The organism is Streptomyces sp. A3M-1-3 (assembly GCF_024213665.1).
GTDB lineage: Bacteria > Actinomycetota > Actinomycetes > Streptomycetales > Streptomycetaceae > Streptomyces.
On record NZ_JANAVP010000007.1, the window covers coordinates 228,727 to 285,925 of the forward strand.

Consider the following 57,199-nt stretch of genomic DNA (forward strand, 5'->3'; position numbering starts at 1 on the left):
CGGACGGACGCAAGCGCCGTCAAACCCGCCGGAGCAATCCAGGGGGGAATCTCCCGCCTTGCAGGCGGGAGAGAGCTTCAAACCACGATGAGCGACAAGTCTCGCCGACCGGTAAGGCCGGAGCCTGCCCGCAGCAAGACCGAAGGCCCGCCCCCTCGGGTGAGAGGGGGCGGGCCTTCGGTCTTGCTGTTCAGTTGTCCCGCGAGCCCGCGAGCGGTCAGTGCGCCGCCGGCACATACGGTGCCAGGTCCGCGGCCAGCTCCTCGTGCACCCGCGCCTTGAGCAGCGTGCCCTCCGGGGTGTGCTCCTCGGAGATCACTTCGCCGTCGGCGTGGGCCCGCGCGATCAGTCCGCCCGCCGTGTACGGCACGAGGGCCTCGATCTGGACCTGCGGGCGCGGCAGCTCGGAGTCGATCAGCGCGAGCAGCTCATCGATGCCCTGGCCGGTCCTGGCCGATACCGCGATCGCGTGCCGCTCGGTGCGCAGCAGCCGCTGCAGTACGAGCGGATCGGCGGCGTCCGCCTTGTTGATCACCACGACCTCGGGCACATCGGTCGCGCCCACGTCACGGATCACCTCGCGCACGGCGGCCAGCTGCTCCTCCGGAACCGGATGAGAGCCGTCCACCACGTGCAGGATCAGGTCGGACTCGCCGACCTCCTCCATCGTGGAGCGGAACGCCTCGACCAGGTGGTGCGGCAGATGCCGGACGAACCCGACCGTGTCGGCCAGGGTGTAGCCCCGGCCGCTTGGCGTCTCGGCCCGGCGCACGGTCGGGTCGAGGGTGGCGAACAGGACGTTGTCCACCAGCACGCCCGCGCCCGTGAGCCGGTTGAGCAGGGAGGACTTGCCGGCGTTGGTGTAACCGGCGATCGCGACCGAAGGCACCTTGTTGCGCTTGCGCTCCTGCCGCTTGACCTCGCGGCCGGTCTTCATCTCCGCGATCTCCCGGCGCATCTTCGCCATCTTCTCGCGGATCCGGCGCCGGTCCGTCTCGATCTTGGTCTCACCGGGACCACGGGTGGCCATACCGCCGCCCGAGGAACCGGAGCCACCGCCACCCATCTGACGGGAGAGCGACTGACCCCAGCCACGGAGCCTCGGCAGCATGTACTGCATCTGCGCGAGAGCGACCTGCGCCTTGCCCTCTCGGGACTTGGCGTGCTGGGCGAAGATGTCGAGGATCAGTGCGGTCCGGTCGACCACCTTGACCTTGACGACGTCTTCGAGATGAATCAGCTGGCCGGGGCTCAGCTCACCGTCACACACGACGGTGTCCGCCCCGGATTCGAGGACGATGTCACGCAGTTCCTGCGCCTTGCCGGATCCGATGTAGGTGGCCGGGTCGGGCTTGTCACGCCGCTGGATGACGCCGTCGAGCACCAGCGCGCCCGCCGTCTCCGCCAGCGCCGCCAGCTCCGCGAGGGAGTTCTCCGCGTCCTGCATGGTCCCCGAGGTCCAGACACCCACCAGCACGACGCGCTCGAGGCGCAGCTGCCGGTACTCGACTTCGGTGACGTCCTCGAGTTCGGTGGAGAGGCCGGCCACACGGCGCAGCGCCGCCCGCTCGGAGCGGTCGAACTGGTCGCCGTCCCGGTCTCCGTCGATCTCTTGGCTCCAGGCGACGTCCTCTTCCATCAGGGCATCGGCCCGAAGGCTCTCGGTGAAGCTCTGCGCATCCTGCGCGTCCTGGGAAGGGGAAGAAGAGGAGGTCATTGGTTCCTAACGTCGATGGAAATCTCGGTCGTCATCACAACGCGTGACGGATCCGGAAGATTCCCGCAGGTCCCCGCAGGTTCCCGCAGGTCCCCCGGGAATCATTCGCCTCGGCAGCGTCGCCGACCGCTTGATAGTGACACGGTGCAGCGAGGGGCGTCATACGGTTATTCCCGCCGTGGCTCCGCCGAACCCGCCGCCGAGCGCTGGGGCGGGGCCATCGGGCCGGGCGGGGTGCTCTTCCAGCCGGGGTGCCCGGGCATGGCCGGGGTCTTCTGCCCGTACAGCCAGCCCTGGAAGAACCCGGTCAGGTCCCGCCGCGCGACCTGGGACGCCAGCGTCACGAAGTCGGCGGTGCCGGCTGTCCTGTACCGGTGCTCACGCACCCAGCGCCGCTCCAGTGCCTCGAAGGCGGCCTTCCCGATCTCCTGGCGCAGCGCGTACAGGACCAGCGCGCTGCCGTCGTAGACGATCGGCCTGAAGAGGCTGATCTTCTGTCCCGGGGCGGGTGCCTTGGGGGCGGCGGGCGGGCCACCTCTCGCGCGCCACGCGTCCGAATGCTCGTAGGCCTTGCGCATCCGCGCCTGAAGCGTCCGGTCCGCGGCTCGCTCCTGCGTGAAGAGGGCCTCGTACCAGGTGGCGTGCCCCTCGCTCAGCCACAGGTCCGACCAGACGCGCGGGGTGACGCTGTTGCCGAACCAGTGGTGGGCCAGCTCATGGACCATGATCGACTCGACGTACCACTCCGGGTACTCGGGCCGGGTGAACAGCTGCCGCTCGAAGAGGGACAGCGTCTGGGTCTCCAGCGCGAAGCCGGTGTCCGCCTTGGCGATGAGCAGTCCGTACGTCTCGAAGGGGTAGCGGCCGACCCGCGCCTCCATCCACTTCAGATGGCCCGGTGTCTTCTTCAGCCAACGCTCCAGCACGTCCTTGTCCCCGGCCGGCACCACATCGCGGATCCGGAGACCGCCCGGTCCGGTCCGTCGCACGACGGCCGAGCGGCCGATGGACACCTGGGCCAGCTCGGTGGCCATGGGGAAGACGGTCCGGTACGTCCAGGTGGTGGTCGTATCGCGGCGGACCCGCGCCACCCGCAGACCGTTGGCCACGGCCGTCAGCCCCTCGGGCACGGTGATCCGGAAGGTGAAATACGCCTTGTCGGACGGGTGGTCGTTGGCCGGGAAGACCCGGTGCCCGGCGTCGGCCTGGTTCGCCATCGCCAGTCCGTCCCCGGTCCGCACCCAGCCGCCGTCCGCCGCCCCGGCCGGGTCGCTGGTGTGCCGGACGGTGATCGAGAACGGCACGCCGTCGGCCAGGGTGTGGGCGGGGGTGACGACCACGTCCTCGCCCGCGCCGGCGAACGTGGCGGCGAATCCGTTCACCGTGACGGCGCGGACGGTGCCGTGCGCGAAGTCGAGATTGATCCGCTCGAGCCGGTCGGTGGCCACGGCGTCGATCTTCGTGACGGCATCCAGCGGCTTGGTGTTGCTGCCGTGGTACGTGAAGGCGATGTCGTACGAGCGGACGTCGTAGCCGGGGTTGCCCAGGTGCGGGAAGAGCGGATCGCCGATACCGAGCGGCGCGGGTGGGGGAAGGGCCGCGCCGAGAAGAAGGGCGGCCGAGGCGGCGGCCAGCAGGGCGGCACGCACGCGGCGGGAGCGGGAGGTCAGCTGCATGCACCACCGCTACCAGCGCCCGCCCCGGACTCGGCGACGGCGCGCGTTCCGCACACCCGAACGAGGTGAGACACCCCCTCCGGACACCCCTCCCGATACCCCTAAGCGGTGGCCGGATGCTGGGCGCGGCTCACGTCGTACACGCCCGGCACGTCGCGCATCGCGCGCATCAGCGCGGGCAGCCCTGCGGCGTCCGGGAGTTGCAGGGTGTAGGTGTGCCGGACGCGCTGTTCGGTGGGCGGTTCGACGGTGGCGGAGACGATCGCCGCGCCCTCCCTGGCGATGGCCTCGGTCAGGTCGGCGAGCAGGTGCGCGCGGCCGAACGATTCGGCGACCAGGCTGACCCGGCAGTCCGCGGTCGCCCGCCAGCGGACCCCGACCGGGGCCCGTCCGGCGGCCTCCATCCGGGCCACGGCGGCGCATTCGGCGCGGTGCACGGTGACCACCCCGCCGCGTACCGCGAAGCCGGTGACCGCGTCGGGCGGCACCGGCGTACAGCAGCCGGCGAGCCGTACGGTCGCGTCCGGCAGGTCGGCGACGGCGTTGGCCTCGGTCCGCCGGACGGCACTCAGCGTGGCGGCGGCCGGGCGGGGCGCGGCGGTCGGGACTTTCACGGCCTCGGGATGGGCCGCGAGCCAGCCGGTGATGGCGATCCGGGCGGCGGGCGTACGGGCGTGATCGAGCCACTCCGGTGAGGGGCCGGAGGTCGCGTCCTGCGCGAGCAGCAGTTGTACGGTGTCGCCGTCGCTCAGGCCGGTGCCCAGGGTCGCCAGACGTCCGTTGACGCGCGCCCCGATGCATGCGTGGGCCGCCTCGCCGTGCTGGGCGTACGCCGCGTCCACGCAGCTCGCGCCGGCGGGAAGGCCGAGCCTGCCGCCGTCGGAGTGGAAGACGGTGATCTCCCGGTCCTCGGACAGGTCTTGGCGCAGCGAGCTCCAGAACGTGTCCGGGTCGGGGGCTGACTGCTGCCAGGCGAGGAGCCGGGAGAGCCAGCCGGGCCGGGTGGGGTCGGCGCGCTCTCCGTCGGCACGCTCCCCATCGGCACGCTCGCCGTCGGCGCGCTCCTCGTGCGCTTCGGGGCCGCCCCCGTCGGCCGGGTCGCCGCCGCCCTCGGCGGGTGCGTACGGATTGCCGAGCGCGATGACGCCCGCCTCGGCGACCTTGTGCATCTGGTGGGTGCGGATGAGGACTTCGGCCACAGCGCCGTCGGGGCCGGCGACCGCCGTGTGAAGCGACTGGTACAGGTTGAACTTGGGGACGGCGATGAAGTCCTTGAACTCCGAGATCACCGGGGTGAAGCAGGTGTGCAGTTCGCCGAGGACCCCGTAGCAGTCTGCGTCCTCACCGACCAGGACGAGCAGCCGCCCGAAATCGGAACCGCGCAGCTCGCCCCGCCGTAGCCGGATCCGGTGGAGGGAGACGAAGTGCCGGGGACGGATGAGCACTTCGGCCGGGAGACCGGCCTCTTTGAGCACCGACGTCACCTCCTCCGCGATGGCGGGGAGGGGGTCCTCGTGCCCGGCGTGGGCGGCGATGAGGGCGCGGGTGTGCTCGTACTCCTCGGGGTGCAGGATCGCGAAGACGAGATCCTCGAGCTCGGTCTTCAGGGCCTGTACGCCGAGCCGTTCGGCCAGCGGGATCAGGACGTCCCGGGTGACCTTGGCGATCCTCGCCTGTTTCTCGGGCCGCATCACCCCGAGCGTGCGCATGTTGTGCAGCCGGTCCGCGAGCTTGATCGACATGACCCGGACGTCGTTGCCGGTGGCGACGAGCATCTTGCGGAAGGTCTCCGGCTCGGCGGCGGCCCCGTAGTCGACCTTTTCCAGCTTCGTGACCCCGTCGACGAGGTAGCAGACCTCTTCACCGAACTCCGCCCGTACCTGATCGAGCGTCACCTCGGTGTCCTCGACCGTGTCGTGGAGGAGGGACGCGGTCAAGGTCGTGGTCTCCGCGCCGAGTTCGGCGAGGATCAGCGTGACGGCGAGCGGATGGGTGATGTACGGCTCGCCGCTCTTGCGCATCTGGCCGCGGTGCGACGACTCGGCCAGCACATAGGCCCGGTGCAGTACGGCGAGATCCGCGTCGGGGTGGTGGGCGCGGTGGGCGTCGGCGACATGGCCGATCGCGTCCGGAAGCCGGTCGCGGCCCGCCGGCCCGAGCAGAGCGGCGCGGCCCAGCCTGCGGAGGTCGATCCGGGGACGGGCGCGTCTGCGACTGTGCGCGTCGGGGTTCGTGGCCTCTGCACTCATGGGCACCTCCGGCAGCATCGACCGGCGGTGGGCGGGCGGCGATGTGCCCTCCGGACCGGTGCTTGATGCTACCGACCCCACCACGTGGCGCAGTCCGGCTCTCGCTCAGCGTGAACCGGATCACCCATTCGAGCGAAGCCCTAGCGGACAGCCGTTTCGGTTGACGCGAACCAGGCCGCGTCGATCGAGCCCTCGGCGACGATCACGGCGGGACCGGTCATCTCGACCGTGCCGTCCGGCAGCTCAGTGATCACCAGGGTGCCTCCGGGCACGTCCACCGTGTACGTGACGGGGGCGCCGGTCACCGCGGGGTCGGCGCCGTCCCGGCGGGCCGCGGCGACGGCGACGGCGCAGGCGCCCGTGCCGCAGGAGCGGGTTTCGCCGGATCCTCGCTCGTGGACACGCATGGCGACATGGTTCGGTCCCCGGTCGGCGACGAACTCGATGTTCACGCCGTCCGGGTAGACGGCGGCGGGGCTGAAGGGCGGCACGGAGAGCAGGTCGCCGGCGTGCTCCAGGTCGTCGACGAAGGCGACGGCGTGCGGGTTGCCCAGGTTGACGTTGAGGGCGGGCCAGCTGCGGCCGCCGACGGTCACGGTGACGCCGTCGCCGGGGAGCACGGCCTTGCCCATCGCGACGGTGACGTCACCTTCCTCGGCGATGTGCACCCGCTTGACCCCGGACCGGGTCGCGATGGGAACGTCTCCCGCGCTCACCAGGCCGGCGTGCTGGAGGTAGCGGGCGAATACCCGGGTTCCGTTGCCGCACATCTCGGCGATGGAGCCGTCGCCGTTGCGGTAGTCCATGAACCACTCGGCCTCGCCGGCCATCGCCCTCGCCTCCGGGTGCGCGGCGGATCGTACGACGTGCAGCACCCCGTCGCCGCCGATGCCGGCCCGGCGGTCACAGACCCGGGCGACGAGCGACTCGGGCAGGTCGACGGTGTTGTGCGGGTCGGGGACGATCACGAAGTCGTTCTCGGTGCCGTGGCCCTTGAGGAAGGCGATCTGCGAGGTGGTCACGCGCCCATCGTACAAAGCAGCGCCGACCGAAACGGCAGCGGCGGGGGGAGCGGCGGCGGTCAGCGGAGCCGGGCCACGCGCCAGACGGAGAGCACGGCCACGGCGAGGACGACGGTGGCGTACAGCGCGATCACCCGCCAGTCGCGGCGCTCGCCGGAACCTCTGGCGGGCAGTCCGGGCCAGGTGTGGCCGACCTTCCGGGCGGCCATCATGCCCCAGCCGGCCGCGCAGCAGCTGATCAGCAGTCCCAGCATGGCCACGACGGCTCCGCCGTCGCCGAACTCGAAGGCGAGGGGGAACGCGAACATCAGCGACCCCACCGCGGCGAGCATCACGATCGGGGCGAGTTGCCAGATCCGCAGGCGCCGCTGCGGGCGCAGCTCGACCTCGAACTCGGGCGCCGGCTCGTCGTGCTCCGGCCCGTCCGGGCTCAGTCGAGCCGCCTCTTCAGGCGGTCCCTGATCTGTGTCGCGAGGGCCGGCCTCCATCGCCACGCGCCCTCCCAACTCGGACTTCACTGGTCGATCGAAGCTCGATGATGGCACGCTCGCGGGCGCCTGATTGACGACCGGAGCGTCCCGATGCCATCACGTGATCAGGCTGTAACCGCTCGTTCGACCAACGTCTGCGCGAGCCCGGGGAGTTCCCTGCGGTCCGCGGCCGCTCCGCTGAGCCAGTGCACCCGCGGGTCGCGCCGGAACCAGGAGTCCTGGCGGCGCGCGAAGCGTTTGGTGGCGCGTACGGTCTCTGCGCGCGCCTCCTCCTGCGTGCACTCCCCCGCGAGCGCCGCGAGAACCTGCTGGTAGCCGAGCGCGCGCGCGGCCGTACGCCCCTCCCGGAGTCCGTGCGCCTCCAGCGTGCGCACCTCGTCCACCAGGCCCGCCTCCCACATGCGGTCGACCCGGAGGGTGATCCGCTCGTCGAGTTCGGGCCGGGCGACGTCGACGCCGATCTGGACGGTGTCGTACACGGAGTCGTGGCCCGGCAGGTTGGCGGTGAAAGGACGGCCGGTGATCTCGATCACCTCCAGGGCGCGGACAATGCGGCGGCCGTTGCTGGGCAGGATGACCTGCCCGGCCGCCGGGTCCGCGGCGGCCAGCCGGGCGTGCAGCGCACCGGGCCCGCGCAGCGTCAGCTCCTCCTCCAGCCGGGCGCGTACGGCCGGGTCGGTGCCGGGGAACTCGAGGGCGTCGATGGCCCCGCGTACGTACAGTCCGGAGCCGCCGACCAGGACGGGCGTACGGCCCGCCGCCAGCAGCCGGTCGATCTCGGCCCTGGCGAGCCGCTGGTACTCGGCGACGCTCGCCGCCTCGGTGACGTCCCAGATGTCCAGGAGGTGGTGCGGGATGCCGCCGCGTTCCTCGGGCGTCAGCTTGGCGGTGCCGATGTCCATCCCCCGGTAGAGCTGCATGGAGTCGGCATTGACGACCTCACCGCCGAAGTGCTGGGCCAGGGCGACACCCAGATCGGACTTTCCGGCCGCCGTCGGACCGACGACGGCGATGACCCGCGGTGCGGGAGCTGCGCTTTTCACCGACCCAGTCTCGCAAACCCCGTCGGCCGTCCCCGAACGAGTTACGTGACGGCACACGGCCGGGGTCGTTGCCTGTTGCGAGGTTCCGGCCGCCGGTTTACGGACCGGCTGCCTCCGGGCGACGCAATGAGGCGCTCCGGGCGGCGCGGGATTTCGCCCACACGAGTAAGGTATGGAGTAGATATGGGCGTTTTTGCACGGTTTCGTCGGAAATCTGAGGCGTCAACCGAGGAGGCAGTGACGGCCACTCCGACGGCGGACGGGGCTGAGGCCACGGGGGCCGGGACGGAGGCCGAGGACTCGGGGAAGGCCGAAGCCGCCGCTGAGGGAGTCGAGATCCCCAAGCAGCAGTCGGCAGACGAAGCGGCGGACAGCGAGACCGGCGAAGGCGCCCGCAAGTAGAAACGAAGAACCGTGTCAGGAGAAGGTGACCCATGGGCCTGCTGGACACACTGAAGGCCAAACTCGCCCCGGCGAAGGACAAGGTCGGTGACCTCGCGCAGCAGCACGGGGGAAAGATCGAGCACGGGCTGGACAAGGCCGCGAGGACGGTCGACTCCAAGACCAAGGGCAAGTACAGCAGCCAGATCGCGACCGGTACGGGCAAGGCGAAGCACGCGCTGGACCGGCTCGCGCACAAGGAGGGCGACGAGGGCGGCGGAACCACCCCTCCCGCCACGTTCTGAGTCCATTGGGTGGCCGACCGGGGACGGCCGTGGGGCATCGCGCCCGACGGCCGCCCCCGCCGTCGTTACGACCAGGCAGCCACAATGTACGCGACCCCGTAGGGCGCGTCCTCGTACAGCAGCTGTCCGGCCAGGGCGGCCCCCTCGGCGGCGCCCGCCAGGACCTGCCACGGGGCCCGCCCGGCCGCCTTCAGCTCGTACGCGAGATGCGCGTCGATCGCCGTCAGCGCGGCCACATCCGCCTCGCCCAGGGCCCGGGCCGCCTCCGCGTCGAAGCCTGCGGCCCGCTCGTCGAGATAGCCGGGCGCCTTCACGCTCCGGCAGGCGCTGCCGTCGCCCATGACGAGCAGGGCGACCCGTTCGGCCTGGGCGGCCAGGTCCCGCCCTACCTGCAGACAGCGCTCGGTGGTCAGCGGCTCGCCCACACCCAGGCCCTCGACGGGGGCAGCCGACCAGTGGGCGTGCTCCAGCAGCCAGGCAGCCACCGCGAGGGACTGCGGAAGCTGCCGCTCCGGCGTACCCGCCGCGGTACCGAGCCGTACCCGCACATCCACCCCGAAGCCCTGGAACGAACCGGTCGCCCCCTGCGGATGCGGGCCCCGGCCCTCCTGCTCGGCAGGTCCGACGACGATCAGCCGGTCGGGCCGCGAGGCGGCCAGCACCCCCAGGGCGTCCGAGCAGGCGGCCCGGGCGGCATCGAGTTCGGAAACGGCCCCGGCGGCGACCTCGGGAACGAGAAGCGGCGGGCAGGGACAGACAGCTGCGGCTACGAGCATGATCCGCAGCCTAGTGCCGACCTGCGGCGGACGGAGGAGCACCGCCAGGCGGGTGCGGGGCCGTCGCTGAGCCGGCCGGGACCGCGACAGGCGCGTGGTCCGGCTGCCGCCGGGCAGGGCGCTCGACCGGCGTCGACCAGGTGGACGGGCGCCCGAGGCCGACCCCGCCGTCAGGCAGGGGCGCTGCAGCCGCCGGTCGGGGCCGGCAGGGGCGCAGGGGCGCCGATGGTGGGCAGGCCCAGCATGACGCCCGCCGGCTGCGGCGGGGCCGCCGTCCGCTTCTCCCACGCGTCCCCGGCCCGGGTGCGCCGCACGGCCTTGGCGAGGCCTTCGGCGAGCAGGTGGTGCGGGGCCGCGTAGGTGACGTCCACCGTCACCACGTCGCCCGGGCGCACCGGCTCCTCGGGCTTGGCGAAGTGGACGAGGCGGTTGTCGGGAGAGCGGCCGGACAGGCGGTGCGTGGCACCGTCCTTGCGGCCCTCGCCCTCGGCGACCATGACGTCGAGGGTGCGGCCGACCTGCAGCTTGTTCTCCTCCCAGGAGATCTCCTCCTGGAGGGCGACCAGCCGCTCGTAGCGCGCCTGCACCACGGCCTTCGGAATCTGTCCGTCCATGTCCGCCGCCGGGGTGCCGGGGCGCTTGGAGTACTGGAAGGTGAAGGCCTGCGCGAAGCGCGCCTCGCGCACCACGTGCAGGGTCTCCTCGAAGTCCTCCTCGGTCTCGCCGGGGAAGCCCACGATGATGTCGGTGGAGATGGCGGCGTCCGGCATCGCGGCGCGCACCTTCTCGATGATCCCGAGGTAACGGTCCTGCCGGTACGAGCGGCGCATCGCCTTCAGGACCGTGTCCGAGCCCGACTGCAGCGGCATGTGCAGCTGCGGCATGACGTTCGGCGTCTCGGCCATCGCCGCGATCACGTCGTCCGTGAAGTCGCGCGGGTGCGGCGAGGTGAAGCGGACCCGCTCCAGGCCGTCGATCTTCCCGCAGGCCCGCAGCAGCTTCGAGAACGCCTCGCGGTCGCCGATGTCGGAGCCGTAGGCGTTGACGTTCTGACCGAGCAGGGTGATCTCGCTGACGCCCTCGCCGACCAGCGCCTCGATCTCGGCGAGGATGTCGCCGGTGCGGCGGTCCTTCTCCTTGCCGCGCAGCGCCGGGACGATGCAGAAGGTGCAGGTGTTGTTGCACCCGACGGAGATGGAGACCCAGGCGGCGTACGCGGACTCGCGGCGCGTGGGCAGCGTCGAGGGGAACGCCTCCAGCGACTCGGCGATCTCGACCTGCGCCTCCTCCTGGATGCGGGCGCGCTCCAGGAGCACCGGCAGCTTGCCGATGTTGTGCGTACCGAAGACGACGTCGACCCAGGGGGCCCGCCGCACGATCGTGTCGCGGTCCTTCTGCGCGAGGCAGCCGCCGACGGCGATCTGCATCCCGGGCCGCTTCGTCTTCATGGGGGCGAGCCGGCCTAGATTTCCGTACAGCTTGTTGTCGGCGTTCTCCCGCACCGCGCAGGTGTTGAAGACGACGACATCGGCGTCCCCATCGGCGCCTTCGGGCGCACGCACGTAGCCGGCGTCCTCCAGCAGGCCCGACAGCCGCTCGGAATCGTGGACGTTCATCTGGCACCCGTAGGTGCGCACCTCGTATGTCTTCGCGCTCATCTCGCCCCCCAGGGTACGGGGTCGAACCGCGCGCCCGCCCGGGGCTCGGGTCGGCCCTGCCCTGGCCATCACGGTGAGTGAATGGCAGGATCGCGCGCATGCCCCCCGCACACCTCCGGCTCCCCCGGCTCCACAAGCGACGCGCCCTCCAGGGCTCCGCCGCCGGGCTCGTCGTGCTCGGGCTGCTGCTGTGGTGGCTGCTGCCGCTGGGCACGCCCGCGCCGAGCGGGACGCTCACGTTCAGTACGGGCGTACGGACCGGGGTGTACCAGCGGTACGGCGAACTGCTGCAGCAGGCCCTGCGCCGGGACCTGCCCGACGTGACGGTGCGGCTGAGGACGAGTGAGGGCTCCCAGCAGAACCTTCAGCGGGTGGCCACCGGGGAGGCCGACTTCACCATCGCCACGGCGGACGCGGTAGCGAAGTACCAGCGGGACAGCAAGCCGGGCTCCGCACGGCTGCGCGGCTGCGCCCGGCTGTACGACGACTACGTGCAGCTGGTCGTGCCCAAGGCGTCGGACGTCCGGACAGCCGGCGATCTGCGGGGCAAGCGGGTCGCGGTGGGCCAGGAGGGGTCGGGTGTGCGGCTCGTCGCGGACCGGCTGCTGACGGCCGCGAAGCTCGATCCGGACAACGACATCACGCCGGTCTCGATCGGCATCGACTCGATGCCGGGCCAGCTCGAACGGGGCCAGATCGACGCGTTCTTCTGGTCCGGCGGGCTGCCGACGAACGCGGTGAGGGAGCTGTCCGAGCGGGCCGAGATCCGGTTGGTCCCGCTCGGCGACCTGCTGGAGGAGCTGCACCGGGGCGGCAGTCCCGCGCGCTACTACCGGGCCGCCGTGATGCCCGCCGACGCCTACGCCCGCGCGCAGGACGGGGCCACCGTGGCGACCGTGGCGGTGCCGAACCTGCTGGTCACCACCGACCGGATGGACCCGGCGCTGACCGAGGGCTTCACCCGCACGGTGATAGACCGGCGGGACCGCATCGGCCTCGAGGTACACGCCGCCCAGCTCGTCGATCTCCGTACAGCCATCTACACGGACCCGCTCCCGCTGCACGAGGGAGCGGCGCGCTACTACAGCTCGGTCAAGCCGTGAGCAGCTCGGCGGCCGCCGCGCCGAACAGGCCGGCGTCGGTGCCCAGTCGCCCCGGGACGACGTCGAGGTTCCGTACGAAGTTCAGCGCGGCGTAGCCGCCCAGGTGGCGGCGCAGCGGCGTGAAGAGTACGTCGCCGGCCGCCGCGACGCCGCCGCCGATCACCGCGATGTCGGTCTCCACGAGGGTCGCCGTGGCGGCGACGGCTGCGGCGAGGGCCTGGCCCGCGCGGTCGTACGCGGCCAGCGCGACCGGGTCGCCGGCGCGGGCCGACGCCGCGACGGCGGCGGCGCCGTGGTCGCGGCCCGTGGGGACCCAGCCCCCGGCCTCGGCTCGGCGGGCGATCGCGGGGCCGGAGGCGAGGGCCTCGACACAGCCGCGCCTGCCGCAGGCGCACCGGGGCCCGTCGAGGACGACGCTGATGTGGCCGATATGGCCGGCATTGCCCGTGGGGCCGGGGTGGAGCCTGCCGCCGAGCACGAGCCCGCCGCCGACGCCGGTGGAGACGACCATGCAGAGGGCGTTCGCCCGGCCGCGGGCGGCACCGAGCCAGTGTTCGGCCGCGGCCATCGCCACGCCGTCGCCGACGAGGACGGTGGGGACGGCGGCGCCGTGGCGGGCCAGCGCGTCTTCGGTCCGGGCGTGGACGGCCACGGCGCACAGCCGGACCAACAGCTTCCGCCTGCGGGGGTGGGGAGCGCGCCGGCCTTCCGGCGCGCTGTCGAACGGTCACCGCGCCCGGCGGGTTGAGGTCACGGTCACCGCGCGGGACGGTGGGAGGGTCCTCGTACACCTGGTCACGTCGCCGGTCACCGGCAGTTGCGGAGCACCGCCCATGCATGACGACCGCGCACTGGTGGAGGCCCGCCTCGGGCGCGTACTCGACGAGCGGATCCGGCCGGCCGTGTATCCCGAGTCGGTCCTGCTGGAGATCGCGGCCTGGGTCGCCCCCGGCGAGCCGGTGCCCGTAGCCGAAGGGCTGACCGCCGAGCATGTGCCCGTACGGGTCGGCGACGCCTGGGGCGCGCCCTGGGCGACCACCTGGTTCCGGGTGCGCGGCACCGTGCCGCCGGAGTGGGCGGGCAAGACCGTCGAAGCCGTACTGGACCTCGGCTTCGACAAGCGGATGCCCGGCTTCCAGTGCGAGGCGCTGGTCTACACGCCGGACGGCAGCCCGGTGAAGGCAGTCAACCCGCGCAACCAGTGGGTACGGGTCGGGGCGCCGGTGACCGGGGGCGAGCGGGTGGAGTGGCATCTGGAGGCCGCGTCCAATCCGGTGGTCATGGGGGTGCGGCCGTTCCGGCCGACCGCCCTCGGCGACCGGGAGACGGCGGGGACCGAGCCGCAGTACCGGCTGGCCCGGATCGAACTGGCCGTCTTCGACTCCACCGTGTGGGAGCTGGTCCAGGACCTGGAGGTGGTCGGCGAGCTGATGCACGAGCTGCCGGCCGACGGGCCGCGCCGCTGGGAGCTGCTGCGCGCGGTGAACCGGGCGCTGGACGCGATCGACCTCCAGGACGTGACCGGCACCGCGGCCGCCGCCCGGTCGCAGCTCGCGGACGTACTGGCGGCGCCCGCCGACGCGTCCGCGCACCGCATCAGCGCGGTCGGCCACGCGCACATCGACTCGGCGTGGCTGTGGCCGCTGCGCGAGACCGTGCGCAAGGTGGCCCGTACGGCGGCCAACATGACGGCACTCCTCGCCGATGAGCCGGAGTTCGTCTTCGCGATGTCGCAGGCGCAGCAGTACGCCTGGCTCAAGGACCACCGCCCGGAGGTGTACGCCAGGGTGAAGCGGGCGGTGGCGGACGGGCGGTTCGTACCGGCGGGCGGCATGTGGGTGGAGTCGGACACGAACATGCCGGGGTCGGAGTCCATGGCCCGCCAGTTCGTGCACGGCAAGCGCTTCTTCCTGGACGAGTTCGGCATCGAGAACGAGGAGGCGTGGCTGCCGGACACCTTCGGCTTCGCCGCCGGACTTCCGCAGATCATCAAGGCGGCGGGCTCGAAGTGGCTGCTGACCCAGAAGATCTCCTGGAGCCGGACCAACGCGTTTCCGCACCACACGTTCCTGTGGGAGGGCATCGACGGGACGCGCATCTTTACGCACTTCCCGCCCGTCGACACCTACAACTGCTCGATGACGGGCCGCGAAATCGCCCATGCGGCACGGAACTTCAGGGACAAGGGCGCCGCCACGCGTTCGCTCGCGCCGACCGGCTGGGGCGACGGCGGCGGGGGCACGACGCGCGAAATGGTCGCGAAGGCGCGCCGGATGAGGAACCTGGAGGGCTCGGCGACGGTCGTGTGGGAAAGCCCGGCGGCGTTCTTCGCGAAAGCGGAGGCCGAGTACCCGGATCCGCCGGTGTGGGTGGGCGAGCTGTATCTCGAACTGCACCGCGCGACCCTCACCAGCCAGGCCAGGACCAAGCAGGGCAACCGGCGCAGCGAGCATCTGCTGCGCGAGGCCGAACTGTGGGCGGCGACGGCGGCCGTCCGCGCCGGATTCTCCTATCCGTACGCGCAGTTGGACCGGATCTGGAAGACGGTGCTGCTGCACCAGTTCCACGACATCCTGCCGGGCTCGTCGATCGCCTGGGTGCACCGCGAGGCCGAGAGGACGTACGCGGCGGTCGCCGAGGAGCTGACCGGCGTCGTCAACGCCGCCCAGCGGGCGCTGGCCGGTGATCCGGCCGCCGGGTCCGATGTCGTCTTCAACGCGGCCCCGCACGCGCGGGACGGGGTTCCCGCGGGCGGCGCGGTCCCCATGAGGAGCGCGGGGCAGCCCTCGCCCCGCACCGGGGGGCCGGTCGGCGTCACCCCGCGCGCCGACGGCGGGCACGTCCTCGACAACGGACTGCTGCGGATCGCGGTCGACGCGCGGGGCCTGGTCGTCTCGGCGTACGACATCGGGGCCGGCCGGGAGACGGTCGCCCCTGGCCAGGCCGCGAATCTGCTGCAGATCCACCCGGACTTCCCGAACATGTGGGACGCGTGGGACGTTGACGCGTTCTACCGCAATGTGGTCACCGACCTGACGGATGCCGACGAGATCACGCTCGCCGCGGTCCCGGAGGCCGCCTCCGTCCGCGTGGTCCGCTCCTTCGGGGACTCGCGGGCTGTCCAGGTGCTCACTCTCGCCGCCGGTCAGCGGCGCCTGGACATCGCCACCGAGGTCGACTGGCACGAGACGGAGAAGTTCCTCAAGGCCGCCTTCCCGCTCGACATCCACGCCGACCGGTACGCCGCCGAGACCCAGTTCGGCCACCTCTACCGGCCCACCCACACCAACACCAGTTGGGACGCGGCCAGGTTCGAGGCCTGCAACCACCGGTTCCTGCACGTCGCCGAGCCCGGCTGGGGTGTGGCGCTGGTCAACGACTCGACGTACGGCCATGACGTCACCCGTACCGTACGCAGGGAGGACTCCGGCACCACCTCCGGCACGACCACCACGGTCCGGCTCTCCCTGCTGCGCGCTCCGCGCTTCCCGGACCCGGAGACCGACCAGGGCGCCCACCGCTTCCGGTACGCGCTCGTCCCGGGCGCCTCGGTCCTCGACGCGGTTCGCGAGGGGTATTGGATCAATCTGCCGGAGCGGCGGGTGCCGGGTGAGACCGGGGCCGAGCCGCTGTTCACCGTCGACCACGACGCCGTGGTGGTCTCGGCGGTGAAGCTCGCCGACGACGGGTCCGGCGATGTGGTGGTACGGCTCTACGAGGCGGCGGGCGGCCGGGCCGCCGCCGCTCTCACCACCGGCTTCCCCGCCCGCTCGGCGGTCGCGACCGATCTGCTGGAGCGCCCGCTCGCCGACGCCCCGGCGTACCGGGTCGCGGACGGGCGGATCGAGATGTCCCTGCGCCCGTTCCAGCTGCTGACGCTGCGCGTGACCAGAAACGGCCGACGGGCGGGCCGACGGGCGGGCTGACGGGCGGCTGAGGGTCAGGCTGACGGTCCGCCGTGCGGGGCGGTGCGCGGGACCGACACCGTCACCCGCAGACCGTGCGGCGGGTTCGTCTCGTACGAGAGGGATCCGCCGCTCGCCAGGAGCAGGGCCCGCGAGATCGACAGGCCCAGTCCCGAGCCCTTGACGTTCTGGTGACGGTTGCTGCGCCAGAAGCGGTCGCCGATGCGAGCGAGCTCGTCCTCGGTGAGGCCGGGCCCCCGGTCGGCGACGGTGACCGTGGCGGAGCTGCCGCTCGACGCGGACGACACCTGGACCTCCTCCCCCTGCGGGGTGAACTTCACGGCGTTGTCGATGACGGCGTCGAGGGCACTGGAGAGCGCGATCGGGTCCGCCCAGCCGGTGACGGCCACGATGCCGTCCCCCGTCAGACGTACCCCCTTCTCCTCGGCGAGCGGGCGCCAGGCCGCGACACGCTCGGCCGCCAGCGCGCCGATGTCGATGAGCTGCACCTCCGCCGCGGTGTGTTCGGCCAGGGCCAGGTCGAGGAGGTCGTCGAGCACCTGGGCCAGCCGCTTGCCCTCGGTCCTGACCGAGGCGATCTCCTCGTTGCCCTCGGGCAGTTCGAAGGCGAGCAGCTCGATGCGCAGCAGGAGGGCGGCGAGCGGATTGCGCAGTTGGTGGGAGGCGTCGGCGACGAAGGCCCGCTGCTGCTCCAGCACGTCTTCGACGTTGTCGGCCATCTCGTTGAACGACCGGGCCAGCCGCCTGAGTTCCGGCGGGCCGCCGGAGGCCACCACGCGCGACTTCATCCGCCCGGTCGCGATGTCGTGCGTGGCCGCGTCCAGGATGCGTACGGGCCGCAGCACCCAGCCGGTGAGCCGGATGGCCGCGCCGACAGCGAGCAGCATGGCCGCCGCCTCGCCGGCCCCGATGACGAGCCAGCCCATCAGGATCCGCGACCGCACCTGGCCGGTGGGCGAGTCGGTGACCACGACGGCCACCACATCGCCGTCGAGGACGACCGGCGAGGCGACGACGATCCGGCCGTCGTCCTGCCACGGCCACACCTGGGGCGGGTCGTGGCTGCCGCGGCTCGCGAGCGCTTCCTGGAACGCCTCCCGTTCCACACCGGACGCGGCCACGGTCCAGTCCTCGGGAGCCTTGGCCATCGCGCTGTCGTCGCGGTAGAAGACCCCGGCCCTGATCCCGTACAGCTGGTGGTACCGGGTGAGGTCCTTCTGCAGGGTGTCCTGGCGCTGTCCGACGCCCGGCCCGCCGGAGTTCGCGGTGTCGCTGACGAACTGGGCCAGCGCCGCGAAGCGGGCGGTGTCGTCGATCCGGTCGATCACGACCCGCTGCTGCTGGGCCGCGGCCACGGACACGGCGAGTGGGAAGCCGAGCGCGAGCAGCACGCCCGCCATGAGGACGATGAGGAGCGGGAGGAGACGGGTGCGCACGAGGAGTTGACCCTACGGTGCGGGTACGACGAGCCGGTAGCCGACGCCGCGCACCGTTTCGATGAGGGCGGGCATCCGCAGCTTGGAGCGCAGCGAGGCGACATGCACCTCCAGGGTGCGGCCGGTGCCTTCCCAGCTGGTGCGCCACACCTCACTGATGATCTGCTCCCGGCGGAAGACCACGCCGGGCCGCTGGGCGAGCAGCGCGAGCAGGTCGAACTCCTTGCGGGTGAGCTGGACGGGCGTCCCTGCCACGCTCACGCGCCGGGTGGGCAGTTCGATGCTGACCTCGCCGAGCCGGACCGTACTGTCGCCCGCGCCGGCGGCTTCCTCGCCGGGGGCCGTGCGCCGGCTGACGGCGTGGATACGGGCGAGCAGCTCCCCCGTGTCGTACGGCTTGACCACGTAGTCGTCGGCGCCGAGGTTGAGCCCGTGGATACGGGAGCGGACGTCGGCCCGCGCCGTCACCATGATGACCGGGGTCGAGGTGCGCTTGCGGATCTTGCCGCACACCTCGTAGCCGTCCTGGTCGGGCAGGCCGAGGTCGAGGAGCACCACCCCGAACGGGGGCGCCCCGGCGGGCAGCAGGGCCTGCAGGGCTTCCTCGCCGTTGCGGGCGTGCACGACCGTGAAGCCGTGCCGGGCCAGGACGGCGGAGAGGGCCGCGGCGACATGGTCGTCGTCCTCGACAAGCAGCAGTCTCATCCGGGCCCCCTTCCGTTGGCTCCGTGTTTCCTCTTTCATGGTCCCCTGGCATCCACGCGGATCACGCGGCCTCCGTCAAGAGACTTCCTGGCGCCGGAACGTACCGTTACCCAGCCGGTACGGGGCACACCCGCCCCGTACACGCAGCGTGGCCGGGTGCGACCGGATCGTTATGCTCAATTTCCCCTCAGATGTAATGACGCAGGTCCGGGCAGCTCACTAGTGTCCTCCCAACCGAGGAGGACGGAGCAAAAGGCCGATGAGCGGAGTATCAGTGACCAAGGATGCCGTGCCCGCCACTGGTGACCTGGTTGTGCTGAGCAACGTCAACAAGCACTTCGGCGCGCTGCATGTGCTCCAGGACATCGATCTGACCATCGCCCGGGGCGAGGTCGTGGTCGTGATCGGGCCGTCCGGGTCCGGTAAGTCCACACTGTGCCGCACCATCAACCGCCTGGAGACGATCGACTCGGGCGAGATCACCATCGACGGCAATTCACTGCCCCAGGAGGGGCGGGAGCTGGCCCGGCTGCGTGCCGACGTCGGGATGGTCTTCCAGTCCTTCAACCTCTTCGCGCACAAGACCGTGCTCGAGAACGTGATGCTGGGCCAGATCAAGGTCCGCAGGACGGACAAGAAGGCTGCCCAGGAGTCGGCGCGGAACCTGCTCGACCGGGTGGGTGTCGGCTCTCAGGCGGACAAGTACCCGGCGCAGCTCTCCGGTGGCCAGCAGCAGCGCGTGGCGATCGCGCGGGCGCTGGCGATGAACCCGAAGGTGATGCTCTTCGACGAGCCGACCTCGGCGCTCGACCCGGAGATGATCAACGAGGTGCTGGAGGTCATGCAGCAGCTCGCCAGGGACGGCATGACAATGGTCGTGGTCACCCACGAAATGGGCTTCGCGCGCTCCGCCGCCAACCGGGTTGTCTTCATGGCCGACGGAAAGATCGTCGAAGAGGCCACGCCCGACCAGTTCTTCAGCAACCCGCGCAGCGATCGTGCTAAGGACTTCCTGTCGAAGATCCTTCACCACTGAACCGCACTGAACCCGCCTCATTCGGGGGCGTTTTCAGCCGATCACTCACATCCCGCCTAACTCAGGGAAGTTCATCATGAAGCTCCGCAAGGCCTCCGCTGCCGCCGCAGCCGCAGTCGTACTCGCCCTGACCGCCACCGCGTGTGGTGGCGACAGCGACAAGGGCACGGACGGCGGGGACGGTGGTGACAACAAGATCACCATCGGCATCAAGTACGACCAGCCCGGTCTGGGCCTGAAGACGCCGGACGGCAAGTTCACCGGCTTCGACGTCGATGTCGCCACGTACGTGGCCAAGGAGCTCGGCTACGACGCCAAGGACATCACGTTCAAGCAGGCGCCCAGCGCCGAGCGCGAGAACCTGATCGCCAACGGTGACGTGAAGTTCGTCGTCGGCACCTACACGATCAACGACAAGCGCAAGGAGCGGGTCGACTTCGCCGGCCCGTACTTCCTGGCCCACCAGGACCTGCTGGTCCGCGCCGACGACAACTCCATCACCAAGCCCGAGGACCTCAACAGCAAGAAGCTGTGCTCGGTCACCGGCTCCACCTCGGCGCAGAACGTCAAGGACAAGCTCGCCCCCAAGGCGGACCTGCAGGAGTTTGGCGGCTACTCGGAGTGCATCACCGGTCTGGAGAACAAGGCCGTCGACGCGCTGACGACCGACAACTCCATCCTGGCCGGCTTCGCCGCGCAGAAGGAGCACCAGGGCAAGTTCAAGCTGGTGGGTCTCAACCTGAGCGACGAGCCCTACGGCATCGGTCTGAAGAAGGGCGACAAGGACCTCCAGACCAAGATCAACGCCGCCCTGGAGAAGATGCAGACAGACGGCTCCTGGGACAAGTTCGTGAAGGCGAACTTCGGCCCGGCCAACTACAAGAACGAGCCTGCCCCGAAGATCACTGAAGGCAGCTGAGTCCGCGGTGGCGCGCCGCCGGCCGACGCCGGCGGCGCGCCCCACCAGCCAACCTGGGGAGAGCGCGGGGCAACGTGTTCGACTTTCTTGATTCCGGGCAGTACGACCTGCTCGGCGCCTTCTGGGTGACGGTTCAGCTCACCCTCTACTCGGCCGTCGGGTCCCTGATCTGGGGCACGATCCTGGTCGGTATGCGAGTCAGTCCGGTTCCGCTGATGCGGGTCTTCGGCACCGCGTACGTCAATCTCGTCCGCAACACCCCGCTGACGGTGATCATCATCTCCTGCTCGCTGGTCCTGAACCAGACGCTGGGGTTCGCGCTCGGGGGCGACAACTTCAAGGACATCGGCTTCCGGCTGGCCGTCCTCGGTTTCATCGCCTACACCGGCACCTTCGTCTGTGAGGCGCTGCGGTCCGGCATCAACACCGTGCCCGTCGGGCAGGCGGAGGCGGCCCGCGCGCTGGGGCTGAGCTTCACCCAGGTGCTGACGCGGATCGTGCTCCCGCAGGCGTTCCGCTCGGTGGTCGCGCCGCTGGCGAACGTACTGATCGCGCTGACGAAGAACACCACGGTGGCGGCTGCGATCGGTGTGGCCGAGGCCGCACTGCTGATGAAGGAAATGATCGAGAACGAGGCCGACGCGCTCTTCGCCGTCTTCGCGGTCTTCGCTTTCGGATTCATGGTTCTCACCCTCCCGACCGGCCTGATCCTCGGCTGGGTGGCCAAGCGTGTGGCGGTGAAGCGATGACCTCCGTTCTCTACGACGCCCCCGGCCCCCGCGCCAAGCGGCGGAACATCCTCTACACGATCGTGTTCCTGGTCCTGCTCGGGCTCGTCACGTGGTGGGGACTGTCCGTCATGGCCGACAAGGGCCAGCTGGCGGCGGAAAAGTGGAGTCCGTTCGTCACGGACTCGGAGGTGTGGACGACCTTTCTGCTGCCCGGCCTCTGGCTGACCGTGAAAGCGGCGGCGTTCGCCATCGTGATCGCGCTGCCGCTCGGTGCGCTGCTCGGCATCGGCCGGCTCTCCGACCACCGGTGGATCCGCGTTCCGGCGGGCGCTGTGGTCGAGTTCTTCCGCGCCATCCCGGTGCTGATCCTGATGTTCTTCGCCCAGGCGCTGTTCGTGCAGTTCACGGACATCGAGTCGGAGATCCGGCCGATGTACTCGGTGGTCACCGGCCTGGTGCTCTACAACGCCTCGGTCATCGCCGAGATCGTGCGGGCCGGCATCCTCTCGCTGCCGTCCGGGCAGACCGACGCCGCGAAGGCGATCGGTATGCGCAAGGGCCAGACGATGTCGTACGTGCTGCTGCCGCAGGCGGTCACGGCGATGCTGCCGGCGCTGGTCAGCCAGGTCGTCGTCATCGTCAAGGACACCGCCCTGGGTGGCGCCCTGCTCGGCCTGCCCGAACTGATGTCGCAGTACCGCACGATCCCGGCGAACTACGGCGCGAACACCATTGCCGCGCTCACCGTGATCGCGCTGATCTTCATCGCGCTCAACTTCCTGCTCACAAGCTTTGCGAGCTGGCTGGAAGGCAGGGTCCGCCGGTCCAAGAAGGGCACCGGCGCGGTGCTGGCGGCCGACGACGTGCAGGAGCTCAACGCCCCGGGGCACGCGACGGACCACATCGGCGGTCCCGGCACCGGCACCTGACGACCGGGACATCGTTCTGCAAGCAGAGCACGAGGGGGCAGCGGCCACGGCCGCTGCCCCCTCGCCGCATACCTCTGTCGCTTGACGCAAGCACCCGCAATCTGTTGCATACGTTGTGTGATCGTGCGCCGGGCTCCACTCGCCATCTTTCGTTCCGTCAGCAGCTCTGAGGGAGCTGTGCCGTGGATCCGGTGATCGTCGTCGGCGCCGGGCCGGTCGGGCTCGCGCTGGCTCTGGCGCTCGCCCAGCAGGGCGTCCCCTGCGTGGTGCTCGACGAGACTCCGGGCGACGACGTACGGCGTCCGGCGCGTACGGTCGTACTGCACCCCGACACGGGCGCGATGGTCGAGCGGCTCGGCTGCGCAACCACCCGCGACGAAGGCGCGCGCTGGACCGGATGGCGGACGCTGCGTCGCAAGCAGGAGCTGCTCCGGCTCTCCTTCGGTGACGGTCCGGAGGACGACGGCCGGGCGCCGCTGCATCTGCCGCAGCACTCACTCACCCGCGGACTGCGCCAGGCCGCCGCCGCAGAGGATCTCGTGCAGATCGTCACCGGCACCAAGCTCGACTCCATCGAACAGGATGCGAGCGGCATCACCGCGCACACCCGTGGCTCCGAGTCCACCTGGTGGCGCGGGAGTTATCTGGTCGGCTGCGACGGCGCGCGGTCCACCGTGCGCAAGCTGCTCGACATCCGCTTCCCCGGCCGTACGGCGGTGGAGCGGCACGCGGTCGCCGCGCTGCGCACCGAACTGCCCTGGCCGGACGAGGCGTTGCTGCACCGGATGCCGCCGGGGCGCGGCTCCGGCGAGGAGGTGACCGCCCGCCCGCTGCCGGACGGGGCGTGGCGGATCGACTGGCTGCTGCCGCCGCGCGGCGACCTGGTGACACCGGACGTACTGGTGGCGAGGGTCCGGGACACGCTGGCCGGGTGGTGCGGTGAGACCCCTCCGTACGAGCTGATCGACACCGGGGTGTACACCCTCCACCACCGCCTCGCCCGCCGCTGGCGCACCGGCAGGGCCTTCCTCGCCGGGGACGCCGCGCACCTGCTCGGCGCGATCGGCACGCAGGGACTGCAGGAGGGGCTGCGGGACGCCGAGAATCTGGCCTGGAAGCTGGCCCTGGCGTGGCACCACGGGGCCTCCAGGACGCTGCTGGACAGCTACCAGGCCGAGCGCCGCACCGCCGTCGCGGCGCGGCTGCGGGCCGCCGACCAGTCGTTGCCGATACTGCGGGGCGGCCGCGGGCTGCGTACCCGTCTGCCGGGCACCACGCGCGGGCACGACACACTGCTGGCCGACGGGCATCTGGGGCGCGGCCCGCTGGGCGCGCCGCCCGGTTACGCGCGCTCCCCGCTCGCGCCTCCGCGCACGGCTTCCGGGACCCCGACCGGCACCGAAGCGGGCACACCCGTCGCCGATGTCCGGGTGACGGCTCCCGACGGGATGACCGTACGGCTGCGCGACCGGCTGGGGCGGGGGCAGTTGCTCGTGGTGCTGGTCGCGCCGGGGACCGGTGTGTGGGACCGGCAGCACTGGCTGAAGGCCGGGGTCATGCCGCGGCTGGCGGCGGCGGTGACCGCGCTGCCGGTGCGGGCCGAGCTGCTGGTCACCGAGGGGTATCCGGGTGCGTCCGCGCACACGGTGCTGCTGGTGCGGCCCGACGGGCATCTGGTCGCCGCGTTCACCGGGGTGCGGCCCGCGGAGCTGTACGCCTGCGCCGACGCAGCGCGCGGTGGTGCGCCGGCCCCCGCGGAGGCGCCGGCTCCGCAGGAGCGAACACAGGACCGCGCCCAAGACCGCACTCAGGGCCGTACTGCGGACATCAATTGACCGTCGCGGGCGCGCATGGTGTACTCCGGAGCGTGACCGACACCGATGTGCGCCTGTGGCGGAGGGTCCATATGGACCTCGTCCGCTATGCGGGCTGCGTGTGTCGCCCGTCCTGCTGATTCGCCCTCTCCCTCGCGCGCCCCGTGATTCCGGGCTGCCGCGCCCGCACCCACGCGAACTTCAGGACGGCTCTCCATGTCACTCTCCGTATCCTCACCCGGCCGCGTCCGGCCATCCTCCGGCCCCACCGCCTTCGAGCTGCTCGACTTCGTCCGGCGTACCGCCGCGGACGCGGAACTCGTTGCCTCACTCCCCCTTGACCCCGAGGGCCGTACCTGGGTACGCCTCGAAGGCCCCGGCGGCAGTGAGGCATGGCTGATCGGCTGGCCACCCGGCACGGGCACCGGCTGGCACGACCACGCCGAATCCCGCGGCGCGTTCGCCACCGCGCGGGGCGAGCTGAAGGAGCACTCGCTCGCGGTGCGGCTGCCCAGCGCGGGATGGAGGACCCTGGAACTGGCCGAAGACGTGGACCGCGAGCGGAGGTTGGCGGCCGGCACGGGCAAGGCGTTCGGAACGCACCATGTGCACGAAGTGCTGAACGAGTCCGCCACCGAGCACGCGGTCTCCGTTCACGCCTACTACCCGCCGCTGCCGCTGCTCCGGCGGTTCAGCCGCAGTGGCGCGGTACTTCGGCTCGAGCACGTCGAGCGTCCGGAGGACTGGAGTTGAGCGGGAACGGCGTACCGGTGGGCATCGACGAGCTGCTGGAGCGGGTCCGGGAGGACCTCGACCGGATCGGCCCCCACGAGGCTTTCGACGCGGCGGCCTCGGGGGCGCTGCTGGTGGACATCCGGTATCAGGCGCTGCGCGAGCGCGACGGGCTGATCCCCGGCGCACTCGTCGTTGAGCGCAACGAGCTGGAGTGGCGGCTCGATCCGCGGGGCAGCCACCGCGCGGCGGAGGCGACGAGCCATGATGTGCGGGTCGTGGTGATCTGCAACGAGGGGTACGCCTCCAGCCTCGCCGCGGCCTCGCTCAGACGGCTCGGCCTGCACCGGGCGACCGACCTCGACGGCGGCTTTCAGGCATGGCGATCGGCGGGCCTGCCGGTCGAGCACTGAGGTGTACGGATGCGGTCTCCGCGCGGCTCTCCCGGCGCGCGGACCGCGCGCCGCCGCCTCGCACCACGGCGCCCGCCCGGTGCCGCGCCATCTGCGGGCGCACCCTGCCAACCCCGTCTCGGTCCTCACCCGCGGCGCCCCCCCGCCCGCAATCTGGGGCCCCCCGCGTACCCCGCTCCGTACGTCACTGCGGCGCCCCGCCCAGCACGCCGGCCGGAGGGTCAGAACGGCTCGCACTCCAGGCCCTCCGTGTCCTCGCCCTCCTCCTCCAGCGCGCGGCGGACCACGCGCAGGGCCATGCCCTCCGGGTATCCCTTGCGTGCCAGCATTCCGGCGAGCCGGCGCAGCCGCTTGTCGCGGTCCATGCCCCGGGTGGTGCGCAGTTTGCGGGCGACGAGGTCGCGGGCCGTTGTCTCCTCCTGCTCGGAGTCGAGTTGGCCGACGGCCTCCTCGATGAGGGTGGAGTCCACCCCTTTGGTCCGCAGCTCGCGTGCGAGCGCCCGGCGGGCCAGGCCCCGGCCGTGGTGCCGGGACTCCACCCAGGCGCCCGCGAAGGCCGCGTCGTCGATCAGGCCGACGTCCTCGAAGCGGGCCAGGACCTCGTCGGCCACCTCCTCGGAGATGCCCCGCTTGTGCAGGGCGTCCCCGAGCTGCTTACGGGTGCGAGGGCTCCCGGTGAGCAGACAGAGGCAGATCGCCCGCGCCTGCTCCTCCGGGCTCTTGGGCGGCTGGGGCGGCAGCCCCTTCCCGGCCCTCGACGTGTCGGGACTGCCACCGTCCTCGGAGCTCGCGCGATCCGCGCGATCCGCCCACTCGGTACGCCGCGCCACGGTCAGCTCTTGGCTGCGGCGGCCTTGGTGGCCTTGGCCTTCGTCGCCGGGGCAGGCACGGACGCAGCGGCGGCGTCGGCGGGGGCCGAACCGGCACCGGCGGCGTCCGCGCCCGGCTCGGCGGCCGGGGCCTCCGGCCGGACACCGACGCCCAGCTTCTCCTTGATCTTCTTCTCGATCTCGTTGGCGAGATCGGGGTTGTCCTTCAGGAAGTTGCGGGCGTTCTCCTTGCCCTGGCCGAGCTGGTCGCCCTCGTACGTGTACCAGGCGCCGGCCTTGCGTACGAAGCCGTGCTCGACGCCCATGTCGATCAGGCCGCCCTCGCGGCTGATGCCCTGGCCGTAGAGGATGTCGAACTCCGCCTGCTTGAAGGGCGGCGCGACCTTGTTCTTGACGACCTTGACGCGGGTGCGGTTGCCGACCGCGTCCGTGCCGTCCTTGAGGGTCTCGATACGGCGGATGTCGAGCCGCACCGAGGCGTAGAACTTCAGCGCCCGGCCACCGGTCGTGGTCTCCGGCGAGCCGAACATCACACCGATCTTCTCGCGGAGCTGGTTGATGAAGATCGCGGTGGTCTGGGACTGGCTCAGCGCTCCGGTGATCTTGCGCAGCGCCTGGCTCATCAGTCGCGCCTGCAGGCCGACGTGCGAGTCGCCCATCTCGCCCTCGATCTCCGCGCGCGGGACCAGCGCCGCGACGGAGTCGATGACGATGAGGTCGAGGGCACCGGAGCGGACCAGCATGTCCACGATCTCGAGCGCCTGCTCGCCGGTGTCCGGCTGGGAGAGGATCAGGTTGTCCGTGTCGACACCGAGCGCCTTGGCGTACTCCGGGTCGAGGGCATGCTCGGCGTCCACGAAGGCGACAGTGCCGCCCGCCTTCTGCGCGTTGGCCACGGCGTGCAGCGTCAGCGTCGTCTTACCGGAGGACTCCGGTCCGTACACCTCCACCACTCGCCCGCGCGGCAGTCCGCCGACGCCGAGGGCAACGTCCAGAGCGGTCGACCCGGTGGGAATGACTTCGATGGGTTCGTTCGGCCGGTCGCCGAGGCGCATCACCGCGCCCTTGCCGAATTGCCGTTCAATCTGTGCGAGCGCGGCGTCGAGCGCCTTCTCGCGGTCGGTGCCTGCTGCCATGGGTTCCACCCGATTTGCTTGTGTCGATCGCTTCACGTCAAAGACGCTAACGCCTGCCACTGACAATGCGCCCCCACGCCCTCCCAGCCTGTGGACAACTCCACCGAATCCCGTGGACCCACCCGGCCGGAATCCCATAAGAATGGATGTTCGATTTTGGTGTCAAGCGCACCACCACCGACGATGCCTCCGTGGCGTGATCAGCATCGGGGCGGCGCTCGGCGTGATCACGCTGGTCTTCCAGCATGGCTGGTTCGGGATCGAGCCCGGTCCGGTCAAGGCGTTCATCCCGGTCATGATCTTCGCGATCGTCCTCGGGCTCTCGATGGACTACGAGGTGTTCCTCCTCTCCCGTATCCATGAGGAGTGGGAGCGGGCCAAGGACCCGCAGGGCGCGGTCCGCGAGGGCCTGGCGGCGACCGGCAAGGTCATCACGGCAGCCGCCGCGATCATGATCGTCGTGTTCGCCGCGTTCATCCTCAGCCCGGACCGGATGCTGCAGCAGTTCGGCCTCGGACTCGCGGTGGCGATCCTGCTGGACGCGGTCGTCATCCGCTGCCTGATCGTCCCGGCGGTCAGGCAGCTGCTCGGCCGCAGCGCGTGGTGGCTGCCGGCCGGGCTGGGCAGGGTGCTGCCGAAGGTGGCGCTGGAGAGCCACTGACCGCGCGGAGGGCATAACCGTACGGCAGTACGGAAGGTCAGACGTCGTCCTCCCCGGGGGGCGGCGCCTGTTCCGTCCGCCGTCTCAGCGCCCACCGGACGCGTGCGAGCACCTGTCCGCCGTGGCCCCGCCGGTGGCCGTGCACGCGCGGGTCGTCCGTCACCGCGTACCGCTTCACATACGCGCCGAGGAAGGCCTGCAGCGTGGCGACCGCCGGGATCGCGATCAGCGCGCCGACCGCGCCGAGCAGAGCGGTGCCCGCGACGACCGAGCCGAAGGCGACCGCGGGGTGGATGTCGACGGTCTTCGAGGTGAGCTTGGGCTGCAGTACATAGTTCTCGAACTGCTGGTAGATCACCACGAACGCGAGGACGTACAGCGCGTACAACGGGTTGACCGTGAACGCGATCAGCATCGGCAGCGCACCCGCCAGATAGGTGCCGATGGTCGGGATGAACTGGGAGACGACACCCACCCACACGGCGAGCGCAGGCGCGTACGGCACACCCAGGATCACCAGCAGGACGTAGTGCGCGACGCCGGAGACGAGCGCCATCAGTCCCCGTGAGTAGAGGTAACCGCCGGTCTTGTTGACCGCGATCTCCCAGGCCCGAAGGACCTCCGTCTGCTTCGCGGGCGGGAGTACGGAGCACACGGCGCGGCGCAGCCTGGGGCCGTCGGCCGCGAAGTAGAAGGAGAACAGCCCGATCGTCAGCAGCTTGAACAGTCCGCCGAGCACGGTGGCGGAGACGTCGAGCACCCCGCCGGCGCTGCTCTCCACGTACTTCCGCAGCCAGTCGGATCGCAGAACGCTTTCCTGGATCTCCACGCGCGAGAGGTCCGTGTGGAAGGTCAGGTTGATCCACTTGATCACCGAGTCGATGTACCGCGGGAACTCCTCGATCATCTCGATGATCTGGCCGGCCAGCATCGAGCCGAGCAGGACGACGAACCCCGCGCCCGTGATGAACACCCCGAGGAAGACCAGGAAGGTCGCCAGGCCCCGGCGCATGCCGCGGGCCGCCATCCGGCTCACGACGGGCTCCACCGCGAGCGCCAGGAAGAAGGCGATCAGGATGTTGACCAGCAGGCCGATGAGCTGGTGGAAGGCCCAGCTGCCGAGCTGGAAGCAGGCGTAGAGGGCGAGCGCCAGCACCAGGGCGCGCGGAAGCCAACGCGGCATACGGCCCAGCTGGCTCTGCGGAGTGTGCGCGCTCGGCGCGCTCGGCGGGGATGCCGTCTGGGCGGTCTCGTCTGTCGGTGCCACGCGGCCAGTCTCGCCTACCCGCGTCAGCGCCTTTCTACGGGCACGTCCATCGCCGAGCAGACGACCCGCCACACGTCCTTGGCGTTCCAGCCGGCGTCGAGCGCCTCGTGGACCGTACGGCCGCCCAGTTCGGACAGCACATGGTCGCGTGCGAAGGAGTCGGCGTACCCCGCCCCGAAGTGGTCGGACATCCGCTGCCAGAAAATCGTCAACCGCATGACACCAGTATCACGCCCCTCGGAGTGCACAGATGCGTGAGCGGCTTGCCGCGAGCGCTTTCCGCCTTACCTTCGAACCATGGCTGGATCCGATGCACCACCCCCTTCCCCGCTGGCCCGCGCCGAGCACTTCATCTGGCTGACGGCCCGGGTGCTCGAGCAGCGGCGGTTCGCGTACCACTTCCTCGGCGGCGGCGCGGACGCGGTCGAGAGGGCCCTCAGCGCGTATCTGGTCGAGGACGGCGGCTACGGCCACGCGCTGGAGCCCGACCTGCGCGGCCCGGTGAGCCAGCCGCTGCACACCGCGCACGCCCTGCGCGTCCTCGACTCCATCGGCCGCTGCGGCGGGCAGCGCGTCGAGAAGGTGTGCCGCTATCTGACGGCCGTCTCGACTCCGGACGGTGCGCTGCCCGCGCTCCACCCGGTGCGCGGCTACCCCTCGGCGCCGTTCATCCCGGTCGTCGACAATCCGCCGGGCGAACTGCTGACCACCGGCCCGGTGGTGGGGCTGCTGCACCGCAACCAGGTCTGGCACGCCTGGCTGTTCCGGGCCACCGACTTCTGCTGGGCGGCCGTCGAATCGCTGGAGAAGTCGCATCCGTACGAGATCCAGGCGGCCGTCGCGTTCCTGGACGGCGTCCCCGACCGGTCGCGGGCCCGGGCCGCGGCGGACCGGCTGGGCCGGCTGGTACGGGAGCAGGGGCTCGCGGTGCTGGACCCCGCGCGGCGGGCGGAGTACCCGGTGTCGCCCGGTTACGCGCCGGGCGAGCACCACTTCGCGTACGACTTCGTCCGGCGGCCCGAGTCGCTGGCGCGCGGCTGGTTCACGGACGAGGAGATGGCCCGTTCGCTGGACTTCCTGGCGAGCCGACAGCGGGAGGACGGCGGCTGGCCGATCTTGTGGCGCGAGTGGGCTCCGGGCAGCGCGCTCGAATCGCGGCCGGTCGTGACGATCGAGGCGCTGCTGACGCTGCGCGCCCACGGCCGCACCCTCGACTGACCCGGAACGCGCTGGTCAGCCGCCCATGGCACGTACGCCCGCGGTGACGACCACGGCGGCCGCGACGACCAGCAGGAAGGGGGCGCGCAGCAGCAGCGCGAGCGCCGCCGCCGCGACTCCGGCGGCGCGGGCGTCGAGGACCAGCTCACTGCCGGTGCTGAAGGTCTGCTGGGCGGTGAGCGCGGCGAGCAGTGCGACGGGCAGCAGGGCGGCCAGCCGCCGCACGAGCGGACGCTCCAGCGCTCCCGCGGGGACGAGCAGGCCGATCAGCTTCACGAGGTAGCAGCCGACGACGGTGGCTCCGATGGCGATCCAGATACTCACCGGTCGTCCTCCTGTTCCTGTTCGGTGTGCTCGGTGTGCTCGGTCTGCGCGGTGTCGCGGGCCTTGCGCCCCTGGAAGAAGAGCACCGCGGGCGCGGCCAGCGCGGCGACGAGCACCGGCACCCCGGCCGGCAGGACGGGCAGGAAGCTGAGCCCCAGCACGAGCGCGAGTCCGGCGACCGCGCGTTCCGTGGCCGTCTGCAGCATGGGCGCCAGCAGCGCGAGGAAGACGGCGGGCCCGGCGGCGTCCAGGCCCCAGGCGTTGGTGTCGCCGATGGCCTCGGCTCCCAGGGCGCCGAGAAGGGTGGTGAGGTTCCACAACACGTACAGGGTCAGGCCCGTGACGGTGAACCCGATACGGACGCTGCGCCGGGTCGGCTGCGCGAGCGCGACGGCTGTCGTCTCGTCGATGACCCAGTGGGCGGCGAACGGACGTACCCAGCGCGGCAGCGCGAGGAGCTGCGAGAGGCGCAGGCCGTAGAAGGCGTTGCGTACACCGAGGAAGAAGGCGCCCGCGGCGGCCGTGAGCGGGTTGCCGCCGGCCGCGAGGGCTCCGACGAGCGCGAACTGCGAGGCGCCGGTGAAGACCAGCAGGCTCAGCGCGCAGGTCTGCAGGAGGGTGAGGCCCGAGCCGGCCGAGGTGACGCCGAAGGCGAACCCGGAGAGGCCGACGGCGATGCCGACGCCGAGGGCGTCCCGGACGACGGCCGAGTCGGGCTTGGCGGCCGCCGCCTTCGGTGCGTCGCGTATCTCTGGTGATGCTGTCTGTTCTGGCACGTCAGCGACGTTACGTGGGCCGGCCGGGCTCGGTCTTGTACGTTTTTGCACGCTCCCGCCGGTACGCGCCGGGCGGCACCCCGACGATCCGGGTGAAGTGCCGGTTCAGATGCGGCTGGTCGGTGAAGCCGACGGCGACGGCCGCCTCGGCCGGCGTGGTCCCGTCGTCCAGGAGGTGGCGGGCGGTCCGTACCCGGGCGTCGGTGAGCCAGGTGTGCGGCGGCATGCCGTACGTGTCGCGGAACGCCCGCAGCAGGATGAACGGGCTGGTCCCGAGGTCGGCCGCGAGCTTCGCCAGCGAAGGCGGATCGGCCATCCGCTCCTGGAGTACGGCGCGGGCGCGCGCGGCCACCCTGGCGCCCCCGCCGGGTATCTCGCGCTCCGGGAGCACGCCGCCATTGCGCCGGAGCAGCCGCGTGACTGCCACCCGCAGGAGCGTGTCGGCGGCGAGCGCGTTGCCCTCGTCCGCGGCCCGCAGCACCTGGTGGACCAGCTGGGACGCGTACGGGTCGTCGAGGACCGGGTCGGCGAAGCCGGGGGTGCCGCGGATCGCCGTGGTCTCGGCGGCGATCTCGGCGACCAGGTCCGCCGCCGGGTAGAGCGCGCTGTACTGCCAGCCCTCGGGGCCGCCGGCGCGTCCGGTGTGCGGGATGTCGGGGTTGATCAGCGCGAGCGCGCCTGGCCCGGCGTGCTCGTCGGCGCCCCGGTGGTGGAAGACCTCGACCCCTTCGGTGATCGCGGCGATCACGAAGGTCTCGTGGGTGTGCTGGGCGAAGTTCTTCCGTACGTACCGGGCCCGCAGCAGGTCGACGCCGGGCAACTCCGGGTACTGCCAGTGCCGTGCCCGCTCCGCGCTCGCCATGGGATCCATTCTGCGCCACCTCGTTCCGGCCGCTGTTTCCCCAGGTCCGGGCGGCTCCGCTCCGCTCCGCCTCCGCGACTTCACAGCCCTTGGAGGCGGAGCTGTCAGTGGTGGGGTGCACGATGGGGGGCATGGCCGGCTCCGCGCTCGACTCGTTCTCTCCCGCGACCCGCTCCTGGTTCACGGGGGCCTTCAGCGCGCCCACCGCCGCGCAGGACGGCGCGTGGCGGGCGATCCGCGAGGGCTCGGACGTGCTGGTGGTGGCCCCGACCGGGTCCGGCAAGACGCTGGCCGCGTTCCTCGCCGCGCTGGACCAGCTGGCGAGCACCCCGCCGCCCGCGGACGCCCGGAAGCGCTGCCGGGTGTTGTACGTGTCTCCGCTCAAGGCCCTCGCGGTCGACGTGGAGCGCAACCTGCGGAGCCCGCTGACCGGCATCCGCCAGGAGTCCGTACGGCTCGGACTGGCCGAGCCGGAAGTGCGGGTCGGTATCCGCTCCGGGGACACGCCGCCCGCCGAGCGGCGCGCCCTGGCGACCCGGCCACCGGACATCCTGATCACCACGCCCGAGTCGCTGTTCCTGATGCTCACCTCCGCGACGCGCGACGCGCTGTCCGGCATCGAGACGGTGATCCTGGACGAGGTGCACGCCGTCGCGGGTACGAAGCGGGGCGCGCATCTCGCCGTATCGCTGGAGCGGCTCGACGAGCTGCTGCCGCGGCCGGCCCGCCGGATCGGGCTGTCCGCGACGGTCCGGCCGGTGGACGAGGTCGCCCGCTATCTGTCGCCGCAGCGCAAGGTGGAGGTCGTCCAGCCGCGCTCCGGCAAGGAGTTCGACCTCTCGGTGGTCGTGCCGGTGGAGGACATGGGCGAGCTGGGCGGCTCCCCGGCGTCCGAGTCGGACACCGGGGACAAGCCGTCGATCTGGCCGCAGGTCGAGGAGCGGATCGCCGACCTCGTCCAGGCCCACCGCTCGACCATCGTCTTCGCCAACTCACGGCGGCTGGCGGAGCGGCTGTGCAACCGGCTCAACGAGATCGCGTACGAGCGCGCCACCGGTGCGGCCCTGCCCGACGGGGCGCCACCGGCCGAGATCATGGCGCAGTCCGGCGCGGCGCAGGGCGCCCCGCCGCTGCTCGCCCGCGCGCACCACGGCTCGGTCTCCAAGGAGCAGCGGGCGCTGGTCGAGGAGGACCTCAAGGCGGGCAGGCTGCCGGCCGTGGTCGCCACGTCCAGTCTTGAGCTGGGCATCGACATGGGCGCGGTGGACCTGGTCGTCCAGGTCGAGTCGCCGCCGTCGGTCGCCTCCGGCCTCCAGCGCGTCGGCCGGGCCGGCCACCAGGTCGGGGCCGTGTCCACGGGTGTGGTCTTCCCGAAGTACCGGGGTGATCTGGTGCAGGCCGCGGTGGTGACCGAACGGATGCGCACCGGCTCGATCGAGTCCCTCCGGATCCCGTCCAACCCGTTGGACGTCCTGGCCCAGCAGCTGGTCGCGATGGTCGCCCTGGACGTCTGGCAGGTCGACGACCTGCTGACCGTCGTCCGCCGCGCCGCGCCCTTCGCCTCGCTGCCCGAGTCGGCGTTCACGGCCGTCCTCGACATGCTCGCCGGGCGCTATCCGTCCGACGCCTTCGCGGAGCTGCGCCCGCGCGTGGTGTGGGACCGCGTCGTGGGTACGGTCACGGGCCGGCCGGGCGCGCAGCGCCTCGCGGTCACCTCGGGCGGCACGATCCCGGACCGCGGGCTGTTCGGCGTGTTCCTCGCCGGGGCGGACCCGAAGAAGGGCGGCGGCCGGGTCGGTGAGCTGGACGAGGAGATGGTGTACGAGTCGCGGGTGGGCGATGTCTTCACCCTCGGCACGACCTCGTGGCGGATCGAGGACATCACCCGCGACCGGGTGCTGGTCTCGCCGGCCCCCGGAGTCCCGGGCAGGTTGCCGTTCTGGAAGGGCGACCAGCTGGGCCGTCCGCTGGAACTGGGCCGTGCGGTGGGCGCGTTCCTGCGCGAGGTCGGCGGCCTGGCGGAGGAGGACGCCCGTCTGCGGCTGCTCGCCGCGGGCCTCGACGCCTGGGCCGCGGACAACGTCCTGTCGTACCTGGACGAGCAGCGCCGCGCCTGCGGACACGTCCCGGACGACCGCACGATCGTCGTCGAGCGGTTCCGTGACGAGCTCGGTGACTGGCGGGTCGTGGTCCACTCCCCCTTCGGCGCCCAGGTGCACGCGCCGTGGGCGCTGGCGCTCGGCGCGCGGCTCTCCGAGCGGTACGGGATGGACGCCCAGGTTATGCACGCCGACGACGGCATCGTCCTGCGGCTGCCCGACGCCGACCTGCTGGGTCTCGACCTGCTCGACCGCGACCCCGTACAGCAGGGCACGGAGTACGACACGGAACAGGCCCCCCTCGGGGCCGCCGACGTCGCCTTCGACAAGGGCGAGGTCAATCAGATCGTCACCGACCAGGTCGGCGGCTCGGCGCTGTTCGCCGCCCGGTTCCGCGAGTGCGCCGCCCGCGCGCTGCTGCTGCCCCGCCGCAACCCGGGCAAGCGCACGCCGCTCTGGCAGCAGCGCCGGCGCGCCGCCCAGCTGCTCCAGGTCGCCTCCGAGTTCGGCTCGTTCCCGATCGTCCTCGAGGCGGTCCGCGAATGCCTCCAGGACGTGTTCGACGTGCCGGGCCTCACCGAGCTGATGGGCGACATCGAGTCCCGCCGGGTCCGGCTCGTCGAGGTGACCACCCCCGAGCCGTCCCCCTTCGCCCGCTCCCTGCTCTTCGGCTATGTGGCGCAGTTCCTGTACGAGGGGGACTCGCCGCTGGCCGAGCGGCGCGCCGCGGCCCTCTCGCTGGACTCCCGGCTGCTCGCGGAGCTGCTGGGCCAGGCCGAGCTGCGCGAGCTGCTCGACGCGGATGTCCTCACCGAGCTGGAGCAGGAGCTCCAGTGGCTGAGCCAGGACCGCCGGATCAAGGGCGTCGAGGGGGTCGCGGACCTTCTCCGCGTCCTCGGGCCGCTCACCGACGCCGAACTGTCCGCGCGCGGCGGGGAACCCGCCTGGCCGCAGGAGCTGTTCACCTCCCGCCGCGCGATCCGGGTCCGTATCGCGGGAGAGGACCACTGGGCGGCTGTCGAGGACGCCGGGCGGCTGCGTGACGCCCTGGGCACCGCACTTCCGGTAGGCGTGCCGGAGGCCTTCACCGAACCGGTCAAGGACCCGCTCGGCGATCTGCTCGCGCGCTATGCCCGCACGCACGGCCCGTTCACGTCGGCTGCGGCGGCGGCCAGGTTCGGCCTGGGCGGGGCGGTCACGGACGGCGCGTTGCAGCGCCTCGCCGCGAGCGGGCGAGTCGTACAGGGCGAGTTCCATCCCGCCGGCATCGGCCAGGAGTGGTGCGACGCGACGGTGCTGCGGCGGCTGCGCCGCCGGTCGCTCGCGGCGCTCCGCCAGGAGCTGGAGCCGGTACCGCCCGCTGCGCTCGCCGGCTTCCTCCCCCAGTGGCAGCACCTCGGCAGCAACAGCCTCCGGGGCATCGACGGCCTGGCCCGGGCCGTCGAACAACTGCAGGGGGCACCTGTTCCCGCCTCCGCGCTGGAGAAGCTCGTCCTCCCCTCCCGCGTCACCGGCTACACCCCCACCCTGCTCGACGAACTCACCACCACGGGCGAGGTCCTGTGGGCCGGCGCGGGCGCCCTCCCGGGCAAGGACGGCTGGATCTCCCTCTACCTCGCCGACGCCGCCCCGCTCCTCCTCCCCCAGCCGCACCCGCTGGAACTGACCGCGCTCCACGAGTCCGTCCTGACCACCCTGTCCGGGGGGTACGGGCTGTTCTTCCGGCAGATAGCGGACCAGGTCCGGGCCACCACCCACCCGGAGGCGACCGACCCCCAACTCGCCGACGCGCTCTGGGAGCTGGCCTGGTCCGGCCGGCTCACGAACGACACGCTGGCCCCGCTCCGCTCCCTGCTGGGCTCGGGCCGCACCGCGGGATCCACCGCCCACCGGGCCAAGCGGCCGGTCCCCCGCGGCCGGTACGGAACGCTCACCGCGGCCGCCCGCACCGCGTCCCGTACGGGCCCGCCCACCGTGGCGGGGCGCTGGTCGCTGCTCCCCGCCGCCGAGCCGGACCCGACGCACCGCGCCCACGCGCTGGCGCGCACGCTGTTGGACCGGCACGGCGTGGTCACGCGGGGGGCGGTCGCTGCGGAGGGCGTCGAGGGCGGGTTCTCCGCGACGTACCGCATCCTCTCCGCCTTCGAGGACAGCGGGCAGGCCCGGCGTGGATACGTGGTCGAGGGCCTGGGCGCCGCGCAGTTCGCGATGGACGGCGCGGTCGACCGCCTGCGGGCGGCGGCGACGGCCCGCGACCGCGCGGAGCACGACACTCCTCAGCGCGCGCTCGTCCTGGCGGCGGCCGACCCGGCCAACGCGTACGGCGCCGCGCTGCCCTGGCCGGAACCGCCCACCGGCGCGGGCCACAAGCCCGGCCGCAAGGCGGGCTCGCTGGTGGTCCTGGTCGACGGCGAGCTGACGCTCTACATGGAGCGCGGCGGCAAGACCCTCCTCGCCTGGCCCACGACCCCGGACGACCCGGCAGCCCCGGACCCCCGCCTGCACTCGGCTACGGAGGCCCTGGCGGCGGCAGCCCGCGCGGGCACGCTGGGCACGATCACGGTGGAACGCACGAACGGCACCCCGGCCCTCACCTCCCCCCTGGGCCGAACCCTGGAAGCCGCAGGCTTCCACCCCACCCCCAGGGGCCTCCGCCTGCGGGCGTAATCCGGCCGGTCCGGGGGGGACTCCGGCCCCGGCGACCAACGTCCGTCACGGGCGGGACACGCAGCCCCCATCGGTCGGCAGCCGCCCCCACCCGCACGGGCGGAGGCACGGGGCGGCATACGCGCCACAGACGCGCGCACTCATCGGCCCACAGCCGCCAACGGCGGCCACACCCCACCCGAGGACCCGCACCTTCCCGCCCACCCGCACGGGCTGGCAAGCGCAGCGGAGCCTCATCGGCCTGCGGCCGCCAGCGGCCGCCAGGCCCCACAGGAAGACCCACACCTTCCCCACTCACCCGCAGGGGTGGGCGGGTGGGAGACACAGCCCGCCGCAGGCGGGCGCACCCACCACCGGCCCGCAGCCGAACCCGCCCGGGCAAGGCGTGGGCGCACCCGGCACCGGCCACCACGTGCCACCCGCCGGGCCAACGCGGGCGCACCCGGCACCGGCGCGGAGCCGAACCGCGCCCGGCCGACGCACGGCCGCCCCCCCCACCCGGCACAATTGACCGCATGCCCGAAGGAGACACCGCCCGGCGTCTGGACGCCGCGCTGGCCGGGCACGTGCTCATCCGCTCCGACCTGCGCGTCCCCCGCTTCGCCACCGCGGATCTCACCGGCCGGACGGTCCTGGACGTCACCCCGCGCGGCAAGCACCTCCTCACCCGTATCGAGGGCGGCCTTACCCTCCACAGCCACCTCCGCATGGACGGCACCTGGAAGATCTACGCCCCCGGCGAGCGCTGGCGCGGCGGACCGGCGCACCAGATCCGGGCCATTCTCGGTACCGAGCACCACACGGCCGTCGGCTACCGCCTGCCCGTACTCGAACTGCTCCGCACCGCCGACGAGCAGCAGGCCGTCGGCCACCTCGGCCCCGACCTCCTCGGCCCGGACTGGGATCCGGGGCTCGCCCTGCGCAACCTCCTCTCCGACCCTGCCCGCCCGCTCGGCGAGGCTCTGCTCGATCAGCGCAACCTCGCCGGAATCGGCAATGTCTACAAGTCCGAGCTGTGCTTCCTGGCGCGCGTCACGCCCTGGCTCCCCGTAAGTGAACTCCCCTCCCCCGAGCGGCTGGTCACCGCGGCCAAGACGCTCATGGAGGCCAATCGCGACCGCGTCGGCCGTCGGACCACACCCGGCAGGACCCCGGGCCAGAGCCTGTACGTCTACGGTCGCGCCCACCGCCCCTGCCTGCGCTGCGCCACACCCGTCCGCGGCGCCGAACAGGACGGGCGCCCCACCTACTGGTGTCCCCGCTGCCAATCAGGCCCCGCAAGCTAGTTGACGGTCCGTCAAATAGGGTCGTACGGTCCGGCCATGCCCCTCAAGGCGTACGACCTCACCGGCCGCACCGCGCTGATCACCGGCGCCGCCGGCGGCATCGGACGGGCCTGCGCGGTGCTGCTCGCCGAGGCCGGCGCGGCCGTCCACTGCGCGGACCTCGACGAAGCGGGCCTACGGGAGACCGCCGCCCTGATCGCGAAAGCGGGCGGCACAGCCCACGCCCACCCCCTGGACGTCAGCGACCGTGCGCAGCTGAAAGCCGGGGTCGCGCACGCCGTCCGCACCACCGGCCGGCTCGACATCACGGCCGCCGTCGCCGGCATCATGCACAGCAGCGCCGTGCTGGAGACCAGGGACGAGGACCTCGACCGCGTCCTGACGGTCAATTTCAAGGGCGTCCTGTACACCTGCCAGGAGTCGGCGCGCGCCATGATCGCCACCCGGACACCGGGCAGCATCATCACCATGGCCTCCGGCGCGGTGGACGCGGCAAGCCCGGGTCTGCTCTGCTACAGCGCCGCCAAGGCCGCGGTGGTGCAGCTGACCAAGACCCTCGCCACCGAGAGCGGCCCGTACGGAATCCGCGTCAACGCGGTCGCTCCCGGCTGGATCCGCACCCCGATGACCGACCGGCACGACCCCGGCGCCCAGCAGCATGCCGAAGCGGCGATGGTCCGTATGTCACCGCTGCGCCGGGTGGGCGAGCCCGAGGACATCGCCCAGGCCGTGCTCTACCTCGCCTCGGACGCGTCGTCCTTCATGACGGGCCAGATCCTGCGCCCGAACGGCGGAGTCGCGATGCCCTGGTAGTTCGCCCCCGCCCCGGCATGCCCCGCCCCCGTACGACTGCCCGCCCAGCCCGCCCACGCGGCACACAGTGCACCGGCAGCAGGCTCAGCCCCCACCCGCCCGCCGCCACCGCACCCTCGACGGCTCCGGTCCGGCCGGGCACGAACGCCAGCCGCAGCGCGGCCCACCACCACATTCCGCCCAAGAGCAGCGCCAACGGCCACTTCACCGCTGGGCGTCCCCACACGTCACGCCAAGCCATGGCTGCCTCCTCCGGCCGGATCGACCGGACAGAACCTAGACGGGGGAAACCGCCCACGGGAAGGCGCACCGGGTGCATACCCGGCGCGCCTTCGTCCCACGTGAGCTACCCATTCTCGGCCTGGAACATCCAGTGATGCTTCTCCAGGTCGGCGGTCAGGCCGATGAGAATGTCCTGGCTGACCGGGTCCGGCTCATCCGTCGCGGCGATCCGTTCCCGCATCCGGGTGATCACCGCGCCGAGCGCCGCGACCAGGGTGCCGACCGCGTCCGTGTCCTTGATCCAGCCTTCGGGCGCCTTCCTGATGCCGCTCGTCGCGGAGACCGTCCCGGCCCGCCCGTCCGGCGACACCCCGAGGGCGGAGGCGCGCTCGGCCACCGTGTCGGTGTGCTGGCGCGCCACGGCGACGACCTCGTCGAGCTGGAGATGGACCGAGCGGAAGCGCGGTCCGACCACGTTCCAGTGGACCTGCTTGGCCACCAGAGAAAGATCCACCAGATCCACGAGCGCGCCCTGCAGCGCCTCGGCGACCACCTTGAGGTCGGCATCCGACAACGGGCTCTTCACCACAGACATCCGTGTCCTCCGATTCATGTGCGATCCCCTCAACCATGGCACAAACGCCCTAATTCGGTCAGTTGAAGGGCTCTGGAGCCGGGGACGACAAGAGCCCCGGCCGGCACACGAGTACCGACCGGGGCTCCGGCGCAAACGTCTTCGTACGGATTCGTACGAACCGAATCAGGCAGCGACGACGTCCACCGCTTCCGCGGGGGCCTTGATCGTCACTCGCTCCGGCGGGCCACCTGTAACGGACGTCACAGAGACCGAATTGAGCATCGGGCGTACTGGCGCAGGCACCGTGTCACTCGCCGCTGCCGACTGGGCCAGCTCGGCGAGGGACAGCTCGTCACTCACTTCGCGCATCAGCTCGGACATCCGTACGTCAAGCGCGTCGCAGATCGCGGAGAGCAGCTCGGAGGACGCCTCCTTCTGCCCCCGCTCCACCTCGGAGAGATAGCCGAGCGATACCCGGGCGGACGAGGAGACTTCGCGCAGAGTACGGCCCTGGCGCTGGCGCTGCCGACGCAGCACGTCACCCAGCAGGCGACGGAGCAGAATCATCGGTGGCTCCCTCCTCGGACCGCGTAGCCGCATCCTTCACGCCCCACCGTACCGCCTCGCGCTGCGGCCGTGCGGGGAGCGATGTCGTGTTCACTCAGGGCTGCAAACATCAAATCCCCCCGTTCCGTTCCGTATCCTGTGCCCGCGCATTCTCGTCGAGTTCGCCGGAGAGCAGCTCGAGCACCCTCCGTACACTCTCCATACGGATGTCCGCCCGCTCGCCGTTCAACCGCAGCGAGGCGACTTTCCCGCCTGCCGGGCCCTCCACCGCGACGTGGACGGTCCCCACAGGCTGCCCGTCCTGCGGCTCAGGACCGGCCACCCCCGTGGTCGCGATCCCCCAGCTCGCGCCCAGCGCCCGGCGCACTCCCGCAGCCATCTGCCGCGCGACCTCGGCATCCACCGCGCCGCGCACCGACAGCAGCTCCCCGTCGACGCCGAGCACATCGCGCTTGATCTCGGTCGCGTACGCGGTGACGGACCCCCGGAACGACCGGGACGCACCGGGTACGGACGTCAGCTCGGCGGCCACCAGGCCGCCGGTCAGGGACTCGGCGACGGCCAGCGTCTCGCCACGCTCAGCAAGCAGCCGCAGCACCCCGGCCGCGTCCGCGACGCGCTCCGTCACTGCCCGGACTCCCGCGTGGAGTCCCGTGCCGACTCCTGCGCGGACTGCTGGGCGGCCCGTGCGGCGGCCAGCCCCTGGCGCCTGAGCACCACGGCCTGGCGCACATAGTCGAGACCGGTCACGACCGTCAGCACGACGGCCAGTGCCATCACCCAGAAGCGCAGGGTGGCCAGCGGCCCGGTGAGCGCCAGGACGTACATCCCGACGGCCGCCCCCTGCACCAGGGTCTTCATCTTGCCGCCACGGCTGGCCGGAATCACCCCGTGCTTGATCACCCAGAAGCGCATCAGGGTGATGCCGAGCTCACGGAAGAGGATCACACCCGTCACCCACCAGGGCAGGTCTCCGAGAGCAGACAGGCACAGCAGCGCGGCTCCCATGATCGCCTTGTCGGCGATCGGGTCGGCGATCTTCCCGAAGTCCGTGACCAGGTTGTACGTACGCGCGAGATGGCCGTCGAAGATGTCGGTGATCATGGCGACGGCGAACGCGGCCCAGGCCCAGGCCCGCCAGGCCGGGTCGTAACCGCCGTCCTGCAGCATCAGCAGGACGAAGCCGGGCACCAGCACCAAGCGGATCATGGTGAGGATGTTGGCGATGTTCCACAGGCTGGCCTGATTGACCGCCGCAGCCCCCAGCTTGCCGCCGGGCGCCGGCTTCGTGCCGGATCCGCCCGCCGCGGATGCCGGGACTCCGGTCATCTGCCCGCCTCCTCACAGGGGGTCCGGGGGCCGTCCCCCAGAACGTCGCAGAACTCGGCCACCAGGTCGACGCCCTCGGTGTCGACCACCTTCGCCACGACCATACGACCGGGGACCAGCCCCTGGCTTGTCGTGAACACCACCTGTCCGTCGGTCTCGGGCGCCTGGTGCGCCGCCCGGCCCACCGCGCCGTCCTCGCCGTCCACGGACTCCACGAGCACCTCGACCGTCTCACCGAGCCGCTCCTCGGCGCGCTGCGAGGTCAGCTCCTCCGCGAGCCGCGAGATGTGCGCCAGCCGCTCTGCGATGACGTCAGCGTCCAGCTTGTGGTCGTACGAGACCGCCTCGGTGCCCTCCTCGTCGGAGTAGCCGAAGACCCCGATGGCGTCCAGGCGCGCACCGGTGAGGAAGCGCTCCAGCTCAGCCAGGTCGCCCTCGGTCTCGCCGGGGAAGCCCACGATGAAGTTCGACCGGACACCGGCCTGAGGCGCCTTCGTCCGGATGGTGTCGAGCAGCTCCAGGAAGCGGTCGGTGTCCCCGAAGCGCCGCATCGCACGCAGCACACCGGGCGCCGAGTGCTGGAAGGACAGATCGAAGTACGGCGCGATCTTCGGGGTCGAGGTGAGTACGTCGATCAGGCCGGGACGCATCTCCGCGGGCTGCAGATAGCTGACCCGTACCCGCTCGATGCCGTCGACCTCCGCCAGCTCGGGCAGCAGCGTCTCCAGCAGCCGGATGTCGCCGAAGTCCTTGCCGTACGAGGTGTTGTTCTCGGAGACCAGCATGACCTCCTTGACGCCCTGCTCGGCCAGCCAGCGGGTCTCGCCCAGCACGTCCGAGGGACGCCGCGAGATGAAGGAGCCGCGGAAGGACGGGATGGCGCAGAAGGTGCAGCGGCGGTCGCAGCCCGAGGCGAGCTTCACCGACGCGACGGGGCTGCTGCCGAGGCGGCGGCGCAGCGGCGCACGGGGGCCGGACACGGGCGCGACGCCCTCCGGCAGATCCTCCGGAGCGGGGGCCACGTCCTGAACCTGCACCTGAGCGTGGCCGGGCAGCGCCACGGCGTCGGCTTCCTGCCGCTCGGCAGGGCTGATCGGCAGCAGTTTGCGCCGGTCGCGAGGGGTGTGGGAGGCGTGGATGCCGCCGTTGAGGATGGTCTGCAGCCGGTCGGAGATGTCGGCGTAGTCGTCGAAACCGAGCACACCGTCCGCTTCGGGCAGGGCTTCGGCGAGCTCCTTGCCGTACCGCTCGGCCATACAGCCGACGGCCACGACGGCCTGGGTCTTGCCGTGATCCTTGAGATCGTTGGCTTCCAGCAGGGCGTCTACGGAGTCCTTCTTGGCGGCTTCGACGAAGCCGCAGGTGTTGACGACGGCGACATCCGCGTCGGAGGCGTCCTCGACGAGCTCCCAGCCGTCCGCTGCCAAGCGGCCTGCCAGCTCCTCCGAGTCCACCTCGTTACGGGCGCAGCCAAGAGTGACAAGGGCGACGGTACGGCGTTCGGGCATGGACTCAAGACTACTTTGTCCCAGCCGGAGCCCCTGCCGGGAGGCCCGGGCCGTGGATCACGGCCCGGGAGATCACGCTGCCGCTAGCCGGCCTGCGGGTCGTCCTCGTCCTGCTGCGGGTCGTCCTTCGTGTACGTGAGCCGCTCGACCTGGCCGGGCTGGAACTCGTCCTTGATCTCCTGGCCGTTCACGAACAGCTGGATCGCCCCGGCGTCGCCGAGCACCAGCTCGACCTCCTCCTTGTCGGTGAAGGTCTTGGAGTCGCCGGCCTCCAGCATGCCGTCGAACAACAGCCGGCCGTTGTGGTCCTTCGCGGAGATCCAGCTCTTGCGGTCCACGGCCGTCATCTTGACGGTCACCATGTCCTTCGGGGCCGCCGCGATGGCGCTGTCCGAAGGATCGGGCGTCGGGTCGGGGGCCGGCTTGCTGGCCGGGGGCTTGGGCGCGGGTTGCGGCGGCGCGGAACCTTCCGCCACCGCGTTGCCCTTGTCGCCCTCGTCCCCGCCATTGAACATGGTGAAGCCGACGAACCCGATGATGGCGACGATTGCCGCCACCATGGCCGCGGTCCAGTTGGGCCGCTGGCGCTCGGGCCGGATCCGCTCCGCCTCGAACATCGGAGCGGCGGGCGTCGGCGCGGGCCGGCCGCCGTGCTCGGCGTCGAACTGCTCGATCAGACCGGCCGGGTCCATGCCCACGGCGCGGGCGAGCGTACGGATGTGACCGCGCGCGTAGACGTCGCCGCCGCAGCGCGTGAAATCGTCCTGTTCGATCGCGTGCACGATAGGGATGCGCACCCGGGTGATGGTACTGACCTCGTCGACCGTGAGTCCGGCGTCGACACGGGCCTGCTGGAGGGCACGACCGATCGAGGGCCTGTCGTCGTCGCCGAGCGAAGGCCGGTCGTCTTCGGGGGAGTTGCCGATGGACACGGGGGTGCCTTTCGAGCGTGTAACCACCTGCTGGACGTTCAGTCTAGGGGTGGTACGAAAGGAGGGAGCAACCGGGAGGGTGGACTTTGTACGCCATCAGAATGGCTTTGTGACCTGATGACGGGACATCACCGTCCCTCCCCTCAACTTGACGTACGCCCAAGGGAAACGGTTGCCTGCCGATCCGATCCCCTTACGGGTGAGCCTCCCCGCGGATCACGGCGAGCACTCCATCCAGTTCGTCCGGTTTCACCAGGACATCACGCGCCTTCGAACCCTCGCTCGGCCCGACGACACCTCGCGACTCCATCAGATCCATCAGACGTCCCGCTTTCGCGAAGCCGACCCGCAGTTTGCGCTGAAGCATCGAGGTGGAGCCGAACTGCGTGGAAACCACCAGCTCCGCCGCCTGGCAGAGCAGGTCGAGATCGTCGCCGATCTCCTCGTCGATCTCCCTCTTCTTCGCCTGGCCGACCACGACGTCCTCGCGGAAGACCGGCGCCATCTGATCCTTGCAGTGCTGGACGACTGCCGCGACTTCAGCCTCGGTGACGAACGCGCCCTGCATACGAGTCGGCTTGTTGGCGCCCATCGGCAGGAACAGTCCGTCGCCCTTGCCGATCAGTTTCTCGGCGCCCGGCTGGTCGAGAATGACCCGGCTGTCGGCGAGCGAGGAGGTGGCGAAGGCGAGCCGCGAGGGCACGTTCGCCTTGATCAGGCCGGTGACGACGTCGACCGAGGGCCGCTGGGTGGCGAGCACCAGATGGATGCCGGCGGCGCGGGCGAGCTGGGTGATGCGGACGATGGCGTCCTCGACGTCGCGCGGCGCGACCATCATCAGGTCGGCCAGCTCGTCGACGATCACCAGCAGATACGGATACGGCGACAGCTCCCGTTCGCTGCCGTCGGGCGGCTTGACCTTGCCGTTGCGTACCGCCCGGTTGAAGTCGTCGATGTGCCGGAAGCCGAACGCCGCGAGGTCGTCGTAGCGCAGGTCCATCTCGCGTACGACCCACTGGAGTGCCTCGGCGGCCCGCTTCGGGTTGGTGATGATCGGCGTGATCAGGTGCGGAATGCCTTCGTACGCGGTCAGCTCGACCCGCTTGGGGTCCACCAGGACCATCCGGACGTCCTCGGGGGTCGCCCGCACCATCACCGAGGTGATCAGGCAGTTGATACAGGAGGACTTTCCCGATCCGGTCGCACCGGCGACCAGGACGTGCGGCATCTTGGCGAGGTTGGCCATCACATAGCCGCCCTCGACGTCCTTGCCGAGCGCCACCAGCATCGGGTGGTCGTCCTCGGCGGCGTCCGCGAGACGCAGCACATCTCCGAGGTTGACCATCTCGCGGTCGGTGTTGGGGATCTCGATGCCGACGGCGGACTTGCCGGGGATCGGGCTGATGATCCGTACGTCGGGGCTCGCCACGGCGTAGGCGATGTTCTTGGTCAGCGCGGTGATCCGCTCGACCTTCACCGCGGGGCCGAGTTCGACCTCGTACCGGGTGACCGTCGGGCCGCGGGTGAAGCCGGTGACGGCCGCGTCGACCTTGAACTCCGTGAAGACGTTCGTCAGCGAGGCCACCACGGCGTCGTTGGCGGCGCTGCGGGTCTTGCCGGGGCCACCGCGCTCCAGCAGGTCCAGCGAGGGCAGCGCGTAGGTGATGTCGCCGGAGAGCTGGAGCTGCTCCGCCCGCTGGGGCATGGGCTGCGACTCCCGGGGCGAGGACTTCGTCAGATCGGGCACGGCGGCCACGGGCCGGCCGGCCTCGGGCCTGCGGCTGTCGGGCTCCGCGGCCTCGCGGGCGCCCGGTACCGGCGCCGCGGCCGCGGACCGGTCGCCGGAGACGCCCTGGGTGAGATCCGCGACCAGCGCAGAGGGCGGCATCCCGTTCAGTACGGCCCCGTCGAGCGCGGCGGCCGCGGCGGCGGCCACGTCCACGGCGTCCATGGGACGGTCGAGCGCGGGCCCTACGGACGGGCGGCGCGGCCGGCGGCGCGTGGACAGCGACTCTTCCCCGACCTGCTCGGAGTCGTGGCCGGCGAAAGCCTCGGCGCCCCTGCGTACCGACGAGCGCCGGGAGCGGGCGGGCAGCGACTCCCGCCACTGCTCGTCGTACCGCTCGTCGTCCATTGCCTCCTCGCCCGCGTCGGACGCGCGCTCGGGATCTACCAGTCCGAGCTTCGAGCCCAGCAGCCGCAGCCGCTGCGGGATGGCGTTGACCGGGGTCGCGGTGACGACGAGCAGGCCGAACACGGTGAGCAGCACGAGCAGCGGGACGGCGAGTACCGAGCCCATGGTGAAGATCAGCGGCTTGGAGGCGGCCCAGCCGATGAGCCCGCCCGCGTCCTGCATCGCCTCGGTGCCCTCACCACGGCCCGGCGAGCCACAGGCGATGTGCACCTGTCCCAGGACGCCGATGACCAGGGCGGACAGTCCGACGACGATCCGGCCGTTGGCCTCCGGTTTCTCCGGGTGCCGGATCAGGCGTACCGCGACGGTGCCCAGCAGTATCGGCACCAGCAGGTCGAGCCGGCCGAACGCGCCGGTCACCAGCATCTCGACGAGGTCGCCGACCGGGCCGCGCAGATTCGACCAGGTGCCGGCCGCGACGACCAGAGCCAGGCCGAGCAGCAGCAGCGCGAGGCCGTCCTTGCGGTGGGCCGGGTCGAGGCCTTTGGCGCCGCGCCCTATGCCGCGGAACATCGCACCCACCGCGTGCGCGATCCCGAGCCAGAGGGCGCGCGCGAGCCGGTATACGCCTCCCGTGGGAGACGGTGCCGGTTTTGGAGCGGGCCTCGCCGCCGCCTTCTTGGCGGGCGCGCGCTTCGCGGGCACGGCCTTCTTCGCAGCGGCTCTCTTCGCGGGCGCCGCCTTCTTCGCCGCTCCCGTCGTACGGCCGGCGCGCGGCCTTGCGGGACCCGCCGTGCCCTGGGAACCCTTGCCGGACGTACGTGAGGCCATGAGGGGGAGGTTACCGGTGTCGACGGCAGTGGACACGTGCGCACACTGCTTCACCCGTTCGTGTCGCCGCGACGGCGCCGCGGAGCTGACGCGACATCAAGGGCCTGCGGGGCCTTGCGAGGCGGTCAGTTCTGTGCGGTCGGTTCTGTGCGCTCAGTTCTGGGCGGGCAGCGACGGTGGTCCGCCGTTGGCGCCGCCGGTACCCGGTTCCAGGGCGTCCAGGGCCCGCCGCAGCCCGGTGAGTTTGCGCTCGAGGTGCGCGGCGGTGGCGACGGCCGCCGCGTCCGCCGAGTCGTCGTCGAGCTGCTTCGACAGCGCCTCCGCCTGCTCCTCAACGGCCGCGAGGCGCGCGGAGAGTTCGGCCAGCAGGCCGGCGGGCTCCTTGGCGTGCCCCACGCCGGACCGGCCGCCGCCCTCCAGTTGCAGCCGCAGCAGCGCCGCCTGCTCCCGCAGTTGGCAGTTCTTCATGTAGAGCTCGACGAAGACCGAGACCTTGGCGCGCAGCACCCACGGGTCGAACGGCTTCGAGATGTAGTCCACGGCCCCCGCCGCGTAGCCCCGGAAGGTGTGATGGGGTCCGTGGTTGATCGCGGTGAGGAAGATGATCGGGATGTCCCGGGTCCGCTCCCGCCGTTTGATGTGGGCGGCGGTTTCGAAACCGTCCATTCCCGGCATCTGGACATCCAGCAGAATCACTGCGAAATCGTCCGTGAGCAGTGCTTTGAGCGCTTCCTCCCCTGACGATGCCCGCACCAGTGTCTGATCGAGCGCAGAGAGGATGGCCTCCAGCGCCAGCAGATTCTCCGGCCGGTCATCGACCAGGAGGATCTTGGCCTTCTGCACCATGGCCCGTCCTCCTCGCCCCGGCAGTGAACCGGGCGCCGCCCCAGGGGACGACGACTCCCTTGCGCCGCCCGTCCTTGTGCCGGTCATGGTAGCCGCACCCCACCTGTCGCCACACCCTGTCACCGCGATGTCACTGTGCACGTAGCAGAAACGCAGTGGGAGACCAGAAGGTTCCCCGATTACCGCCCTCCCACACGTCATCGGCCACAGTGAGTCAGCAACCGACCATTATTCGCCCAGCAGTCGATCACTTACCGCGCATCCACTGCTCCATCACCGACAGCAGATGGTCAGGATCAACCGGCTTGGTGACGTAGTCCGAAGCACCGGACTCGATCGCCTTCTCCCGGTCGCCCTTCATGGCCTTCGCGGTCAGCGCGATGATGGGCAGCCCGGCGAACTGCGGCATCCTGCGGATCGCCGTGGTCGTCGCATAGCCGTCCATCTCCGGCATCATGATGTCCATCAGTACGACCGTCACATCGTCGTGCTGTTCCAGGACTTCGATGCCCTCCCGGCCGTTCTCCGCGTACAGCACCGAGAGACCGTGCTGCTCCAGCACGCTGGTGAGCGCGAAGACGTTGCGGATGTCGTCGTCGACGATCAGCACCTTCTCACCGTGGAAGTCGAAGGTGCGCGGCGCCGCCGCCTCCTCCTGCTCGGCCGCCCACGCCTCCTGCGCGGTGGCCTGGCCGCCGTTGGGCTGCCCGGGCAGCACAGGCCGCTGCCGCGTCGGGCTCACGGCCTTACGGCGCCTGCGGAACAGCGCCGCGGGGCCGTGGTGGGGCTCGGCGTACGCGGGCGCCCCCGCCTGGCCGGCCGCTTCCCCGGCCGTGTCACCGGCAACCCCGCCTCCGGCCGCGCCCCGGCCCAGGTCGATACCGCCCGGGGCGAGCTGCGGGTAGCCCTGCGGCGGCAGTTCACTCGGGTGCAGGGGCAGGTACAGCGTGAAGGTGGAGCCGCGGCCGGGCTCACTGGCCGCGTGGATCTCGCCGCCCAGCAGCCGGGCGATCTCCCGGCTGATGGACAGGCCCAGCCCCGTACCGCCGTACTTCCTGCTCGTCGTCCCGTCCGCCTGCTTGAACGCCTCGAAGATGACCCGCATCTTGCTCGCCGCGATCCCGATGCCGGTGTCAGTGACCGAGAAGGCGATCAGGTCGGCGTCCGCGTCCTGCAGCGAACCGGCTTCGAGCAGCTGCTCGCGGATCGCATGCGGCACATCGGCACTGGCCGGCCGGATGACCAGCTCCACAGCCCCGGTGTCGGTGAACTTCACCGCGTTGGACAGGAGGTTGCGCAGCACCTGCAGCAGCCGCTGCTCGTCGGTGTGCAGCGTCGCGGGCAGCTCCGGCGACACCCGTACGGAGAAGTCCAGCCCCTTCTCCGCGGTGAGCGGCCGGAAGGTGGCCTCCACATAGTCGACGAGCTGGACCAGCGCGATCCGGGTCGGGCTGACGTCCATCTTGCCCGCCTCGACCTTCGACAGGTCGAGGATGTCGTTGATCAGCTGGAGCAGGTCGGAGCCGGCACCGTGGATCGTCTCGGCGAACTCCACCTGCTTCGGCGACAGGTTGCCCTCGGCGTTGTCGGCGAGCAGCTTGGCGAGGATCAGCAGCGAGTTGAGCGGCGTGCGCAGCTCGTGCGACATGTTCGCCAGGAACTCACTCTTGTACCGCATGGAGACCGCCAGCTGCTCGGCACGCTCCTCGAGCACCTGCCGGGCCTCTTCGATCTCGGTGTTCTTCACCTCGATGTCGCGGTTCTGCTGGGCCAGCAGCTCGGCCTTCTCCTCCAGTTCGGCATTGGACTCCTGAAGGGCCTTCTGCCGGTTCTCCAGCTCCGCCGAGCGCTCGCGCAACTGCTCGGTCAGCTCCTGCGACTGCTTCAGCAGCACCTCGGTCTTGGTGTTGACGCTGATCGTGTTGACGCTCGTCGCGATCATCTCGGCGATCTGGCTGAGGAAGTCCTTCTGGATCTGTGTGAAGGGCTGGAAGGAGGCCAGCTCGATCACGCCGAGGATCTTCCCCTCGAACAGCACGGGCAGCACGATCACATGGGCCGGCGGCGCCTCGCCCAGACCCGAGGAGATCTTCAGATAGCCCGGCGGTGTGTTCTCCACCAGGATCGTCCGCTTCTCCTCGGCGACCATGCCGATGAGGCCCTCGCCGGGCCGGAAGGACGTCGGCATCGCACCGCCCGCGTACGCGTAACTGCCGCGCATCCGCAGTTCGTACGAGACCTCCTTCGCGCCCTCGGCACCGATCTCCTGGCCGGTGCCGGTCGGCATCGCGAGGAAGAACGCGCCGTGCTGCGCCGAGACGACCGGGGTCAGCTCGCTCATGATCAGCGAGGCCACGTCGTCCAGGTCTCGACGGCCCTGCATCAGGCCCGAGATACGGGCCAGGTTGCCCTTGAGCCAGTCCTGTTCCTTGTTCGCGAGGGTGGTGTCACGCAGGTTGGCGATCATCGTGTTGATGTTGTCCTGCAGCACCTGGATCTCGCCGGCCGCATCCACGTCGATCTTGAGGTTGAGATCGCCGCGGGTCACCGCGGTGGCGACCGCCGCGATCGCGCGCACCTGACGGGTCAGGTTCCCGGCCATCTCGTTCACGGACTCGGTCAGATCGCGCCAGGTGCCGTCCACGTCCCGCACCCGGGCCTGTCCGCCGAGGATGCCCTCGGTACCCACCTCGCGGGCCACCCGAGTCACCTGGTCGGCGAACGACGACAGCTGGTCGACCATCGTGTTGATGGTCGTCTTCAGCTCCAGGATCTCGCCCCGCGCGTCGATGTCGATCTTCTTGGTGAGATCGCCCTTGGCGATGGCGGTGGTGACCATGGCGATCTGGCGCACCTGGCCGGTCAGGTTGGACGCCATCGAGTTCACCGACTCGGTGAGGTCCTTCCACGTACCGGAGACGCCGGGAACGTGTGCCTGGCCGCCGAGTTCGCCCTCCGTGCCCACCTCGCGGGCGACGCGGGTCACCTCGTCCGCGAACGACGACAGGGTCGTCACCATGGTGTTGACGGTGTCGGCGAGCTGCGCGACCTCGCCGCGCGCCTCGACCGTCACCTTCTTGGTCAGATCGCCGTTGGCGACCGCGGCCGAGACCTGCGAGATGTTCCGCACCTGGGACGTCAGGTTGTTGGCCATCAGGTTGACGTTGTCGCTCAGGTCCTTCCAGATACCGGTGACACCGCGCACCCGGGCCTGGCCGCCGAGAATGCCTTCCGTTCCCACCTCGCGCGCGACCCGCGTGACCTGCTCGGCGAACGACGACAGCTGGTCGACCATCGTGTTGACGGTCGTCACCAGTTCCAGGATCTCGCCCTTGGCGTCAACGGTGATCTTCTTCGACAGATCGCCCTTGGCGACCGCGGTCGTCACCTCGGCGATGTTGCGCACCTGCGAAGTCAGGTTGTTCGCCATGAAGTTGACGGACTGGGTGAGGTCCTTCCAGGTGCCGGAGACACCCTGCACCTCGGCCTGGCCGCCGAGGATGCCCTCGGTGCCCACCTCGCGGGCGACCCTCGTCACCTGCTCCGCGAAGTTCGACAGCTGGTCGACCATCGTGTTGAGGGTGTTCTTCAGCTCGAGGATCTCGCCGCGCGCGTCCACGTCGATCTTCTGCGACAGGTCACCGCGGGCCACCGCGGTGGCGACCTGGGCGATGTTGCGTACCTGTGCGGTGAGGTTGCCGGCCATGCCGTTCACCGAGTCGGTCAGATCGCGCCACACTCCGGCCACGCCGGGCACCTGCGCCTGGCCGCCGAGCCGCCCGTCCGTACCCACCTCGCGGGCCACCCTGGTGACCTGCTCCGCGAAGGCGGAGAGCTGGTCGACCATGGTGTTGATGGTGTTCTTCAGCTCGAGGATCTCGCCGCGCGCGTCCACGTCGATCTTCTGCGACAGGTCGCCGCGGGCCACCGCGGTGGTCACCTGCGCGATCTGGCGTACCTGCGAAGTCAGGTTCCCCGCCATGAAGTTGACGGAGTCGGTGAGTTCCTTCCAGGTGCCGGACACGCCGTCGACGCGGGCCTGGCCGCCCAGTCGGCCCTCCGTACCCACGTCCCGTGCCATCCGCGTGACCTGGTCGGCGAACGACGACAGCTGGTCCACCATCGTGTTCACGGTGTTCTTCAGCTGGAGCATCTCGCCGGACACGTCGACGGTGACCTTCTGCGACAGGTCGCCGTTCGCGACCGCCGTCGTCACCTGCGCGATGTTCCGTACCTGCCCGGTGAGGTTACGGAAGGCGGTGTTCACCGAATCGGTGAGGTCCTTCCACGTCCCGGCCGCACCGGGCACCTGCGCCTGGCCACCGAGTTCGCCCTCGACGCCGACCTCGCGCGCCACGCGGGTGACCTCGGAGCCGAAGGACTGCAGCTGGTCGACCATCGTGTTGACGGTGTTCTTCAGCTCCAGCATCTCGCCCGCAACGTCGACGGTGACCTTCTGCGACAGGTCGCCGTTCGCGACCGCCGTCGTCACCTGCGCGATGTCCCGCACCTGGGTGGTGAGGTTGCGGAAAACGGTGTTCACCGAATCGGTGAGGTCCTTCCACGTTCCCGCCGCACCCGGTACCTGCGCCTGCCCCCCCAGCAGCCCCTCGGCGCCGACCTCGCTCGCGACCCGGGTCACCTCGTCCGCGAAGGTGCGCAGCGTCTCCGTCATCTGGTTGATCGTTTCGGCGAGTTGGGCGACCTCGCCGCGTGCGCTCACCGTGACCTTCTGTGACAGGTCGCCGTTCGCCACGGCGGTGGTGACCTGCGCGATCCCCCGTACCTGTGCGGTCAGGTTGCCCGCCATCAGGTTGACGGAGTCCGTGAGGTCCTTCCATACGCCGGCGACCTCGGGCACCTGCGCCTGGCCGCCGAGTTCGCCCTCCGTACCCACCTCGCGCGCGACGCGGGTCACCTCGGAGGAGAACGAGGAGAGCTGGTCCACCATCGTGTTGACGGTGTTCTTCAGCTGCAACATCTCGCCGGCCACGTGAACCGTGACTTTCCGGGACAGATCGCCCTTGGCGACCGCCGTCGTCACGAGAGCAATATCACGCACCTGAGCCGTGAGCCGGTACGCCATGGTGTTGACGGAATCTGTCAGATCCTTCCAGGAACCGGACATTCCGCGCACCTGCGCCTGGCCGCCGAGCTTGCCCTCGGTGCCCACCTCGAGTGCGACCCGCGTCACCTCGTCGGTGAACGCCGACAACTGGTCCACCAGGTTGTTGACCGTACGCCCGACCTTGAGGAACTCCCCGCGCAGCGGATGCCCCACGCCGTCCGTCCCCTGCGTCTGCGTCCGCAGGTCCATCCGCTGGTCGAGATCGCCCTCCGCGACCGCGGACAGCACCCTGCCGACCTCGGACACCGGCCTGGCCAGATCGTCCACCAGGGCATTCGAAGCGTCGATGGCGGCCGCCCAGGAGCCCTCACAGGCGCCCGTCTCCAGCCGCTCGCTGAGCTTGCCCTCCCGCCCGACCATCCGCCGGACCCGGGCCATCTCACCGGTCAGGTGCAGATTGCGGTCGGCGACCTCGTTGAAGACGGCGGCGACCTCCGACATCACGCCGTCGCCCGAGACCGTGAGCCGCTTCCTGAAGTTCCCGTCCCGCATGGACACCAGGGCGGCCAGCAGCCGGTTCAGGGCCGCCGTATCCACTTCCGTCGTCCCATTGCTCCGGGACCGTCCGCCTTTCGCGCGCGTGTTCGTCCCTCGCGCCGTCACGCCAGACTCCACCGTGTCCCTCCCGCAGGGGTCGACCTCTACCCGGGCTGTCTCCGCAAGCCTGCCCAGTCTTGCGGGCTCAGTCTTCCACTTTGGCTCACGGTCCCGGCCAACAGTTGGCACGTGACCACGCGAGCGTCAAATCGTTGGAACCTACAAGAGCGTCGGCCCTGTCCTTCTCACCGGGCACAGGACCCACCAGGAATCCCCGGCGGCTCCCCTTCACCGGACGGCCTCAGCGGACGCCCCTCATAGACCGCCGGACCGTATCAGCTCCAGCGAGTCAGGACTCCGTGCCACGGGGCCGGGGCCGACCGTCTAGCCTGGCAAGCGAATCGAAGCCGCAAGAAACGGGCACAGAACTCGGGGGAGCGACGAGACACCAATGGGGAGTGCTGTGATCACCGCACGGGCGGCCGCCAACTTTGAACCCGTAGGCCGTTCCGTCGCGACCGCCCGCGCCTTCGTCCGGGACACCCTCCAGGGCTGGGGCTTCGCCGACGTCGTCGACGACGCCGTCGTCCTCACCAGCGAGCTCGTCACCAACGCCGTAGTGCACGCGGGCACCAACGCCGACGTTCTCTGCCTGCGTACGGAGGACGGGGTACGCGTCGAAGTCGCCGACCGGTACCCGGAACGCGAGATCCCGCTCCACAACCCGGCCCACCCGTTCGGCAGCCCCGACCAGGAGGGCGGCCGCGGACTGCTCCTCTGCGCCGCCATGGCCACCCGCTGGGGCGTGGAATACGCCCCGACACACAAGCAGGTCTGGTTCCAACTCGACCTCCCCGACCGCCCGGTGGGCGCCCGCTCCGCCGGCCCCGCGCTTCCCGTCGGCATGCTGCCCGTCGCCGACTCGCGCGTGCGCGTCGCCGTCGTCCAGATCGACCGCGGCGGTGCGATCGCCGTATGGAACGAGGACGCGCAGCACCTCTTCGGCTACCCCGGCGAGCAGGTCACCGGCAAGCCGCTCACCGACTTCGCGGCGTGGCCGCACACCCCCGGCACCGGCACCGGCATCGTCGAGGCCCTCCAACTCTCCCGCTGGGAAGGCAGTTACGGAATCCGCGGCGCCGACGGCCGCGTCATCCCCGTGTACGCCTCCCACCTCCGCGTCCGCGACACCGACGGTGAACCGTCCACCGTCTGCCTTCTCGTACGCGACGACGAGCGCGCCGTCCTCCAGACACCGACCCGCGCCCCGTCCACCGACTCCGGCCACGACGGCCGCGCCGCCGACCCGTTCGAGGTCTTCATCGGCTCCCCCGCACCCGACGACCTCGACGGCCTGCTCCAGCGCACCGTCGAGCGGGCCCGCGACATGCTCGACGCGGACTCCGCCTTCCTCCTGCTGGCAACTGACGACGAGACAGAACTCGAAGTACGGGCCACGACCGGACTCCCGTCCGCCCGGCAGCGTTTCGCCCGCGTGCCCGTCGAAGCGGGCTCGGGACGCTACGGCTCGGCCCGCATGCCCGCGGTCCACGAGGACCTGGCGGCCGTCCCGGGCGCCGTCCCGCTGCTGAACGGCACCGGAATGCGCTCGGTCGTCACCGTTCCGCTCAAGGTCGAGGGCCGACTCACCGGATCGCTCGGCGTCGCCGCCGAAGGCGCCGGCCGGTACTCCAACGAAGAGGCCCTGCGCCTGCAGTTCGCCGCCGACCGCATCGCGCTGGCCGTCGAGTCCGCGCGCCTCGGCGAGCTCGAACGCCTCCGCAGAGGCTCCCTCTCGTTCCTCGTCGAGGCCTCCGACCTGCTGGCCGGCACCCTGGACCGGGACCAGACGCTCGCGCTCATGGCCCAGATGACAGTGCCGACGCTCGCCACCTGGTGCGCCGTCTATACCATCGCCGACCAGTCCTCCGATCCGTACCTCTCCTACGTCCTGCACGAGGACGAGGAGCGCATCGACGGCCTGAAGGCCCTGCTGGCCAAAATCAGCCCGCCCGATCCGGTACCCGCCCCTGGCGCCGTGCTCTGGACCGCTCCGGCCGAGGCCGCCCATCAGGCGGCCCTTCGTACGTCCATGCGGAGCCTGGGCCTCGGCAACGCGCCGCACCTCAGCTCCGGCATCGGCACCACACTCGCCACGGCCGCCGCGGTGGGCGGCGAGACCGTGGTACTTCCGCTGGTCGCCCGCAACCGCGTCATCGGCATGCTGACCCTCGGCAAACCGTCGGACGAGCACTTCCGCCAGGAGATCCTGGAACTCGCAGAGGACTTGTCCCGCCGGGCGGCCCTCGCCCTCGACAACGCCCGCCTGTACTCCGAGCGCACGGCCATCAGCCAGTCCCTGCAGCGCAGTCTGCTGCCGCCGGGCCTGCCAGATGTCCCCGGCGTCGAGGTCGAAGTCATCTACCGCGCGGCCGGCGAGGGCAACGAGGTCGGCGGCGACTTCTACGACCTCTTCCCGATCCGCGACGGCGCGTACGGCTTCGCCATCGGCGACGTCTGCGGCACGGGCCCCGAGGCCGCCGCCGTCACAGGCCTCGCCCGGCACGCGCTCCGCCTCCTCGCCCGCGAGGGCTTCGGCGGCCCAGCGGTCCTGGAGCGGCTGAACGCGGCCATCCTCGACGAGGGCGCCCGCAGCCGCTTCCTGACCCTTCTGTACGGCGAGTTGTGGCCGCAGGAGGACGGCAGCGCCGTCCTGAAGGTGGTCTGCGCGGGGCATCCGCTCCCGCTCCGCCTGCGCCAGGACGGCTCGGTGGAGGCGGCCGCGGAGCCACAGCCGCTGCTCGGGGTGATGGAGGACCTCGAACTGTACGAACAGACGGTCACCCTCGATCCGGGCGACGTCCTCCTGTGCGTGACCGACGGCGTCACGGAACGCCGCGAGGGCACGCGCATGTTGGGCGACGACGGCCTGGCCGATGTGCTGACCTCCTGCACCGGGCTCACGGCAGGAGCGGTCGCCTCGCGCGTCCTGCGAGCCGTGGAGCGCTTCGCCGCCGAGCCGGCCTCGGACGACATGGCGATCCTCGCGATGCGTGTCCCGGAGCCACACAAGGACTGAACATGAAGAAGGCCCCCGCCTCAAGGCGGGGGCCTTCTTCATGTGTGGAGCCCCAATACGGAATCGAACCGTAGACCTTCTCCTTACCATGGAGACGCTCTACCGACTGAGCTATTGGGGCGCAGCAACGAGATAGAGCATACCCCAAGTTGAGGGCACTCTGTCACCCTCCTTGGCCCCTCCTCGACAGCCGGCCCAGGAATCCGGAACGCAGAAATGCCTCAACCCCCGAGCAGATGGTCGGGGGTTGAGGCCAATGATTGTTCGGCGGCGTCCTACTCTCCCACAGGGTCCCCCCTGCAGTACCATCGGCGCTGAAAGGCTTAGCTTCCGGGTTCGGAATGTAACCGGGCGTTTCCCTAACGCAATGACCACCGAAACACTATGAAGTTGACCAACCCGGCGAGGACACAGGTCGTTACTTCAGAACTACACAGTGGACGCGAGCAACTGAGGACAAGCCCTCGGCCTATTAGTACCAGTCAGCTCCACCCGTTACCGGGCTTCC

At 71.1% G+C, this 57,199-nt stretch carries 42 protein-coding genes, 1 tRNA gene, 1 rRNA gene and 3 pseudogenes; 18 read left to right on the forward strand and 29 right to left on the reverse strand.

Annotated features, from left to right (window positions below; genetic code table 11):
• Nucleotides 1-217: 217 nt before the first annotated feature.
• The 6 genes from hflX to miaA form a co-directional block, all read right to left on the reverse strand.
• On the reverse strand, nt 218-1,717 hold the full coding sequence (gene hflX / locus NLX86_RS10815; protein WP_254371413.1) for a GTPase HflX: 1,500 nt from the start codon (nt 1,715-1,717) through the stop codon (nt 218-220).
• Between the two features lie 167 nt (nt 1,718-1,884).
• Complete coding sequence (locus tag NLX86_RS10820; protein WP_254371414.1) at nt 1,885-3,393, reverse strand: M1 family metallopeptidase; 1,509 nt, start codon at nt 3,391-3,393, stop codon at nt 1,885-1,887.
• A gap of 101 nt (nt 3,394-3,494) precedes the next feature.
• Nucleotides 3,495-5,642, reverse strand: coding sequence for a bifunctional (p)ppGpp synthetase/guanosine-3',5'-bis(diphosphate) 3'-pyrophosphohydrolase (locus NLX86_RS10825; protein WP_254371415.1), 2,148 nt, complete (start codon nt 5,640-5,642; stop codon nt 3,495-3,497).
• Nucleotides 5,643-5,782: 140 nt separating this feature from the next.
• Nucleotides 5,783-6,664, reverse strand: a complete 882-nt coding sequence (dapF, locus tag NLX86_RS10830) for a diaminopimelate epimerase (RefSeq protein ID WP_254371416.1) — start codon at nt 6,662-6,664, stop codon at nt 5,783-5,785.
• Nucleotides 6,665-6,723: 59 nt separating this feature from the next.
• Nucleotides 6,724-7,152, reverse strand: coding sequence for a hypothetical protein (locus NLX86_RS10835; protein WP_254371462.1), 429 nt, complete (start codon nt 7,150-7,152; stop codon nt 6,724-6,726).
• Between the two features lie 107 nt (nt 7,153-7,259).
• Nucleotides 7,260-8,198, reverse strand: a complete 939-nt coding sequence (gene miaA / locus NLX86_RS10840) for a tRNA (adenosine(37)-N6)-dimethylallyltransferase MiaA (RefSeq protein ID WP_254371417.1) — start codon at nt 8,196-8,198, stop codon at nt 7,260-7,262.
• Between the two features lie 237 nt (nt 8,199-8,435).
• On the opposite strand from miaA, the gene NLX86_RS10845 reads away from it, so the two are divergent.
• Nucleotides 8,436-8,600, forward strand: coding sequence for a gliding motility protein (locus NLX86_RS10845; RefSeq protein WP_374213860.1), 165 nt, complete (start codon nt 8,436-8,438; stop codon nt 8,598-8,600).
• A 32-nt stretch (nt 8,601-8,632) separates the two neighbouring features.
• Nucleotides 8,633-8,884, forward strand: a complete 252-nt coding sequence (locus NLX86_RS10850; RefSeq protein ID WP_254371419.1) for an antitoxin — start codon at nt 8,633-8,635, stop codon at nt 8,882-8,884.
• Between the two features lie 65 nt (nt 8,885-8,949).
• Here the strand turns inward: NLX86_RS10850 and NLX86_RS10855 are convergent, their stop codons facing one another.
• The gene (locus NLX86_RS10855) at nt 8,950-9,660 is read right to left on the reverse strand and encodes a class III extradiol dioxygenase subunit B-like domain-containing protein (RefSeq protein ID WP_254371420.1); all 711 of its coding nucleotides are present in this window, start codon (nt 9,658-9,660) and stop codon (nt 8,950-8,952) included.
• A 170-nt stretch (nt 9,661-9,830) separates the two neighbouring features.
• A complete protein-coding gene (miaB, locus tag NLX86_RS10860; RefSeq protein ID WP_254371421.1) occupies nt 9,831-11,318 on the reverse strand; it encodes a tRNA (N6-isopentenyl adenosine(37)-C2)-methylthiotransferase MiaB in 1,488 nt (495 codons plus the stop codon).
• 98 nt (nt 11,319-11,416) lie between these two features.
• Here miaB and NLX86_RS10865 point away from each other — a divergent pair, with 98 nt between their 5' ends.
• Nucleotides 11,417-12,421 (forward strand): TAXI family TRAP transporter solute-binding subunit, encoded by a 1,005-nt coding sequence (locus tag NLX86_RS10865; RefSeq protein WP_254371422.1) that lies wholly within the window; start codon nt 11,417-11,419, stop codon nt 12,419-12,421.
• Here the strand turns inward: NLX86_RS10865 and NLX86_RS10870 are convergent.
• Nucleotides 12,411-13,022, reverse strand: a pseudogene (locus NLX86_RS10870) (ROK family protein); the annotation flags it as partial. The gene NLX86_RS10865 and the pseudogene NLX86_RS10870 overlap by 11 nt on opposite strands.
• 232 nt (nt 13,023-13,254) lie before the next feature.
• On the opposite strand from NLX86_RS10870, the gene NLX86_RS10875 reads away from it, so the two are divergent.
• Nucleotides 13,255-16,347, forward strand: coding sequence for a glycoside hydrolase family 38 C-terminal domain-containing protein (locus NLX86_RS10875; protein ID WP_254371423.1), 3,093 nt, complete (start codon nt 13,255-13,257; stop codon nt 16,345-16,347).
• 14 nt (nt 16,348-16,361) lie between these two features.
• Here NLX86_RS10875 and NLX86_RS10880 read toward each other — a convergent pair whose 3' ends face one another.
• Nucleotides 16,362-17,783 carry a HAMP domain-containing sensor histidine kinase gene (locus NLX86_RS10880; RefSeq protein ID WP_254371424.1) on the reverse strand — a complete coding sequence of 474 codons (1,422 nt, stop codon included), beginning with the start codon at nt 17,781-17,783 and terminating at the stop codon, nt 16,362-16,364.
• 12 nt (nt 17,784-17,795) lie between these two features.
• Nucleotides 17,796-18,488, reverse strand: a complete 693-nt coding sequence (locus tag NLX86_RS10885) for a response regulator transcription factor (protein WP_254371425.1) — start codon at nt 18,486-18,488, stop codon at nt 17,796-17,798.
• A gap of 259 nt (nt 18,489-18,747) precedes the next feature.
• Between NLX86_RS10885 and NLX86_RS10890 the strand changes: the two genes are divergently transcribed.
• From NLX86_RS10890 to NLX86_RS10920, 8 genes are all read left to right on the forward strand, one after another.
• Nucleotides 18,748-19,524 carry an amino acid ABC transporter ATP-binding protein gene (locus NLX86_RS10890; protein WP_254371426.1) on the forward strand — a complete coding sequence of 259 codons (777 nt, stop codon included), beginning with the start codon at nt 18,748-18,750 and terminating at the stop codon, nt 19,522-19,524.
• Between the two features lie 76 nt (nt 19,525-19,600).
• A complete protein-coding gene (locus NLX86_RS10895; protein ID WP_254371427.1) occupies nt 19,601-20,443 on the forward strand; it encodes a glutamate ABC transporter substrate-binding protein in 843 nt (280 codons plus the stop codon).
• A 74-nt stretch (nt 20,444-20,517) separates the two neighbouring features.
• Nucleotides 20,518-21,192, forward strand: coding sequence for an amino acid ABC transporter permease (locus NLX86_RS10900; RefSeq protein WP_254371428.1), 675 nt, complete (start codon nt 20,518-20,520; stop codon nt 21,190-21,192).
• Nucleotides 21,189-22,103, forward strand: coding sequence for an amino acid ABC transporter permease (locus NLX86_RS10905; protein WP_254371429.1), 915 nt, complete (start codon nt 21,189-21,191; stop codon nt 22,101-22,103). The genes NLX86_RS10900 and NLX86_RS10905 overlap by 4 nt, the downstream gene beginning before the upstream one ends.
• A 182-nt stretch (nt 22,104-22,285) precedes the next feature.
• Entirely contained in the window at nt 22,286-23,938 is a 1,653-nt protein-coding gene (locus NLX86_RS10910) for an FAD-dependent monooxygenase (protein ID WP_254371430.1), read from the forward strand.
• A gap of 47 nt (nt 23,939-23,985) precedes the next feature.
• Nucleotides 23,986-24,057 (forward strand): putative leader peptide, encoded by a 72-nt coding sequence (locus tag NLX86_RS35005; protein WP_309544753.1) that lies wholly within the window; start codon nt 23,986-23,988, stop codon nt 24,055-24,057.
• 76 nt (nt 24,058-24,133) lie between these two features.
• Entirely contained in the window at nt 24,134-24,670 is a 537-nt protein-coding gene (locus tag NLX86_RS10915; protein ID WP_254371431.1) for a cysteine dioxygenase, read from the forward strand.
• Complete coding sequence (locus tag NLX86_RS10920) at nt 24,667-25,062, forward strand: rhodanese-like domain-containing protein (protein WP_254371432.1); 396 nt, start codon at nt 24,667-24,669, stop codon at nt 25,060-25,062. Before NLX86_RS10915 ends, NLX86_RS10920 begins: the two co-directional genes overlap by 4 nt.
• Nucleotides 25,063-25,283: 221 nt before the next feature.
• Here NLX86_RS10920 and recX read toward each other — a convergent pair.
• Both recX and recA read right to left on the reverse strand, forming a co-directional pair.
• Nucleotides 25,284-25,958: pseudogene (gene recX / locus NLX86_RS10925) on the reverse strand (recombination regulator RecX); the annotation flags it as partial.
• A complete protein-coding gene (gene recA / locus NLX86_RS10930) occupies nt 25,895-27,028 on the reverse strand; it encodes a recombinase RecA (protein ID WP_254371433.1) in 1,134 nt (377 codons plus the stop codon). The gene recA and the pseudogene recX, both read right to left, overlap by 64 nt.
• A gap of 196 nt (nt 27,029-27,224) precedes the next feature.
• Between recA and NLX86_RS10935 the strand changes: the two are divergent.
• Nucleotides 27,225-27,689 (forward strand): annotated as a pseudogene (locus NLX86_RS10935) (MMPL family transporter); the annotation flags it as partial.
• A gap of 37 nt (nt 27,690-27,726) precedes the next feature.
• On the opposite strand, the gene NLX86_RS10940 reads toward NLX86_RS10935, so the two are convergent.
• The gene (locus NLX86_RS10940; protein ID WP_254371434.1) at nt 27,727-28,956 is read right to left on the reverse strand and encodes an AI-2E family transporter; all 1,230 of its coding nucleotides are present in this window, start codon (nt 28,954-28,956) and stop codon (nt 27,727-27,729) included.
• Nucleotides 28,957-28,979: 23 nt separating this feature from the next.
• On the reverse strand, nt 28,980-29,174 hold the full coding sequence (locus NLX86_RS10945; protein ID WP_254371435.1) for a DUF3046 domain-containing protein: 195 nt from the start codon (nt 29,172-29,174) through the stop codon (nt 28,980-28,982).
• A 79-nt stretch (nt 29,175-29,253) separates the two neighbouring features.
• Between NLX86_RS10945 and NLX86_RS10950 the strand changes: the two genes are divergently transcribed.
• A complete protein-coding gene (locus tag NLX86_RS10950; RefSeq protein WP_254371436.1) occupies nt 29,254-30,174 on the forward strand; it encodes a hypothetical protein in 921 nt (306 codons plus the stop codon).
• Nucleotides 30,175-30,189: 15 nt separating this feature from the next.
• Here the strand turns inward: NLX86_RS10950 and NLX86_RS10955 are convergent, their stop codons facing one another.
• Genes NLX86_RS10955 through NLX86_RS10965 form a run of 3 tightly spaced genes read right to left on the reverse strand, consistent with a single transcriptional unit; the run spans nt 30,190 to nt 32,145 of the window.
• Nucleotides 30,190-30,498 (reverse strand): AzlD domain-containing protein, encoded by a 309-nt coding sequence (locus tag NLX86_RS10955; RefSeq protein WP_254371437.1) that lies wholly within the window; start codon nt 30,496-30,498, stop codon nt 30,190-30,192.
• Nucleotides 30,495-31,274, reverse strand: a complete 780-nt coding sequence (locus NLX86_RS10960; RefSeq protein WP_254371438.1) for an AzlC family ABC transporter permease — start codon at nt 31,272-31,274, stop codon at nt 30,495-30,497. Before NLX86_RS10960 ends, NLX86_RS10955 begins: the two co-directional genes overlap by 4 nt.
• 10 nt (nt 31,275-31,284) lie before the next feature.
• Complete coding sequence (locus NLX86_RS10965) at nt 31,285-32,145, reverse strand: AraC family transcriptional regulator (RefSeq protein WP_374213861.1); 861 nt, start codon at nt 32,143-32,145, stop codon at nt 31,285-31,287.
• Between the two features lie 122 nt (nt 32,146-32,267).
• Between NLX86_RS10965 and NLX86_RS10970 the strand changes: the two genes are divergently transcribed.
• The 3 genes from NLX86_RS10970 to NLX86_RS10980 all read left to right on the forward strand — a co-directional run bounded on the left by NLX86_RS10970 (nt 32,268) and on the right by NLX86_RS10980 (nt 39,001).
• Nucleotides 32,268-36,902, forward strand: a complete 4,635-nt coding sequence (locus NLX86_RS10970) for an ATP-dependent helicase (RefSeq protein ID WP_254371439.1) — start codon at nt 32,268-32,270, stop codon at nt 36,900-36,902.
• Nucleotides 36,903-37,417: 515 nt separating this feature from the next.
• The gene (locus tag NLX86_RS10975; protein WP_254371440.1) at nt 37,418-38,188 is read left to right on the forward strand and encodes an Fpg/Nei family DNA glycosylase; all 771 of its coding nucleotides are present in this window, start codon (nt 37,418-37,420) and stop codon (nt 38,186-38,188) included.
• On the forward strand, nt 38,189-39,001 hold the full coding sequence (locus tag NLX86_RS10980; protein WP_254371441.1) for an SDR family NAD(P)-dependent oxidoreductase: 813 nt from the start codon (nt 38,189-38,191) through the stop codon (nt 38,999-39,001). It begins immediately after the preceding gene.
• Between the two features lie 346 nt (nt 39,002-39,347).
• Here the strand turns inward: NLX86_RS10980 and NLX86_RS10990 are convergent, their stop codons facing one another.
• The 9 genes from NLX86_RS10990 to NLX86_RS11030 form a co-directional block, all read right to left on the reverse strand.
• On the reverse strand, nt 39,348-39,818 hold the full coding sequence (locus tag NLX86_RS10990) for a Dps family protein (protein ID WP_254371443.1): 471 nt from the start codon (nt 39,816-39,818) through the stop codon (nt 39,348-39,350).
• 165 nt (nt 39,819-39,983) lie between these two features.
• Nucleotides 39,984-40,367 carry a helix-turn-helix domain-containing protein gene (locus NLX86_RS10995; RefSeq protein ID WP_254371444.1) on the reverse strand — a complete coding sequence of 128 codons (384 nt, stop codon included), beginning with the start codon at nt 40,365-40,367 and terminating at the stop codon, nt 39,984-39,986.
• A 109-nt stretch (nt 40,368-40,476) separates the two neighbouring features.
• Nucleotides 40,477-40,995 (reverse strand): CinA family protein, encoded by a 519-nt coding sequence (locus NLX86_RS11000; protein WP_254371445.1) that lies wholly within the window; start codon nt 40,993-40,995, stop codon nt 40,477-40,479.
• Nucleotides 40,992-41,696 (reverse strand): CDP-diacylglycerol--glycerol-3-phosphate 3-phosphatidyltransferase, encoded by a 705-nt coding sequence (gene pgsA, locus NLX86_RS11005; RefSeq protein WP_254371446.1) that lies wholly within the window; start codon nt 41,694-41,696, stop codon nt 40,992-40,994. Before pgsA ends, NLX86_RS11000 begins: the two co-directional genes overlap by 4 nt.
• Nucleotides 41,693-43,204, reverse strand: a complete 1,512-nt coding sequence (gene rimO, locus NLX86_RS11010) for a 30S ribosomal protein S12 methylthiotransferase RimO (RefSeq protein WP_254371447.1) — start codon at nt 43,202-43,204, stop codon at nt 41,693-41,695. Before rimO ends, pgsA begins: the two co-directional genes overlap by 4 nt.
• An 83-nt stretch (nt 43,205-43,287) precedes the next feature.
• Entirely contained in the window at nt 43,288-44,136 is an 849-nt protein-coding gene (locus NLX86_RS11015) for a helix-turn-helix domain-containing protein (protein WP_254371448.1), read from the reverse strand.
• 193 nt (nt 44,137-44,329) lie between these two features.
• Complete coding sequence (locus tag NLX86_RS11020) at nt 44,330-47,101, reverse strand: DNA translocase FtsK (protein WP_254371449.1); 2,772 nt, start codon at nt 47,099-47,101, stop codon at nt 44,330-44,332.
• A 153-nt stretch (nt 47,102-47,254) separates the two neighbouring features.
• The gene (locus tag NLX86_RS11025; RefSeq protein WP_254371450.1) at nt 47,255-47,947 is read right to left on the reverse strand and encodes a two-component system response regulator; all 693 of its coding nucleotides are present in this window, start codon (nt 47,945-47,947) and stop codon (nt 47,255-47,257) included.
• Nucleotides 47,948-48,194: 247 nt separating this feature from the next.
• Nucleotides 48,195-53,690 (reverse strand): HAMP domain-containing protein, encoded by a 5,496-nt coding sequence (locus NLX86_RS11030; RefSeq protein ID WP_254371451.1) that lies wholly within the window; start codon nt 53,688-53,690, stop codon nt 48,195-48,197.
• A 385-nt stretch (nt 53,691-54,075) separates the two neighbouring features.
• Between NLX86_RS11030 and NLX86_RS11035 the strand changes: the two genes are divergently transcribed.
• A complete protein-coding gene (locus NLX86_RS11035) occupies nt 54,076-56,691 on the forward strand; it encodes a SpoIIE family protein phosphatase (RefSeq protein ID WP_254371452.1) in 2,616 nt (871 codons plus the stop codon).
• Nucleotides 56,692-56,736: 45 nt separating this feature from the next.
• Here NLX86_RS11035 and NLX86_RS11040 read toward each other — a convergent pair.
• Together NLX86_RS11040 and rrf are read right to left on the reverse strand one after the other, a co-directional pair.
• A tRNA-Thr gene (locus tag NLX86_RS11040) sits at nt 56,737-56,812 on the reverse strand.
• Nucleotides 56,813-56,953: 141 nt separating this feature from the next.
• Nucleotides 56,954-57,070 (reverse strand): 5S ribosomal RNA (rrf, locus tag NLX86_RS11045).
• Nucleotides 57,071-57,199 lie beyond the last annotated feature (129 nt).

Bases quoted from the DNA above. Each gene is read 5' to 3' on its own strand.
- NLX86_RS10950 (WP_254371436.1), top strand. From the start codon at position 29,254: ATGGCTGGATCCGATGCACCACCCCCTTCCCCGCTGGCCCGCGCCGAG.
- NLX86_RS10945 (WP_254371435.1), bottom strand. From the start codon at position 29,174: ATGCGGTTGACGATTTTCTGGCAGCGGATGTCCGACCACTTCGGGGCG.
- NLX86_RS10965 (WP_374213861.1), bottom strand. From the start codon at position 32,145: ATGGATCCCATGGCGAGCGCGGAGCGGGCACGGCACTGGCAGTACCCG.
- NLX86_RS10835 (WP_254371462.1), bottom strand. From the start codon at position 7,152: ATGGAGGCCGGCCCTCGCGACACAGATCAGGGACCGCCTGAAGAGGCG.
- NLX86_RS10865 (WP_254371422.1), top strand. From the start codon at position 11,417: ATGCCCCCCGCACACCTCCGGCTCCCCCGGCTCCACAAGCGACGCGCC.
- NLX86_RS11025 (WP_254371450.1), bottom strand. From the start codon at position 47,947: ATGGTGCAGAAGGCCAAGATCCTCCTGGTCGATGACCGGCCGGAGAAT.
- NLX86_RS10915 (WP_254371431.1), top strand. From the start codon at position 24,134: ATGTCACTCTCCGTATCCTCACCCGGCCGCGTCCGGCCATCCTCCGGC.
- NLX86_RS10970 (WP_254371439.1), top strand. From the start codon at position 32,268: ATGGCCGGCTCCGCGCTCGACTCGTTCTCTCCCGCGACCCGCTCCTGG.
- NLX86_RS10885 (WP_254371425.1), bottom strand. From the start codon at position 18,488: ATGAGACTGCTGCTTGTCGAGGACGACGACCATGTCGCCGCGGCCCTC.
- NLX86_RS11020 (WP_254371449.1), bottom strand. From the start codon at position 47,101: ATGGCCTCACGTACGTCCGGCAAGGGTTCCCAGGGCACGGCGGGTCCC.
- NLX86_RS10855 (WP_254371420.1), bottom strand. From the start codon at position 9,660: ATGCTCGTAGCCGCAGCTGTCTGTCCCTGCCCGCCGCTTCTCGTTCCC.
- NLX86_RS10975 (WP_254371440.1), top strand. From the start codon at position 37,418: ATGCCCGAAGGAGACACCGCCCGGCGTCTGGACGCCGCGCTGGCCGGG.
- miaB (WP_254371421.1), bottom strand. From the start codon at position 11,318: ATGAGCGCGAAGACATACGAGGTGCGCACCTACGGGTGCCAGATGAAC.
- NLX86_RS10875 (WP_254371423.1), top strand. From the start codon at position 13,255: ATGCATGACGACCGCGCACTGGTGGAGGCCCGCCTCGGGCGCGTACTC.
- NLX86_RS10850 (WP_254371419.1), top strand. From the start codon at position 8,633: ATGGGCCTGCTGGACACACTGAAGGCCAAACTCGCCCCGGCGAAGGAC.
- rimO (WP_254371447.1), bottom strand. From the start codon at position 43,204: ATGCCCGAACGCCGTACCGTCGCCCTTGTCACTCTTGGCTGCGCCCGT.
- hflX (WP_254371413.1), bottom strand. From the start codon at position 1,717: ATGACCTCCTCTTCTTCCCCTTCCCAGGACGCGCAGGATGCGCAGAGC.
- NLX86_RS10820 (WP_254371414.1), bottom strand. From the start codon at position 3,393: ATGCAGCTGACCTCCCGCTCCCGCCGCGTGCGTGCCGCCCTGCTGGCC.
- NLX86_RS10825 (WP_254371415.1), bottom strand. From the start codon at position 5,642: ATGAGTGCAGAGGCCACGAACCCCGACGCGCACAGTCGCAGACGCGCC.
- NLX86_RS10895 (WP_254371427.1), top strand. From the start codon at position 19,601: ATGAAGCTCCGCAAGGCCTCCGCTGCCGCCGCAGCCGCAGTCGTACTC.
- NLX86_RS10890 (WP_254371426.1), top strand. From the start codon at position 18,748: ATGAGCGGAGTATCAGTGACCAAGGATGCCGTGCCCGCCACTGGTGAC.
- pgsA (WP_254371446.1), bottom strand. From the start codon at position 41,696: ATGACCGGAGTCCCGGCATCCGCGGCGGGCGGATCCGGCACGAAGCCG.
- NLX86_RS10905 (WP_254371429.1), top strand. From the start codon at position 21,189: ATGACCTCCGTTCTCTACGACGCCCCCGGCCCCCGCGCCAAGCGGCGG.
- NLX86_RS10995 (WP_254371444.1), bottom strand. From the start codon at position 40,367: ATGATTCTGCTCCGTCGCCTGCTGGGTGACGTGCTGCGTCGGCAGCGC.
- NLX86_RS10990 (WP_254371443.1), bottom strand. From the start codon at position 39,818: ATGTCTGTGGTGAAGAGCCCGTTGTCGGATGCCGACCTCAAGGTGGTC.
- recA (WP_254371433.1), bottom strand. From the start codon at position 27,028: ATGGCAGCAGGCACCGACCGCGAGAAGGCGCTCGACGCCGCGCTCGCA.